Source organism: Pseudomonas monteilii, assembly GCA_001534745.1.
Taxonomy (GTDB): domain Bacteria; phylum Pseudomonadota; class Gammaproteobacteria; order Pseudomonadales; family Pseudomonadaceae; genus Aquipseudomonas; species Aquipseudomonas alabamensis.
Window position 1 is genome coordinate 1,668,105 of record CP013997.1, and the last position, 57,204, is coordinate 1,725,308.

Genomic DNA, 57,204 nt, shown 5'->3' on the forward strand with positions numbered 1-57,204 from the left:
CGCCTGGCAGCGTTCGTGCTGCGCCTGCTGCAGCGGTTGATCGGCGAGCGCGCCGATTACTACCTGACGTTGGTCGCCGGGACGGTGCAGCGGGTGGTCAACGGCGTGATCGGCACAGCGGCGGCCCAAGGCCTGCTGGCCCTGATCGGCTTTCTGATCGCCGGCGTGCCCGGGGCGGTGGTGCTGGGGATCGTCACCTTCATGCTCAGCCTGGTGCCCATGGGCCCGCCGCTGGCCTGGATCCCGGCCACGGCCTGGCTGGTCTGGCAGGAACACTACGGCATGGCCATCTTCCTGGCCATCTGGGGGACCTTCGTCATCAGCGGCGTGGACAACGTGCTCAAGCCCTACCTGATCAGCCGGGGCGGGAACCTGCCGCTGGTCATCGTGTTGCTGGGCGTGTTCGGGGGGCTGCTCGCGTTTGGTTTCATCGGCCTGTTCATCGGGCCGACGTTGTTGGCGGTGGCGTACAGTCTGTTGCTGGATTGGAGCCGCAATGAACAGCCTCAGCAGCTGTGATGCTTGTCCCGGTCTTCAGGACAGGTGGCACTTACCGCTGCTGTATGAGGGGCTGGTAAGCATGTATGCGGCTTTGGCATTTTAATTATGGGTATGGTGAAACACGATCAAGGCAGTCAACAGCAGGATTTGAATGGTCAACAGGCTGACCAGCAACCGTTTCATGCCTACAGGAAAACGTGCGACTTCGGCTGGGTCGATAAGGTTTCTGCGCGTAAACATTCTGGGTACTGCCACGATCATCGAGATCAAGCCCGTACGCATGAGCTTTCCCAGCAGCCCCGCATGCTGGAACGTTCTTTTGTTGTCATTCACGAATGTGCAGTTTTTCAAGTGCGATTCAAAGCGCTCGGTGTAAGCGTGCGCGACATAGCACTGCACGATCATGGCGAGCATCATCGGGGCCAGTATCAGCAGCGCAATGAACCCCGGATGCACGTCATTCATTCTGATAACCCGGTCTATAAAAAATCACCTGGAATCGCGGCGTCTTGATCATCACCGCCAGCGCACAGGGCACGCTCACACCTGTACCGCTGTAGCCTCCGGCACCAGAAACGCCGCTTCCAGCAATTGCCGGGTATACGGATGCCGAGGAGCGGCGAATACCGTCTCGGCCTCTCCCTGTTCCACCACCTGGCCTTGCTTGATCACCATCAACTGGTGGCTCAGCGCCTTGACCACCGCCAGGTCGTGGCTGATGAACAGGTAGGTGAGGTTGTACTTCTGCTGCAGCGAGCGTAACAGCTCGACCACTTGGCGTTGCACGGTACGGTCCAGCGCCGAGGTGGGCTCGTCGAGCAGGATCAGCGCGGGCTTGAGCACCAGGGCGCGGGCGATGGCGATGCGTTGGCGCTGCCCGCCGGAAAACTCGTGGGGGTAGCGATGGCGTGTTTCGGGGTCCAGGCCCACTTCCTGCAAAGCGGCGATGATCGCCGCCTGCTGGCTTTCGGCGTCGCCGATGCCGTGGATGCGCAGCCCTTCGCCGACGATGTCGGCCACGCTCATGCGCGGGCTCAGGCTGCCGAACGGATCTTGGAACACCACCTGCATCTGCCGCCGCAGGGGGCGCACCTGGTTCGCGTCCATGCCTTGCAGGTCCTGGCCATCGAAGCGAATCTGGCCCTGGCTGGCGATCAGCCGCAGGATCGCCAGGCCCAGGGTCGACTTGCCCGAGCCGCTTTCGCCGACGATACCCAGCGTGCGTCCCCGAGGCAGGCTGAAGTGAATGTTCTCCACCGCCTTGACGTGATCCACCGTGCGCCGCAGCAGGCCCTTGCGGATCGGGAACCAGACGCGCAAGTCGCGCACTTCCAGCAGGGGCGGGCCAGCTGCGGTGTCGGCAGGGCCGCCCGTGGGTTCGGCATTGATCAGCATCTGCGTGTAGGGATGCTGGGGCGCGCTGAACAGCGTCTGGCACTCGGCCTGCTCGACGATGCGCCCCTGTTGCATCACGCACACCCGGTGGGCGATGCGCTTGACCAGATTGAGGTCGTGGCTGATCAGCAACAGCGACATGCCCAGGCGGGCTTGCAGGTCCTTGAGCAGGTCGAGGATCTTCAACTGCACGGTGACGTCGAGCGCGGTGGTCGGCTCGTCGGCGATCAGCAATTCCGGTTCGTTGGCCAGGGCCATGGCGATCATCACCCGTTGCCGCTGGCCGCCGGAGAGCTCGTGGGGCAGTGCCTTGAGCCGTTTGGCAGGCTCCGGAATCCCCACCAGGTCGAGCAGCTCAAGGGTGCGGGCGGTCGCCTGCTTGCCGCTCAGGCCCTTGTGCAGCAACAGCACCTCGTTGATCTGCTTTTCCAGGTTGTGCAGCGGATTGAGCGACGTCATCGGCTCCTGGAAGATCATCGCGATGCGGTCGCCACGAATCTGTCGCAGGGGCTTCTCGCCCAGGCCCAGCAGGTCTTGCCCGCCATACTGGATGCTGCCACTGGGGTGGCGTGCCAGCGGGTAGGGCAGCAGGCGCAGGATCGAGTGGGCGGTCACTGACTTGCCCGAGCCGCTTTCGCCGACTAGGGCCAGGGTCTCGCCGCGGCGGATGTCGAAGCTCACGCCCTCGACCACCCGCTGCACACGGTCACCGCCGACGAATTCGACCGACAGGTCACGGACTTCGATCAGGTTGCGGTCGTGCATGTCATTTCCTCGGGTCGAACGCGTCGCGGGCGGATTCGCCAATGAACACCAGCAGGCTGAGCATGATCGCCAGGACGGCGAAGGCGCTGATGCCGAGCCAGGGTGCCTGCAGGTTGGACTTGCCCTGCGCCACCAGCTCGCCGAGCGAAGGCGCGCCCGGTGGCAGGCCGAAGCCCAGGAAGTCCAGCGCGGTCAGCGTGCCGATGGCCCCGGTGAGGATGAACGGCAGGTAGGTCATGGTCGAGATCATCGCATTGGGCAGGATGTGCCGGTACATGATCGCGCCGTCGCGCATGCCGAGCGCCCGGGCGGCACGCACGTACTCCAGGTTACGGCCCCGCAGGAACTCGGCCCGCACCACATCGACTAGGCTCATCCAGGAAAACAGCAGCATGATACCCAGCAACCACCAGAAGTTCGGCTGCACGAAGCTGGCCAGGATGATCAGCAGGTAAAGCACCGGCAGGCCGGACCAGATTTCCAGAAAGCGTTGCCCGGCCAGGTCCACCCAGCCGCCGTAGAAGCCCTGCAAGGCCCCTGCGATCACCCCGACCACCGAGCTCAGCGCCGTCAGGGTCAGGGCGAACAGCACGGAGATGCGGAACCCATAGATCACCCGCGCCAGCACGTCGCGGCCCTGGTCGTCGGTGCCCAGCAGGTTGTCCGCCGAAGGCGGGGCAGGGGCCGGCACCTTGAGGTCATAGTTGATGCTCTGGTAGCTGAACGGGATCGGTGCCCACAGCACCCAGCTGTCCTTGGCCGCCAGCAGCTCGCGGATGTAGGGACTCTTGTAATTGGCCTCCAGCGGGAATTCACCGCCGAAGGTGGTTTCCGGGTAGCGCTTGAAGGCCGGGAAGTACCACTGGCTGTCGTAGTGCACGGCGATGGGCTTGTCGTTGGCGATCAGTTCGGCGCCCAGGCTCAGCCCGAACAGGATCAGGAACAGCCACAGCGACCACCAGCCTCGGCGGTTGGCCTTGAAGCGTTCGAAGCGACGTCGATTGAGGGGAGAAAGGGCCATGTCAGTGCTCCCGGCTGTCGAAGTCGATACGGGGGTCGACCAGGGTGTAGGTGAGGTCGCCGATCAGTTTCACCACCAGCCCCAGCAGCGTGAAGATGAACAGCGTGCCGAACACCACGGGATAGTCGCGGTTGATCGCCGATTCGAAGCTCAGCAGCCCCAGGCCGTCGAGGGAGAAGATCACCTCGATCAGCAGCGAGCCGGTGAAGAAGATGCCGATGAAGGCCGAGGGGAAACCGGCGATCACCAGCAGCATCGCGTTGCGGAACACGTGCCCATAGAGCACCCGCGAGCGGCTCAGGCCCTTGGCCTTGGCGGTGACCACGTACTGCTTGTTGATCTCGTCGAGGAAGCTGTTCTTGGTCAGCAACGTCATGGTGGCGAAGTTGCCGATCACCAGGGCGGTGATCGGCAGCACCAGGTGCCAGAAGTAGTCGAGTACCTTGCCCAGGGTCGACAGCTCGTCGAAGTTGTTCGAGGTCAGGCCGCGCAGCGGGAACCAGTCCAGGTAGCTGCCACCGGCGAACACCACGATCAGCAGGATACCGAACAGGAAGGCCGGGATCGCATAGCCCACGACGATCGCCGAACTGGTCCACACGTCGAAGTGACTGCCATGGCGCACTGCCTTGGTGATCCCCAGCGGGATCGACACCAGGTACATGATCAGCGTGCTCCACAGGCCCAGCGAGATCGATACCGGCAGCTTTTCGGCGATCAGGTCGATCACCCGTGCGTCGCGGTAGAAGCTTTCGCCGAAGTCCAGGCGCGCGTAATTCTTGATCATGATCCACAGCCGCTCGGGCGCCGACTTGTCGAAGCCGTACATGTGCTCGATCTCGGCGATCAGGGCCGGGTCCAGGCCTTGGGCGCCACGGTAGTTCGAGCCGGCCACGGCCACTTCGCCGCCACCGCCGGCGATCCGGCTGGTGGCGCCTTCGAAGCCTTCGAGCTTGGCGATCATCTGCTCCACAGGGCCGCCCGGGGCAGCCTGGACGATGATGAAGTTGATGATCAGGATGCCGAACAGGGTCGGCACGATCAGCAACAGGCGGCGCAGGATGTAGGCGAGCATGTCAGTGCGCTCCGGCGGCGGTGGCGGTGGGGTCTGCTACCGGGGGCGTGGACGCGGTCTTGGCGTCCGGCTTGATCCACCAGGTGTTGAGGCCGACGTCATACGGCGGCGACTGCTCGGGGTGGCCGACGCGGTTGCTGTAGGCCACGCGCCAGGTCTTGATGTGCCAGTTGGGAATCACGTAGTAGCCCCACAGCAGCACGCGATCGAGCGCACGGGTGTGGGCGATCAGGCTCTGGCGCGAGTCGGCGTTGATCAGGCCTTCGACCAGGTGATCGATGGCCGGGTCACGCAGGCCGATCAGGTTGCGGCTGCCGGGTTTGTCGGCGCTGCTGCTGGACCAGAACTCGCGTTGCTCGTTGCCGGGCGAGGACGACTGCGGGAAGCTGCCGACCATCATGTCGAAATCCCGTGAGCGCATGCGGTTGATGTACTGCGACACGTCCACGCGGCGGATGCTCAGGTCGATGCCCAGGTCGGCCAGGTTGCGCTTGAAGGGCAGCAGCACGCGCTCGAATTCGGTCTGCACCAGCAGGAACTCGATCGACACCGGCTTGCCCTGGGCATCGACCATCTTGTCGTCGACGATCTTCCAGCCCGCGTCGAGCAGCAGCCGATAGGCCTGGCGCTGGTGCTCGCGGATCATGCCACTGGCATCGGTGACCGGATTGCGGAACGCGGTGGTGAACACCGGCTCGGGAATCTGCCCGCGCAGCGGGTCGAGAATCTTCAGCTCCTCGGGGCCGGGCAAGCCCTGGGAGGCCATGTCGGAGTTTTCGAAGTAGCTACCGGTGCGGGTGTAGGCGCCATTGAACAGCTGCTTGTTGGTCCATTCGTAGTCCAGCAGCAGGTTCAGCGCCTGGCGCACCCGCACGTCCTGGAACAGCGGGCGACGCAGGTTGAAGACGAAGCCCTGCATGCCGGTCGGATTGCCATTGGGCAGCTCTTCACGGATCAGTCGCCCGTCGCGCACCGCCGGCACGTTGTAGGCGGTGGCCCAGTTCTTGGCGCTCATCTCCAGCCAGTAGTCGAACTGCCCGGCCTTGAGCGCTTCCAGCGCCACAGCGTTGTCGCGGTAGTAGTCGAAGGTCATCTCACCGAAGTTGTAGGTGCCACGGTTGATCGGCAGGTCCTTGGCCCAGTAATCCGCGACTCGTTCATAGCGAATCGAACGGCCCGGCTTGACCTCGGCCACGCGGTAGGGCCCGCTGCCCAGGGGCGGCTCGAAGCTGGTGCCGTCGAAGGCACGGTCGGCCCACCAATGCTTGGGCAGCACCACCAGCTGGCCAAGAATCAGCGGCAGCTCGCGGTTGTCCTTGTGCTTGAAGACGAATTTTACGCGGTGCGCGTCTTCGGCCACGGCCTCGGCCACGTCGGCGTAGTACATGCGGTACAGCGGGGCACCTTGGGTCGTGAGCGTGTTGAAGGAGAACACCACATCGTCGGCGGTGACCGGTGTACCGTCGTTGAACTTGGCTTCGGGGCGCAGGTAGAAACGCACCCAGCTGTTGTCGGGGGCCTTCTCGATTCTGCCGGCCAGCAGCCCGTATTCGGTAAACGGCTCGTCCAGGCTCTGGCGCATCAGGGTGTCGTAGACCAGCTCCAGCCCCTCGGCCGGGGTCCCCTTGTTGCTGAAGGGGTTGAGGCTGTCGAAACTGCCCGTGCCGGATTGGCGGAATACGCCGCCCTTGGGCGCGTTCGGGTTGACGTAGTCGAAGTGCTTGAACCCTTCGGGGTATTTGGGCGGCTCGTCGTAGAGCGTCAGGGCGTGCTGGGGCGCGGCCAGCGTCGGTAGGGCGAGGCAGGCGAGCAACAGGCTGCCGGCCAGCTGGCGCAGACGGTGCAGGGGCGTCATTGAGGGTTCTCCGAAGGCTTGAGCCACCAGCTGTTCAGGCCCAGGGTATAGGGCGGCGTGGCGACGAAGGCGAACCGGTTGCGGTAGGCCAGGCGATGAGTGTCCAGGTACCAGTTGGGGATCATGTAGTCGTGCCACGACAGGACACGGTCGAGCGCCCGGGCCGCAGCGACTTGCTCGTCACGGGTGCTGGCGGCGAGCAGGGTCTCGAGCAGGTGATCGACGATGGGGTCCTGCACGCCTGCGTAATTCTTGCTGCCCTTGATCGCGGCCTGGCTGGAATGGAAGTACTGCCACTGTTCGAGCCCTGGGCTGAGGGTCTGGCCCAGGGTCATGAGGATCATGTCGAAGTCGAACTGGTCCAGGCGCTGCTTGTACTGGGCGCGATCGACGGTGCGCAGGTGCGCCTGCACGCCGATGCTGGCCAGGTTCTCCATGTACGGCTGGAAGATACGTTCGAGATTGGGGTTGACCAGCAGTAGCTCGAGACGCAGCGGCCGCCCCTTCGTATCGACCAGGCGTTGATTCTTGAGGGTCCAGCCGGCTTCGGCGAACAGCGCAATGGCCTTGCGCATCGTCGCTCGATCGATGCCACGCCCCTGGGTCGTGCTGACCTGGTAGGGCTGGGTGAACAACGCATCGGGCAGCTGCCCGCGATAGGGCGCCAGCAGCAGCCATTCCTGACCCGTGGGCAGGCCGGTGGCGGCGAATTCGCTGTTGGGGTAGTAGCTGGTCGAACGCCGATAGGCATTGCTGAACAGGGTCCGGTTGGTCCACTCGAAGTCCAGCATCAGCCCCAGGGCACGCCGTACCTTGGGATCGGCCAATGGGGCGCGACGGCTGTTCATGAACAGCCCCTGGGTCTGGGTCGGAATGCGGTGGGGGATCTGTGCCTTGATCACCTCGCCACGGCGCACGGCCGGGAACCGGTAGCCATTGGCCCAGTTCTTGGCCTGATGCTCGATGTAGAGGTCGAATTCACCGGCCTTGAAGGCTTCGAAGGCGACGGTCGAATCCCGATAGAACTCGTACTCCACGCGGTCGAAGTTGTACTTGCCGCGGTTGACCGCCAAGTCCTTGCCCCAGTAATTCTTGACCCGCTCGAACACCAGTCGGCGCCCTGGCACGACCTCGGTGATGCGGTACGGGCCACTGCCCAAGGGGGGCTCGAACGTGGTCGCCTTGAAGTCACGGGTCTGCCAGTAATGCTTGGGCAGGACTGGCATTTCACCGAGGCGCAGGATCAGCAGGGGGTTGCCGGCACGCTTGAAGACGAAACGGATGCGCAACGGGCCGAGTACATCGACGCGCTGGACTTCCTGCAGGTTGGTGCGATACGTCGGATGGCCGTCCTTGAGCAGGGTGCGGTACGAGAACGCCACATCGGCCGAGGTGATGGGGTGGCCATCGTGGAAGCGTGCTTCCGGGCGCAGGTTGAAGACGACCCAGCTGCGGTCTTCGCTGTATTCCACCGAACGTGCGATCAGGCCATAGCTGGAGGTGGGCTCATCGCCCGACGGATCGTACTGGCCCGTGCCGATCATCAACGGCTCGTTGAGTTCGTTGACCCCATACTGCAGAAAATTCGGTGTGGTGACCGGGCTGCTGCCCTTGAAGGTGTACGGGTTGAGCGTGTCGAACGTGCCGAAGGCCATGGCACGCAGGGTGCCGCCTTTGGGTGCGCGCGGGTTGACCCAGTCGAAATGGGTGAAGCTGGCCGGATACTTGAGCGTGCCGAATTGCGCATAGCCGTGGCTTTCGCTGACGGCCGCGACGACGGGAAAGCTCAAGGCCAGGCTGATGAGCAGCAGGAGAGGGCGTATCAAGTCGGCGATCCGATCCAGGCGGCTTGGGCTTCGATCGGGCTACAGTAACAGCTTGTCCAGCCTCGAAAAAGACCACCTGCACACGGCGTGTGAGGCGGGCCTGGAGGAACGGATCCGCCAGGTCCTGACGCGTTACCGGCTGACGTAGACCGTCAGCGTCTGACCTGGCTTGAGGGCTTGACCGCTGCGGGGGTTCCAGCGCTTGAGGTGTTTCATTTCGACGTTGAAACGCTTGGCCACCATGTACAGCGAATCGCCCTTGCGAACCTTGTATTGCGTGGTGCGCTGCTTGGAGGCAGCCACCCGGTTGGCGGCGGCCGACGGCGCGCTGCCACCGCGCAAGGCCAGTACCTGGCCTGCCTTGACGCGGTTGCCTGGCAAGCGGTTCCAGCGCTGCAGATCCTTGACCGAGACCTTGTTGGCGCGTGCGATGGCGCCCAGGTTATCGCCGCGCTTGACGCGGTAGCTGCGTGTCTTGACGGTCGGCGCGGACGCTTCGGCCAGCGCCGCTTCGAAGGCGCCCTTTTTAGGTTGCAACGACACCAGCTGCTCAGGCTTGAGGTTCGACAGGCTGGCGCTGAGCAGTTCGGCCTTGGCCGTCGGCACGAGCAGGCGTTGCGGACCATCGACGGTCATGCGCTTCTTGAAGGCCGGATTCAACTGGATCAGTTCGTCCTCGTCGATGTCGGCGAAGGCGGCGACCCGGGTCAGGTCCAGGCGGTCGTTGATGACCACGGCCTCGAAGTAGGGCTCGTTGGCGATCGGGGTCAGGTTGACCCCATAGGCCTCGGGGGTCATGACCACCTGCGACAGGGCCAGCAGCTTGGGCACGTAGTTCTGGGTTTCCTGCGGCAGGGGCAGGTTCCAGTAATCGGTCGGCAAACCGAGCTTCTGGTTGCGCTCGATGGCTCGGCTGACGGTACCCTCGCCGGCATTGTAGGCCGCCAGGGCCAGCAGCCAGTCACCGTTGAACATGTCGTGCAGCTTGCTCAGGTAGTCCAGCGCCGCGTTGGTCGAGGCGGTGATGTCGCGACGACCGTCGTAGAAGTTGGTCTGGCGCAGGTTGAAGTACTTGCCCGTGGTGGGAATGAACTGCCACAGCCCGACGGCATGGGCGCGCGAGTAGGCCATGGGGTTGTAGGCACTCTCGATCGCTGGCAGCAGCGCCAGCTCCAAGGGCATGTCGCGCTCTTCGAGACGCTCGACGATGTAGTGCATGTACAGGCTGCCACGTTCGCCCGCGGTCTCGACGAACGAGGGGTTGCTGGAGAACCACAGTCGCTGCTGCTCGATGCGTGGGTTGACGCCGATGCTGTCCTGCAGCACGAAACCGCGACGCATGCGCTCCCAGACGTCCTGTGGCGCCTGCTCCACCGGTTTGGGTGCGGCGGTCATGATCACCGGTTTGTGCTTGATCCTGGCCTGGTAGTTGGGCACCTGGACGCTGTCGGCCTCGCTGACCCGCGAGGTGCTTTGGCAGCCCACCAGGGTGGCGGCCAGCGCCAGGGCAGCGGCCTGGGCCAGGCGGGTCAGGGCGGCGGATTGGACGGTCCTTCGGCTTCGAGTAGACATCGGCGGGGACGGGTTTCCGGGCAAAAAATTTCGGCGATTCTAGAAACCGCTTCCCGCCTGGTCAACCTTTGACCAATAACCCGATGGAACTTGAGGCTTTCAGAAGCTGTCTTTCCAGCGCCTCAACGCAGCAAACACGGTGCTCGCATCACTGCCGAGCGCAGCCCCCCGTTCGTCTGCTTTTTGTTTAACAGATGTTTCCGAGCAACGCAGGAACGGGTTGGTCGCGCGCTCGAGCGCGAGCGTCGAAGGCAGGGTGATCCGTGCTGCGGCCCGAAGCTGTTCGACCTCCGCCAGCCGGCGGGCAATCTCGGGGTTGCCAGGTTCCACGGCCTGGGCGAAGCGCAGGTTGCTCAAAGTGTACTCATGGGCGCAATACACCTGCGTGTCGTCTGGCAGGGCGGCCAGTCGCTCGAGCGAAGCGTGCATCTGGGCCGGGGTGCCTTCGAACAGTCGGCCGCAGCCGCCGGCGAACAGCGTGTCGCCGCTGAACAGGAGTGGCGTCTGACCGTCGACGGTGTGCAGGGCGATATGGCCCAGGGTATGGCCTGGCACCTCGATGACCGTGAAGGTCAGCCCCAGGGCTTCGACGCGGTCGCCTTCGACCAGGCCCCGGTCGCGTGCCGGAATGCTTTCCTTGGCCGGGCCGCTGACGTAGGCACCGGTTTTCTGCTTGAGGCACTCGACGCCGCCAACATGGTCGTGGTGATGGTGGGTGATCAGGATGGCTTCCAGCTCCCAGCCCGGGTGCGCGGTGAGCCAGTCGAGAACCGGCTGGGCATCGCCGGGGTCGACCACCGCGCATCGGCGTGTCTCCGTATCCTGTAACAGCCAGATATAGTTGTCCGAGAAAGCAGGTAACGCGTCGATCTGTATCATGAGTAGATTCCGATTCGCCGGGTGGTGAGCAGGGCCGTCATCTTATGGACCGCTCAGGTCGTCGCCAAGTTTGCCCTGTCACATGTACGGGCCGCCAAGATCGGCCAGGGGCGGGCGACGAACGCGGCGCCACAGGCGGCGTGGGCCAGACAATCGATCCGAGGAGATCAGCATGACCGACCAGGTATTCGCCCAGGCCGACCGCGAGTGGGTCGAGCTGATCGCGATGGCGCGCGACTGGTTCGAGGGGCCGCAGGGGCAGTTGATGCTGCGCGAAGAGCAGCGCCTGCTCGATGACGAGCTCTCGCGCTACTTCGGCGGCTTTTCCATCCATTACGGACCCTGCGCCGAGCCTTCCCCGGGCGCCTCGCGGATTCAACGCAACGTGCGCCTGGGCGCGCCCTTTCCAGGCGTGGACATCGTCTGCGAAGAGCAGGCCTGGCCGCTGGGCGAGCATGCTGCCGACCTGGTCGTGCTGCAGCACGGGCTGGATTTCAGCCTCTCGCCCCATGGGCTGCTGCGCGAGGCGGCGCAGGCCGTGCGACCGGGCGGCCATGTCCTGATCGTGGGCATCAATCCCTGGAGTACCTGGGGCGCAAGCCATCTGTTCGCCCGCGGCGCCCTGCGACGTGCCCGCTGCATCTCCCCTTCGCGGGTCGCCGACTGGCTGGGCCTGCTGGGGTTCGCGCTGGAGAAACGACGCTTCGGGTGTTATCGTCCGCCGCTTGCCTCGGCCGTCTGGCAGCACCGGCTGGCGGGCTGGGAACGCACGGCGGGAGACTGGCAATGTGCCGGCGGCGGCGTCTACCTGCTCGTTGCCCGCAAGATGGTGAGCGGCCTGCGGCCTCTGTGCCGGCCACGGCGCGAACCCATGGGCAAACTGTTGCCCTTGCCGCTGGCCAAGGCCAACCGCCGTTCCAGCGAGCCCTGACCTGGCCACGGCCTGACTTTTCAATCGAACACTGAGCGGTACATGAGCGATAGCATCGAGATCTACACCGATGGCGCCTGCAAGGGCAACCCGGGCCCTGGTGGCTGGGGCGTGTTGATGGTTTACAAGGGTGCGGAAAAGGAACTCTGGGGCGGAGAGCCCAACACCACCAACAACCGCATGGAGCTGATGGCCGCCATCCAGGGCCTGATGGCGCTCAAGCGCGAGTGCGCGGTGCTGCTGGTCACCGACTCCCAGTATGTGATGAAAGGCATCACCGAGTGGATGACCAACTGGAAGAAGCGCGGTTGGAAAACCGCTGCCAAGGAGCCGGTGAAGAACGCCGACCTGTGGAAGCTGCTGGACGAACAGGTCAACCGCCATCAGGTGACCTGGAAGTGGGTGCGCGGCCACATCGGCCATGAGGGCAACGAGCGTGCCGACCAGTTGGCCAACCGGGGCGTCGATGAAGTGCGTGCGCAACGTCGCACCACGTCCTGATCGTATTCCTTGCCGTCGACGGAGGTCCTAGGTGGAACAGCAGTTGAGCAGGTTGGTGGTTCTCGATACCGAGACCACGGGTATGCCGGTCGGCGATGGTCACCGCATCATCGAGATCGGATGTGTCGAAATCATCGGTCGCCGCCTCACGGGGCGGCACTTTCACGTCTATCTGCAACCTGATCGCGACAGTGACGAAGGCGCCATCGGCGTGCACGGCATCACCGATGCGTTCCTGATCGGCAAGCCACGCTTTGCCGAGGTCGCCGACGAGTTCTTCGACTTCATCCAGGGTGCCCAGCTGGTCATCCACAACGCGGCGTTCGACGTGGGCTTCATCAACCACGAGTTCGCCCTGGCCGGGCAGCAGGATCGTGCCGACATCAGTCGGCACTGCACCATTCTCGACACCTTGATGATGGCGCGTTCGCGCCATCCGGGTCAGCGCAACAGCCTCGATGCACTCTGCAAGCGCTACGGGATCGACAACTCCGGCCGTGAACTGCACGGCGCCTTGCTCGACTCGGAATTGCTGGCCGATGTCTACCTGGCGATGACCGGTGGCCAGACCAGCCTGTCCCTGGCAGGGCACGGCAATGAGGAGGATTCGTCGGGCCAGCAGGGCAGGGCCAGCGAGATTCGTCGTCTGCCCGCCAGCCGTACACCGGGGCCGATCATCCAGGCGACCGCCGACGAAGAGCAGGCGCATCTGGCGCGGCTGGAGGCCATCGCCAAGGCCGCAGGTGGGCCGGCGATCTGGCAGACGTTGATGAGGTAATGGGCGAGTCGCTGCCCGGTAGACGCACAGGCAGGGTCAGGGCCGCAGGCGCGGCCCTGTATCAGGGAACGCGAATCAGCTCGACGCCCGTCTGCGCCAGCTCGAAGCGGTCGTCACCGAGGTGATTGACGCGATCGCCGATTGCCAAGCGGTAGACGGTCACGGGGGAGGCCAGCGCGCCACCGTCTGCGGCTGCAGGCGCCTCCTCGAATTGATGGACCGGGTAGATGCGTCCTTCGGCGTCCCGTGCATGGAACCGACCGACCAGTACTGCTGCCATTTAGCGTACAACCTCTACGAGATAAATTGAATTTCTGCAGCGATAGACCCTCGGCCGACGCGGGAAGTTTTCCAGTGCCGGAAAAAAACTTAAGCAGGCCCATGGCGGTCAGCTATAACGAATGCTTTCTTCCAACCCGTTGAGGTGTCACTTCATGAGCCAGGTGTATTCCGTAGCAGTGATCGTCGGCAGCTTGCGCAAGGCGTCCTACAACCGCAAGGTGGCTAACGCGCTGGCCTTGCTGGCGCCCGCCAGCCTCGAGCTGAAGATCGTGGAAATCGGCGATCTGCCCCTCTACAACGAAGACCTCGAAGCCCAGGCTCCGGCTGCCTGGACGACCTTTCGCCAGGCGGTCAAGGCCAGCGATGCGGTCCTGTTCGTGACACCCGAATACAACCGGACCATGACCGGCGCTCTGAAAAATGCCATCGACGTCGGCTCGCGTCCTTATGGCGACAGTGCCTGGAATGGCAAGCCCGCAGCCGTGGTCAGCGCGTCGCCGGGCGCACTGGGTGGTTTCGGCGCCAACCACAACGTGCGCCAGGCGCTGGTGTTCCTGGACATGCCCTGCCTGCAGATGCCCGAAGCCTACCTGGGTGGCGTCGCCGACCTGTTCGACGAGCAGGACCAGGTGAGCGAGAAGACACGCCCGTTCCTGCAGGGCTTCATCGACACTTTCGATGCCTGGGTGAAGCGTCATTGCGCACCGTGAAGGCTGGCAGCCCATCCATGCGTCGCGCCACCGACCCTCTCGCTGCAGCCCATGAGTGACAAGGACACCATCTCTGTCCACCTGGTGCGTGAGGCCTTGCTGCAGGCCCGTACGGGCGAGGTCCCCACGGACGAAGTGCTGCGTCAAGCCGGTGTCGATCCTGCCATGCTCGACCAGCCCACGGCGCGGGTGTCGGTCCAGGCCTATTCACGGCTGTGGCGCCTCTTGGCACGGCTGGGAGACGATGAGTTCTTCGGCATGGATGGCCGGGGGTTGCGTCATGGCAGCCTGGCGTTCATCGGTCGGATCACCCGGGTGCAACCCACGGTGGGCGCTGGGCTCGAGGTGCTGCTGGAGTTTCTCGGGCTGATGCTGGCCGACCTGCGGCCTCGCCTGGTGCGCCATGCCGGCGTGGCCGAGATCGTGCTCGATGAACCCCTGCCGTCGCCACGGCGCGCCTTCACCTACTTCACGCTGTGGATGTTCGTCCATGGTGTGCTCTGCTGGTTGGCCGGGCGGCGTCTGCCCATCCTGGCCATCGAGCTTCGTTGCGAGGTGCCGCCGTTTTGCGAAGACTACCGGGTGATGTTCTCCGAGCACCTGCGCTTCGACCGGCCTCGGTCGCGCATGCTCCTCGCCGATGACGGCCTCGAGGCAGGTATTCGCCGCGGGCCGGCGGAGCTGAAGCGGTTCCTGGCCCAGGCGCCTGGGAACATCCTGGTCAAATACCGGGACCCGGACAGCCTGGCGCGTCGCCTGCGCCGGCAGTTGCTGCAGCTCGAACCTGCACGCTGGCCGGACGTCGACGGTCTGGCCCGCGAACTCTATCTGTCTGCCTCCACCCTGCGCCGCCGACTGGCCGAAGAGGGCACCTCGTTTCAGGCGCTCAAGGACAGCGCGCGGCGTGAGCTGGCGATTGCCTGGCTGGGCGAGGAGCGGCAGAGCCTGAGCGAGTTGGCCGAGCGCCTGGGGTTCGCTGACGCCAGCTCGTTCTACAAGGCCTTTCGCAAGTGGTTCGGCTGCAATCCCGGTCAGTACCGGGCGCTGGCCTGCCCAGTGCCGGGGATGGACGACTGATCCACGCACAGGGGAGGCGGGCACGCATCAAGCGCTTCCCTCTGCCAACGAACAGGCCTGTCGGGGAGGGTGGTGGTTCCGACCCACCAGGAGTACCCCGATGTCCATCCTTCGCGTCCTGTCCTCCGTTGCGATCCCCTCCAGCGCTGAAATCGACGAAAAGATCGCCAACGCTACCGATCATTTCATTCGTGACCATCTGCCCGATTGGTTGAGCCGAGCGACGCCCGAACGCATCAATCGGTTGCGGGACTGTTTCACTGCCCATTACGCCGCCCAAGACCGTGTCCAGCAACGGCTGGCCGGGCTGACACCGGTCGACCGCTTTGCCACGATGCACCTCGGTGCGGTCGTGGCGCAGTGGGTGTCCGAACCCGTTGCGTTGCATGAGCTGGAATGGCGTGAAGTCCGTCGCGCCTTCAAACCGTCGGTGGGCATCAACCTGCCCAGCGACACCCTCATCGTCCTGCGCCAGCCCGCGCTGCTGCGCCTCATGCAGAATTTTCACGCGGGCGCCACCTTCTACGAAGGCACAGGACTGGTGCGCCAGGGGGACGTGCGCATTCTTTCGGGTGACGCCGACAGCTTCGCGGCCGCCATACGCGCCCTGGACCTTGGCGCGCGTTACCAGCAGCACCTGGCGGCGATCTTCACGCCCGAGGCGCAGCACGCATTGGCCCAGGACAAGCGCGCAGCCCTGGCCCTGTGCACGCAGATCGCCCTGTTGCAAGGCACGCTGACGGCCGACGAAGCGAATGCACTGCAACGCTGGCTCGACGCCGCGCCGACCGACGCGTCCGCCATGGTCGCCTATCCCGGCGCATTGACCGTGCTGGGCGAGTGGGTGACCGATGCCGTCGTCGTCCAGCTGCGCGGTATCGAGGGCACTGACCAGGGTCTGCTGCTGTACAGCCCTAACGATACCCAGGCGCCGCTGCGCCGTTTCTCCAGTTGGGAAGCCATGAACACGGCCTTGGCGCATGCCTTGGGCGACCCGGACTACCGCCGCCGCTTCAGCCAGACGATCACGCTGGCGCGGCGAGCCGAGTTTCTCGAACGGCTGGCCGTGCGGCTCGAGGATCCACGCAGCGATCTGGAGCTCACGGGGCCGACTGTCACCGGCGACCTCTTCGCGCAGCTGGCCGCGCAGCAGATACAGCGTGTCAAGGCAGACGCCGCCATGCTGCTGGTCAGCAATGCCCAGGTCGACGATGCCGCTTCCAAGGCACGCCTGAGTCGCTGGGAAACCCTGGGCCTGGATGTGCTCAACCTGGCCGGTCTGTTCGTTCCCGCCATCGGCGCGGCGCTCCTGGCCCAGTTGACGGCGCAGACCGCATCGGACGCCTACACAGGCCTCGTGCATTGGCACCGTGGTCACCGCCATGAAGCGTTGGAGCACCTGCTGGGCGTGGCCGAGACCGTTGCGGTCGGCGCGGCGATGGCCGTCGGCATCACCTGGGTGGCCCGTGGTTTCAGGCGAAGCGCCTTCGTCGATGCGCTGGAACCGGTCCAGCTGCAGGACGGGCGCCGCCGGTTGTGGCACAGGACGCTTGAGCCCTTCGTCGAGACGCCCGATGACGCGGTCCTGCAAGCCGATGGCCGGTTCAGCGACGGCGAGCGACACTGGATCCGGATCGAGGGCCGCTTCTACCGAATCCATCAGCCCGTGCCTGGGCAGGGCTGGCGTCTGAGACACCCGCTCGGCGAAGGTGCCTACGAACCGGCGGTGCAATTCAATGGCGAGCGCTGCTGGTGCTTACGTGATCACCGCCCGCTGGAGTGGCGCGACAGTGCGCAGATGCTCGACACCCTGTGGCCCCACGAGCCGCCTCTGACGGCAACGCACGCCGAGCGTATCCTGCGCGTGGCGTGCATGGACCAGGACGAGTTGCGCGGGCTGCTGGTCGAGCACCGTCAGGCGCCCTGCAACCTGAAGCTGGCGATCCAGTGGTGCGCTGCGGACCGGCGCATCGAGGCGTTCTACGATCAGCTGGCACGTGCCCGCGTGCCCACTGACACCGCCTTGCTCAGCGAGTGCCGGTTGCAACCTGACCTGACGGGCTTGACCGAGGCGGCGCTGCACGACGCGCTGATCGAGAGGCAAGGCTGGCTAGGTCCTCGGCTGTTCGAGCACCTGATCCGTGGCGAGCGCCTGTCAGACCCCGTGGCCGCGCTGGTCAGACGTGATTTTCCCGGACTGCCGGAGGGCTACATCGAGGTCGTGTTGCAGACCGCCACCCAGGCCGAACGAAGCCTGGCACGGGCCGAGCAGCGCCTCCCGCTGGCGTGGGCCACCCAGGCGCGATCGCTGCTTCAATTGGCTCGGCTGAACAAGGCCCTGGCAGGCCTCTGCCTGAACAACACTTATGGCCCCGACACGATGGACCTGGTCATGCCCCTGCTGCGACGGGTGCGCTGGCCGACACGACTCAACCTGGAGCTGCGCGCCGATCCGCATGGCGCCTTGCTGGCGCGCCTCGTTCCGCAGGCGCCCGAGCAGACGCTGCGGGTGCTGGTCCATGAAGACGATGGCTTCCATGTCTACGATGACCGAGGGCTGGAAGACGAGGCGTCGATACCGGCACCACGAACGCTGTTCCAGGCCCTGGTGGCCTTGCTGTCGCCGCACGAGCTCACGGCGCTGGACTGTCGCCTCGACACCGCCGCAGAAGACCTGCGCCAGACCCTGCTCAAGCACCTGCCCCAGGGGCAGGCGCAGCTCCGCCGACTGGCCGGGTGGACGCCTACGCCAGGCTGGTTCAATCCGGGCCAGCGCCTGCCCGATGGTCGCGTCGGTTATCTGCTCAGCGGGCGGGGACCCTCTGCAAGCTCGACCCGACAGATGCTGCGCGAGCGGGTACGGGCGTTGTACAGCGGGTTCACCGACACGCAGGTCGAGAGCTACCTGAACCTGCTGCTGCGCTCGCCGGGTTCGGCATTCGAAGTCCTCTTGAACCAGGAGATCAGCTACGAGCGTCTGGATGATGTGCTCAACGAGTGGGCCAGTTCGGAAACCCGCTGGCGCCAGCGCACGATACGCAATCGCCTGGGCGCTGCCCTGCGACGGTGCTGGCGCCTGCAAGGCCCCATGGTGTTTTCCGCCAATGGCCAGGCCGAAGGCATGTTGCTGGACCTGAGTGACGCGCCCGTCCCGGTTCTGCCCAGTCTGCCCGAGCGCACCGACTTCGGTCATGTCACCCAGCTGATCATGACAGGCATGGGCGTGGAGGACGTTCCGCAGACGTTCATGTCGGCGTTCACCTCGCTGCAACACCTGAACCTGGCCAGCAACCGTCTGACCCGGCTGCCGGCCGGAATCGAAGGGCTGACCATGCTGCGCAGCGTCCGTCTCGCGGAAAACCGCATCACCTATTCCGAGTCATTGAGCGAATCGCTGCACGCGCTCGTCGACATCCAGCTGCTCGATCTGCGATTCAACCCGCTGCGGCGTTTCGCCTGGCGCCACGATGCACGCATGCGCCTTCATACCTTGCTGCTCTCCCATACCCAGTTGGAAGCCTGGCCGACCGGATTGCTGCCATGCACCTATCTGGAGTATGTCGATCTGCGCTTCAACCAGATCAGAACGCTGCCTGCCGAGCTGCTGAACATGCCGTTCAACTACCGGCATGCCTTCGCCGTCGATGGCAACCCCCTGGCACCGGCCGATGTGAACCGTCTGACCGTGCCAGACCCCGGGGCAGTCGCGCCGGACTGGAGCCAGTTGTATGACGAGGCCAGCACGCGTGCAGCATGGCTCAATGACCTCCCGCTACAGGATCAGACCGCACGTGCCGCCCTCTGGGACCGTCTCAATGCCTTGCCGGACAATGCAGGGTTTCTTGCGCTGTTGAGCGAGCTGACCCACGCGGCTGACTACGTGCAGGCGCGTGACGTGTTGCGCTCGCAGGTCTGGGAGATGATCGAGCGGCTGGATACCGATGCCCAGGTGCGCGGCGAGTTGTTCGCACGCGCCAACGAGCCTCGCACCTGCGCCGATTGCGCGGCTGACCGGTTCTCCGAGTTGCGCTTGCAGATCATGGTCGTCGACGCACAGCGGGCCACCGGGCCGCAGCGCGAGCGAGAGCTGCTGACGCTCGGCAGGCGCCTGTTCCGTCTGGACCGGCTCGACCAGTTCGTCCGCGCCGACATCGCCGAACGCCTGCGCGCCGGCCAGGCCGTGGATGAGGTCGAGGTGAGTCTGGCCTACCGGGTGCGCCTGGCGCAGGAGCTGGACCTTCCTGCGCAGCCGCGGCACATGCGTTTCGAGCAGGTCGCCAATGTCAGCGCGGTCGCCCTCAGCGATGCGCTGGAAACGGTGAGAGCCGCCGAGCGTTCGGCGGAACTGACCGAAAGCCTGAGCCGCCGCGCCTTCTGGCGGGACTATCTGGCCTCGGTCCATCCTGCAGCCTTTGCGGCCGTGCGCGACAACTTCGCCGCACGCGGCAACGCACTCGATGAGCAGGGGGAAACCCTGACCAGCGAGCAGTATCGGGCGCGCTGGCAGACGCTCGACAGCGAGCGCGAGGCAGCGCTGCATGTGCTGACGGTCCACCTCACCGACGAGGCGCTCGCCCGTCATCCGCTCGATTAGTGGTCACTGGCCAAATCGGTCAGGACGATTGGCAGATTTGGCCATTGTGCCCAGGCAAGGCCGGCGCGACCATTCGGGCATCAGTCGCCAGCGGAGCCCCGGCCATGCAGATCGAACACCAGCACTTCGTCGTCAGCGGCGCCGCGTCCGGACTGGGCGCGGCGACTGCGCAGATGCTCGTCGAAGCCGGCGCCCATGTCCTGTTGATCGATGTCGACGCCGCTGCGCTGGAGCGCCAGGCCGAGGTGCTGGGCGAACGGACGTGTTTCGCGGTTGCCGATGTCAGCGACGAGCAGGCTGTACAGGCGGCGATCGACCAGGCCATGAGCGCGTTCGGCAGCCTCCAGGGCCTGGTCAACTGCGCAGGCATCGTCGGCGCCGAGAAGGTGCTGGGCAAACAGGGGCCCCATCGCCTGGACAGCTTCGCCCGCGTCATCGGCGTCAACCTGATCGGCAGCTTCAACCTGCTGCGCCTGGTGGCCGACGCCATGTCGCAAGGCCAACCCTCGGCCGACGGTGAACGCGGCGTCATCATCAATACCGCCTCCATCGCCGCCAGCGACGGTCAGATCGGCCAGGCGGCCTATGCCGCTTCGAAAGGCGGCGTGGCCAGCCTGACCTTGCCGGCGGCGCGCGAGCTGGCCCGTCATGGCATCCGCGTCATGACCATTGCCCCCGGCATCTTCGAGACCCCCATGATGGCCGGCATGCCCGAGGACGTTCGGGCGTCGCTGGCCGCTGGGGTGCCTTTCCCTCAACGTCTGGGCCAGCCGCGCGAGTATGCGGCGCTGGTTCGTCACATCATCGAGAACAGCATGCTCAATGGCGAGGTGATACGCCTCGACGGCGCCTTGCGCATGGCTGCCCGCTAACCTCTCTGGAGCCACCACCGTGAATCGAGAAACCGACCCCATCGTCATCGTCAGCGCCGTACGCACGCCCATGGGCGGGCTGCAGGGCGACTTGAGCGGACTGACCGCGCCCCAGCTGGGTGCCGCTGCGATCCGCGCCGCCGTCGAACGTGCAGGTGTCAGCCCCGAGGCGGTCGACCAGGTGTTGTTCGGTTGCGTGCTGTCCGCGGGGCAGGGTCAGGCGCCTGCACGACAGGCCGCATTGGGTGCGGGATTGGGCCGCCACACCAGCTGCACCACCTTGAACAAGATGTGTGGCTCCGGCATGCAAGCCGTGATGCTGGCACACGATACGCTGCGGGCAGGCAGTGCCGAAGTCATCGTCGCCGGTGGCATGGAGAGCATGAGCAATGCGCCTTATCTGTTGGACAAGGCGCGCGCCGGCTACCGCATGGGCCATGGCCGGGTGCTCGACCATATGTTTCTGGACGGTCTGGAAGATGCCTACGACACCGGGCGCCTGATGGGCACCTTTGCCGAGGATTGTGCGCGCGACAACGGCTTCACCCGGCAGGACCAGGATGCGTTCGCCATCGCTTCGCTGACGCGCGCCCAGGCGGCGATCGAACAGGGGCGCTTCGCCGCGGAAATCGTGGCGGTCGAGGCACCCGAGGGCAAGCGTATGAAGCGCGTCGAACATGATGAGCAGCCCCCCAAGGCGCGCATGGAGAAGATTCCTGAGCTGCGCCCGGCGTTTCGGGAAGGAGGCACCGTCACGGCGGCCAACGCCAGTTCCATTTCCGACGGCGCTGCCGCCTTGGTACTGATGCGCCAGAGCCAGGCACAGCGGCTGGGCTTGCAGCCCTTGGCCGTCATCCACGGCCATGCAGCGTTCGCCGACGCACCGGCCTTGTTCCCGACGGCGCCGATTGGTGCCGTGCGCGCCTTGATGCAGCGTACCGGCTGGGCGTTGGAGGAGGTGGACCTGTTCGAAATCAACGAGGCGTTTGCGGTGGTCACGCTGGCGACCATGAAGCACCTGCAACTGCCCCTCGAGAAGGTCAACATCCATGGAGGCGCCTGTGCCCTGGGGCATCCTATCGGTGCCTCCGGCGCGCGCATTCTGGTCACCCTGCTGTCCGCGCTGCGCCAGAACGGCTTGCGTCGGGGCGTGGCAGCCATCTGTATCGGTGGCGGCGAGGCCACGGCCATGGCCGTCGAGTGCCTGTATTGAGACGAGGTGAACCCCATGCTGCTCAGTGAAGAACAACAACAGATCACCGACGCCGTACGCGATTTCGCCCAGGAGCGCCTCAAGCCCTTCGCCGAACAGTGGGATCGCGAGCACCGCTTTCCCCGTGAGACGATCGAGGAGATGGCAGGGCTTGGCCTGTTCGGCATGCTGGTGCCCGAACAGTGGGGAGGCAGCGACACGGGCTATGTAGCCTACGCCATGGCCGTCGAGGAAGTGGCCGCTGGCGACGGGGCCTGCTCGACGATCATGAGTGTCCACAACTCCGTGGGGTGCGTGCCGATCCTGGCCTTCGGCAACGAGGACCAGAAGCAGCGTTTCCTGACGCCCCTGGCCCAAGGCACCATGATCGGTGCGTTCGCCTTGACCGAGCCCCACGCCGGTTCGGATGCCAGCAGCCTGAAGACCCGTGCACGGCGCGAGGGCGATCACTATGTGATCAATGGCAGCAAGCAGTTCATCACTTCCGGCCAGCAGGCCGGGGTGGTCCTGGTCTTTGCCGTCACGGATCCGAGCGCCGGAAAGCGTGGTATCAGCGCCTTCATCGTGCCCACCGATACGCCTGGCTACACCGTGGCACGGGTCGAGGAAAAGTTGGGTCAGCATGCTTCGGACACCTGTCACCTGGTGTTCGAGGACATGCGTGTGCCGGCGGCCAATCGGCTGGGTGAAGAAGGTGAGGGCTACCGCATCGCCCTGGCCAACCTCGAAGGGGGACGCGTTGGCATCGCGGCTCAGTCCGTCGGCATGGCCCGGGCGGCGTTCGAGGTGGCGCGTGAGTATGCACGTGAGCGACAGAGCTTCGGCAAGCCTTTGATCGAACACCAGGCTGTCGCCTTCCGCCTGGCCGACATGGCGACGCGCATTGCCGTCGCGCGGCAGATGGTCTTGCACGCTGCAGCCTTGCGTGACGCAGGCCGTCCAGCCCTCACCGAGGCGTGCATGGCCAAGCTGTTTGCCTCGGAGATGGCCGAGCGCGTGTGTTCGGAGGCGCTTCAGACCCTGGGCGGTTACGGCTATCTGAATGATTTTCCGCTGGCGCGCATCTACCGGGATGTGCGGGTCTGCCAGATCTACGAAGGCACCAGCGATATCCAGCGCATGGTCATTGCGCGCAATCTGTGAAGGAGCCCTGTGCATGACGTTCGATACCCTGCTGGTCGAGGTCAAAGGTCGCGTTGGCCTGATCACCCTCAACCGACCTCACGCGCTCAATGCCCTCAATGCGCAGTTGATCGAAGAGCTCAATCACGCGCTCGAGCGCTTCGATCGCGACCCGGACATCGGTTGCATCGTGTTGACCGGCTCCGACAAGGCGTTCGCAGCCGGCGCCGACATCAAGGAAATGGCCACGCTGGCGTATCCGCGCATCTACCTGGACGACCTGTTCAGCGAATCCGACAAGGTCGCCAGCCGGCGAAAGCCCATCCTGGCGGCGGTCAGCGGTTTCGCCTTGGGGGGTGGCTGTGAGCTGGCGATGATGTGCGACTTCATCCTGGCGGCCGACACCGCACGCTTCGGTCAGCCGGAGGTCAACCTGGGTGTCTTGCCCGGCATGGGCGGCACGCAGCGGTTGACCCGCGCGGTGGGCAAGGCCAAGGCCATGGAGCTGTGCCTGACGGGCCGCCTGATGAATGCCGAGGAAGCCGAGCGGGCAGGGCTCGTGGCACGCGTGGTGCCCCAGGCGCGCCTGTTGGAAGAGGCCCTGGAGACGGCGCAGCGCATCGCCAGCAAGTCGCTGCCTGTGACCATGATGATCAAGGAGTGCGTCGACCGTGCCTTCGAAGGATCGCTCAGTGAAGGGGTGCGGTTCGAGCGTCGTGTGTTTCATGCCGCTTTCGCGACCGAGGACCAGAAGGAGGGAATGCAGGCGTTCATGGCCAAGCGCGAGCCGGTGTTCAAACATCGTTAACGGGCTTCTGCAGACCCGGGACAGGTCTCGGTAAAGCGAGGGCGGCTGCGTGGCGTCAGGGCTTTGGACAGGGCAGGGTCATCGGCGTGCTACGGGTCGCCTGCCGTCCGCTTCGGTCGATTTCCCCTTCATTTCTGTTGCCCAGCACGACGTGGCGTCTTAGACTGCCGCCCCCTGTAAACGAGCGCCGTACGGCGCTCGACTCATTCCGCTGGCGGGGCGCGGTTCCCGACGGCATCCGCAATGCCTAAATGCACGTATTTTCATAGAGAAATCGATGACCAAGGAACAGTTGCTGGCCATGCCGGCCGATGACTACATGAACGCTGAGCAACTCGCATTCTTCACCGAGCTGCTGCAATCGATGAAAGTCGATACCCATGAGCGCATCGAACAGAGCCGTACCACCATCGAAAGCCTCGATACGCCGTCCGATCCGGCCGATGTGGCTTCGGTCGAGGAAGAGCGTCATTGGTTGGTCAATGCCATCGAGCGTGATCAGCGTCTGTTGCCACAGCTCGAAATGGCCCTGGGCCGAATCCAGGACGAAAGCTTTGGTTGGTGCGACGACAGCGGTGAGCCGATCGGCCTGCAGCGACTGTTGATCAGCCCGACGACCAAGTATTGCATCGAGGCCCAAGAGCGACACGAGCAGCTCGATCGTCACCAGCGCCAGGTGTAGTCCTCTGCGCAAGCCCTGGGGGGCGGATCGCCTCCACGCACGGGTGTGTCCTTCGGTCTGTCGGGAAGGACACGCCCGTCGATCTTCAGGGATCGATCCGGCACTCAAGCCCGTTCGAGTGCCTCTGGTGAAACGCCCGGGCGATCAGGGGCGCGAGAAATCCTCAAAGTTTCTCGACGGGTTTTGCTGTTTTCGGGCATATTCTTCCCTCGTCATGCATGCATGGACGACGGGGTGCTTTGGGGGACGTCATTCGATGTTCACCTGATGCATCTTTTTCGACGATCGTGATGTCGTACAGAACGGCGTTGTACAACGCCCTCGACGGTTGTCCTGTCCATGGCAGCAATCGCTGGCACCAGTCATCTTTCCTGCGTCCGCTGTTGCCGATATGTACAGACCATAGGACGCTGATCCCTTATCTTCGCTTGAAGCGCCGTGGCTTTCGCGTTCGTCCGTTCGCGAAGCGCGGGATAGACCTGATGTGAGGAATTGTTCATTGGCAGTCAGTACTCTGGATACCCACGCGCTGTTCGTGCTGGGTGATTTGCGGGCCAAACTGGTCAAGCAGTTTCAAGGGCGTTACGTGTACGTGACCGAGCAGAATGCCGAAGGTCTCTACATGGCAGAAATCGATACGGACAGCGCGCTGGTGGTCGATGACAAGCAACGGTTGGAACTGAAAGTGGGGGACCACTTCAGGGCGGCCGTGTTGCCCAGTCGCGATGGAGGCAAGCTGGATATCCGCTTCCGTGACATCAAGATGAGCGTGTATGGCGTGGGTGACTATGCCTACGTGTCCACGCCGGAAGGGGAAGGCATCGTGTTTCGCGAGGCTCACACCGCCGTGCTGGTGTTCGCCGCGCATGACCAGCTGCGTGAAGGGCTGGCCAAGACCCTCAAGGGCGTGACCGGCAAGGTCGCCAAATGGCGCAAGGGCGAGCTGATGACGTTCAAGGCCAGCGAATAGCAAGGTGGCGTCCAAGAGCACGGTACGCCGTGCTCAGTTGCCGCTGCGATCGCCGTCACTGATTTCTGCCGGGACATCGTCGCCGGCCGCACGCTTTCTGAACAGCGCGGCGCGCGCCAGCAGCAACGTGGTGACAGGGACCGTGATCGACAACAGCACGGGGATCAGCCACGCATGCAAGACGGGCGCTTCCTTGAGCCAGGAGAAGTACAGGATCGAGGCCAAAGCGATGCACCAGGCGCCGAGGGTCGAAGCCAGGGCTGGTGGGTGCATGCGCTGGAAGTAATCCTTGAGCCTGACCAGGCCGAAGGCGCCGATCAGCGCGAACAGGCTTCCGGTCACCAGCAGCGCTGAAATCGCCAGGTCGAGCCAGAAGGGCAATACGGCAGATTCGTTCATTCGATCACTTCTCCACGCAGCAGGAACTTGCCCAAGGCGAACGAGCCGACGAAGCCGAACAGTGCGATCAGCAAGGCGCCTTCGAAATACGTGTCGCTCGCATAGCGTATGCCCAGCACCAGCATGGTCAGCATCGCCAGAATGTACAGATAATCCAACGCCAGCACCCGGTCCTGTGCCGACGGACCGCGGAACAGCCTGACCAGGGCCAGCGCCATGGCGATGATGAAAATGAACAGGCTGACGATCAGGGCACCGGGCAGCAAGCCGATCATTCGAAGATCTCCATGAGTGGGCGTTCATAGATGCGTTTGAAGTGTTCGATGAACACGTGTTCTTCCATGCTCAGGTCGAACACGTGCATCAGCAGCTGACTGCGGTCCAGTGCCAGCTCGCACCAGACAGTGCCTGGTACCACCGTGGTGATCATCGACAGCGCGGCCAGGCCATGGGCATCGCGCAGATCCAGTGGAACATGAATGAACGTCGAGCGGGGCGGACGCGTGCGCATGCGCAGCACGCCACGCGCGACCTGCAGGTTCGACAGAATGACATCCAGGCCGACGCGGCCCAGCAGGCGTATAACCACTGCCGGACGGCGGATGCGCGCCTGTTGCGGGCGCAGCGGCGCCAGCAGCAGCGGTGCCAGTATGCCCAGGGCGATGCCGAGCAGGATCTGCCCAGGGCTGATCGACACGTTGAGCATCAGCCACAGCGGCAGCAGTGACAGCGAGAGCAGTGGTGCAGGAAACAGCCGCTTCATGGTAGGGCCTGCGCATCGAGTGAAGTGGGGCCTGGAATGGGGCGAGTGCTCATGACCGCATGGATGTAGTTCTCGGGTGCGCTCAGTTGCGCTGCCGCATCCTGGGTATAGCGCAGCAAGGGTTCGGCCCTCAGGCTCAAGCCGATGCACAGCGCCAGCAGGATGGCGATCGGCAGGCATTCGAACCGCCGCAAAACGGGCAAGGGCCGCTCTTCGGGCTTCCAGAAGCGTTGAATGCCGATGCGGCCAAAGGCGATCAGTGACGCCAGGCCGGAAAGGATCAGCAGGACCACCAGCATCCAGCCACTGGCACTCAGGGGCGTCGGGGTGGGCATGCCCAGCCCGGCCGGGTTGAACAGTGCACTGATCAGCCCGAGCTTGGCGATGAAGCCGGACAATGGGGGCATGCCGATGATCAACAGCGAGCAGCCGATGAAGCCGAAGCCCAAAAAGGCCATCGTCCATGGGATCACCTGGCCGATTACGGCTTTCTGTTCGTCGTCCAGGTTGATGCCCTTGGGCGGATGCAGCGACTCGAGCAATGCCGGGATCGGGCCTTCTTCCTCGTCCAGCGGCATGTCGTTGACCGAACGTGAACGTTCGATCAGCTCGGCCAGCAGGAACAAGGCGCACAGGGCCAGGGTCGAGCTGACCAGGTAGAACAAGGCGCTGCCGGTCAGGATGGGCTGGCCGAAGCCGACGGCTGCGATCAGGGTGCCGGCCGACACCAGGATGCTGAGCGCGGCCATGCGCTCCAAGCGCTGCGCGGCCAGCATCGAGACAGCTGCCACGGCCAGCGTGGCCAGGCCGCCGTACACCAGCCATTGCCCGCCGAAAAACGCCGAAGCGCCGGCTTGCGCCGAGAACAGCAGCGTCCAGACGCGCAGCACCGCGTACAGCCCTACCTTGGTCATGATGGCGAACAAGGCGGCCACCGGCGCGCTCGCCGAAGCGTAGGCCGGCACCAGCCAGAAGTTCAGCGGCCAGACGCCTGCCTTGGTGAGGAACGCGGTGGCCAGGATGGCCGCCCCCGCATGCAGCAGGCCACGATCGGCCTCTGGCACCAAGGGAATCTTCATCGCCAGGTCGGCCAGGTTGAGGGTGCCCGTCACCCCGTACAGCATGGCTGCGCCAATCAGGAACAGGGAAGAGGCGAACAGGTTGATGGCGATGTAGTGCAAACCCGCCTTGACCCGTGCACGCCCCGATCCGTGCAGCAGCAGCCCATAGGAGGCGGCCAGCAGCACTTCGAAGAACACGAACAGGTTGAACAGGTCGCCGGTCAGGAAGGCGCCGTACAGGCCCATCAGCTGAATCTGGAACAGGGCATGGAAGCTGGCGCCGGCCGCGTCCCAGCGAGCGCGGGCGAACAGCAGCGCACACACGGCGATCACGCCGGTCAACGTGGCCATCAGGGCCGACAGGTGATCCACCACCAGCACGATGCCGAACGGCGCAGGCCAGTTGCCTGGCAGGTAGACACCGATCGATTCGGCTTGCCCGTGCGCACGGACCCAGAACAGCAGGGTCATGGCAACGCCCAGGCCCACCAAGGTCGACAGCAGGTTCAGGCGAGCCTTGAGAGGCCGATGCTTTTCACCGATCAGCAGCAACACGGCAGCGGTCAGCAGCGGTAACAGCACAGGCGCGACAATCAGGTGATTCATGTCGATCATTCCTCACGCTCCCGACCATCGACGTGGTCGGTGCCGGTCAGGCCGCGCGAAGCGAGCATGACCACCAGGAACAAGGCCGTCATGGCGAAGCTGATGACGATGGCCGTCAAGACCAGCGCCTGGGGCAGAGGGTCGGTGTAATGCAGCAGATCCTGCGGGATGCCATCCTTGATGATGGGCTCCTTGCCGATGAACAGGCTGCCCATGCTGAAGATGAACAGGTTGACCCCATAGGACAGCAGACAAAGGCCCATGATGACCTGATAGGTACGCGGGCGCAGGATGAGCCAGACACCCGAGGCGGCCAGGACACCGATGGCGACGGCAATGACTTCTTCCATCAACGAGCTCCTGCAGGACGGGATTTGGAGGCGAGCCCCGGACGGTAGGCACGCACCGACTGGTGAGCCAGGGCGGTCAGGATCAGCAGGGTCGAGCCGACCACCACCGTGTAGACCCCGACATCGAAGAACAGCGCGCTGGCGAAGTGCACCTCGCCCAGGAGGGGCAAGTGCACGTGGGCCGTATGGGTGGTGAGGAACGGGTAGCCGAGCAGCAGGGCGCCCACCCCTGTCAGGGTGGCGCACAACAATCCCGTGCCCATCCAGCGCAGGGGACGCAGGCTCATCTGGGCCTCGACCCACTGGGTACCGGCCACCATGTATTGCAGGATGAACGCCACCGACATCACCAGGCCTGCCACGAAACCGCCGCCAGGCTGGTTGTGGCCGCGCATGAACAGGTACATCGAGACCAGCAGGGCCATCGGCAGGAGCAGGCGCACCAGCACCGCCGGTACCATCATGAAGCCCAGCGCGGTATCGGCGGCCTGGCGTGGGTTCACCAGGTCGGTGACCACGTCCGGTGCCATGCGTCGCTGCTGCGACGGCAGCTGCATGCTTTCCTTCGGCGGTCGGAAGCGACGCAGCAGGGCGAAGACCGTCAGCGCGACGGCGACCAGTACGGTGATCTCGCCCAGGGTATCGAAGCCGCGGAAGTCCACGAGCATGACGTTGACCACGTTGGTGCCGCCACCTTCGGGCAGGGCCCGGCTCAGGTAGAACGAAGAGATGTCGTTGGGCGTTGGCCGCGTGAGCATGGCATAGGAGATCAGCGCCATGCCGCCTCCGACCAGCCCTGCCAGCAACAGGTCACGCAGGCGGCGCAGGCGTGGCCGGTCGATCTGCGCGGTCATGCGTGGGACGCCCTCCAGGCGTCGTGGCAGCCAGCGCAGGCCCAGGAGAATCAGCACGGTGGTCACCACCTCGACGACCAGCTGGGTGAGGGCGAGGTCGGGCGCGGAGAACCAGACGAACGTGATGCAGGTCATCAGCCCGCACACGCCGACCATGATCAGGGCGGCCAGGCGGTGGTACTTGGCCTGCCAGGCGGCACCGATCGCACAGGCGATGGCGATCAGCCAGAGCGCGACGAAGACGCTCGAGCCCGGAATCTTCGGTCGATCGCCCCAGGTCAGGCCGCTGTCGAGCAGCGGAAAGAGCCCGGCCAGGAATGCCACGACCACTACCGTCAGCAGTTGCATCTGCAGGCGGCGACTGGTCAGCGCGTTCTCGACATGCCGCGCCAGCAGCATCAGGTGAACCTGTCCGCGCTCGAACAGACGCTTGCCGTTGAAGCGCTCGATCAAGGGTGGATAGGCCAGGCGCCCGCGTCGGAACTGCTTGCGCAACACCAGGTACAGCACCACGCCGAGGCTCATGGCCAGCAGGCTCATGACCAGGGGCAGGTTCCAGCCGTGCCAGATCGCCAGGCTGTATTCGGGCAAGGTGCCGCCGACGACGGGCAGCGCGGCGGCCGCCAGCAGGGGCCCGACCGACTGTGCCGGGAAGATCCCGACGACCAGACAGGTGAGCACCAGCAGCTCGACCGGTGCGCGCATCCAGCGGGGCGGTTCATGGGGCGTATGGGGCAGGTCGTCGGCAGGTGGGCCGAAGAAGACGTCGACCGTGAAACGCAAGGCATAGGTCACGCTGAAGATCCCCGCCAGCGTGGCGATGATCGGCAAGGCGATTTCCACCCAGGCCGTGGCGCTGATGAACACGGTTTCGGCGAAGAACATTTCCTTGGACAGAAAGCCGTTCATCAACGGAACCCCGGCCATGGAGGCGCTGGCGACCATGGCGAGCGTCGCGGTGTAGGGCAGCAGGCGGAACAGCCCGCTGAGGCGGCGAATGTCGCGCGTGCCGCTCTCGTGGTCGATGATGCCAGCGGCCATGAACAGGGACGCCTTGAACGTGGCATGGTTGAGAATATGAAACACCGCCGCGACGGCAGCCAGCGGGCTGTTGAGCCCCAGCAACAGCGTGATCAGACCCAGATGGCTGATGGTCGAGTAGGCGAGCAAACCCTTCAGGTCGTTCTGGAACATGGCGGCGAAGGCCCCCAGCAGCAGGGTGCAGGCACCGGCGCCGCTGACGATCCAGAACCACTCTTCGGTCCCGGACAGCGCAGGCCACAGCCGCGCCATCAGGAACACGCCTGCCTTGACCATGGTCGCCGAATGCAGATAGGCCGACACAGGCGTCGGTGCAGCCATGGCGTGGGGCAGCCAGAACTGGAAGGGAAATTGCGCGCTCTTGGTCAGCGCGCCCAGCAGGATGAGCGGCAACAGGACAGGGTAGAGCGCATGTTGGCGAATCTGCTCGCCAGAGGCCAGGACACGGTCGAGGTCGTAGCTGCCGACCACATGCCCGAGCAGCAGCACGCCCACCAGCAGGCACAGGCCGCCCGCACCCGTCACCATGAGCGCCATGTAGGCACCGCGCCGGGCATCGTTGCGATGGTGCCAGTAACCGATCAGCAAGAACGAGAACAGGCTGGTCAGCTCCCAGAAGAACACCATCTGCAACAGGTTGCCGGACATGACCACGCCAAGCATGGCGCCCATGAAGGCCAGGAAGAACGCGAAGAAGCGCGGCACCGGGTCCTGGGGCGACATGTAATAGCGCGCATACAGTGAGACCAGTGTACCGATGCCCAGGACCAGCAAGGCGAACAACCAAGCGAAGCCGTCCAAGCGCAGCACCAGGTTCATCCCCAGGCTGGGGAGCCAGAGAATTTCCTCGCGGATGATGCCGCCGTGGGCGATCTGCGGATAAAGCAGTGCCACGTACACCGTACCTGCCAGGGCGACCGCACCGGCCAACAGTGACTCTGTGTTGCGCGCGTTGTGCGGCAAGACAGCCGCCAGGCAGCTGCCGATGAAGGGCAGAAGCAATAGCACTATCAAAGACATAGCGTCCCAGCCTGCAAAAGGTTTGCCAGAATCATACGTGTGGCGGCAGCCATCACCAACCCGCCAGCGACATGGCAACCGTGTAAATACGTAGGTGTGATGGGGTTTTTTATAACATTTGATTTCAAGAGGTAAGGCTTGCTGGCCCTGCTTCGGCTTTTTGCCATCCAGATGCCGCCACTCAGTGCTGACTCGGTGGCGCGCGCGAGGTTCATTCGTACTGTGAAGGGCGAACACGCGTTGCGACAGTGCATGCACTGTTCCATTATCGTAGGCCGACCTTTCGATGTGGCGCAGGAGTACGCATGAATACCGAGGCTGTCATCCCTTCCGTCATCCCCGCCCGGCTTGCCCGTGTGCGTGAGCTGATGAGTCAGCGAGGCGTGCAGGCCTTGCTGGTGCCCTCGGCCGATCCCCACCTTTCCGAGTACCTGCCGGAGTACTGGCAATGCCGTCGTTGGCTATCGGGGTTCACCGGGTCCGTCGGTACGTTGGTCATCACGCACACGTTCGCTGGCGTCTGGGTGGACAGCCGTTACTGGGAGCAGGCACACAGTGAGTTGCTCGGCAGTGGCGTGACCCTGATGAAGTGGACCTCGGGTCAGGCAGATGCCCTCGACTGGCTGGTGGCGCAGGCGGCGCCTGGTCAGGTGGTGGCCGTGGATGGCAGGGCGCTGTCGCTGGCCATGGCGCGCCAGCTGCGCCACCGTCTGGCACAGCAGCAGGCCAGCCTGATGACCCATCATGACGTACTCGACAAAGCGTGGCTCGATCGACCCGCGCTACCTGACGCACCCATCGTCGAGCACCTGCCGCCTGAAGCCAGTACCTCGCGCGAACAGAAGCTGACCTCGCTGCGCCAGGCCATGCAGGACCATGGCGCGGACTGGCATTTCATCGCGACACTCGACGACATTGCCTGGCTGTTCAACCTGCGTGGCAGCGATGTGCCGTTCAACCCGGTATTCCTGGCCTTCGCGCTGATCGGGCAGACGCAGGCGACGTTGTTCGTCGCCCAGGACAGGATCGATCCTGCCCTGCGTCAGCGCTTGAAGGACGATGGGATCACGCTTCGTGACTACGACCAGGCGGCGCAGGCCCTGGCGACGTTACCGAAGGACAGTCGTCTGCTGTTCGATCCAGCCAAAGTCACGTGCGCCTGGCTCGATGGGTTGAGCAGTACCGTGCTGGGTATTGAAGCGCTCAATCCCACGACGGTGGCCAAGGCCTGCAAGACAGAATCCGAGTACCTGCAGATCCGGCAAGCGATGGAGCAGGATGGTGCCGCCTTGTGCGAGTTCTTCGCCTGGTTCGAGGCGCATGTGGGTCAAGGCAACGTCACAGAGCTGGATGTCGATGTGCAGCTTCTGGCCGCGAGGCGCAAGCGTCCTGGGTTCGTGTCGCCAAGCTTCGCCACCATCGCCGGCTTCAACGGCAACGGCGCCATGCCTCACTACCGCGCTACCGAACAGGCCCATGCAGTGATCGCAGGCGACGGGCTGCTGCTCATCGACTCCGGGGCGCAATACCGAGGGGGAACGACGGACATCACGCGCATGGTGCCGGTCGGCCGACCGAGCGAGGCGCAAAAGCACGATTGCACACGCGTGCTGCAAGGGGTCATCGCCCTGTCGCGTGCGGTTTTCCCGCATGGCATCCTCTCGCCCGCGCTCGATGCCATCGCGCGGGCGCCCTTGTGGGCCGATCAGGTCGATTATGGCCATGGTACCGGGCATGGCGTGGGGTATTTCCTCAACGTCCACGAGGGGCCACAGGTCATCGCGTACCAGGCGCGTGCCGCGGCACACATGGCGATGCTGCCGGGTATGGTCACATCGATCGAGCCCGGCACGTACAGGCCCGGCCAATGGGGCGTACGAATCGAGAACCTGGTGATCAACCGCGAGGCCGGGGAGGGCGCTTTCGGGCATTTCCTGGCCTTCGAGACGCTGACGCTCTGCCCGATCGACACGCGCTGCCTGACGACCGAACGACTCGATGCCAGGGAAAGGCAATGGCTCAACGACTACCACGCACACGTACGCTCGAGGCTGATGCCCTGGGTAGAGGGTGCAGCGCTTCAGTGGCTGGAAGCGCGTACGCAGGCCATCTGAACGAGGCATGTTCGACGACGCCGGGAGGTGTCGTCGAGCGATGTCACTTACAGATGACGATCATGCTGCGGCTCGTGTAGCCTGCCGGGTTGATACCGAACAGGTAATCGCCTTCTTCCTGGTCGGTATCGCCCGATCGCGCGACGACCCGATAACCCTTTTTACTGCACGCGGTGGCGGCCCTGTCGTAACAGCGGTCCCAGGACGATGACAGGCCGCTGCAGTTGATGTGCAGGCCCTTCTTGCCGCGTTTGACTTCTGTCTTGGCCGTGGCGGCACATCCGGCGATCGCCAGCATGGCCAAGACGATAACAATCCGCTTCATTCCTGTCCTTACCCAGTCCGACCCTGTGGCCTGGGGTTCGTGGATGATCGTTCTCCCTGAAAAAACTGGGCATCCGTGCGCGGTCAGTAGAGCGTTCAAAGATGACGACTTTGTGACCGTTTGGATAGACCCTCAGGCTTCTACAATGACTCACGGGCTTTCAAATGACAACGTGGCACCTCAGTCGGCCGCCACGGGTGGCGCAGAAGGCGTCCGGGTGGTCAGGGTGGCACCGATGGAGGCAGTAATGATGGCGCCGATCGCGATCCACTGCAGGTCGCTGAGCACCTCGCCCAGAAAGACCAGGCCGGCCAGGGCCGCAACCACGGGTTCCACGCTCATCAAGATACCGAAGGTACGCGCTGGCATGCGCGTCAGTGCGATCATTTCCAGGCTGTAGGGCAGGGCGGTGGACAGGATGGCCACGGCCAGCGCCACCGGAACCAGGGACAGGTCCAGCAGCGCGGCCCTGGAATGGGCAATGCCGATGGGGGCCACGAAAAGCGTGGCGACGACGACACCCAGGGCCGCGCTTTGTACGCCATGCTCGGCACCGGCGCGCTGCCCAAACAGAATGTACAAGGCCCAGCAGGCTCCGGCGCCCAGTGCGCAGGCCGCACCGAACAGGTCCACGCTGCCTTGGCCGGCGCCGAGAGGGATGAGCATGAACAGGCCGGCGACCGCCAGCACGATCCATACGTAATCGATCATGCGACGCGAGGCGAACAGGGCGACTGCCAATGGGCCTGTGAACTCGAGGGCGACGGCGACGCCCAGTGGAATGCTACGCACCGCCATATAGAAGAGCAGGTTCATGCCGCCCAGGGCGATGCCATAGACGATGACGCTGCGCCAGGCGCTGGCATTCAGGCGAGCACGCCATGGGCGAAGCACTGCGAGCATGATCAGGCTGGCGAAGAACAGGCGCAGGGTCGTGGTGCCTTGAGCACCCACGAGCGGGAACATGGACTTGGCCAGGGTTGCCCCGGATTGGATCGACACCATGGCGAACACCAACATGCCGATGGGTAATAGAAGACGCGAAGCAGGCGTGGAGGTGAGGCTCATGGGGAAAAGACATTCTTCAAGACAGGGCAGGCAATATAGTGTCGGCTGGCGTGGGAAGGCAAACCGTCGGCGGATACGAGGCCAAAAGGTGTTTTTTGAAATAAAGGGTTGACGGGGTTTCAGATCCCCTTATAATGCGCACCACTTCCAACGCAGTCGGAACGATAAACGCCTTGTTAATCAACAGGTTGCGTGAATCGAGATGAAGCTGGAAGGGCTTCGGTCCCGACCGGAAGCGGTGAAAAAAGGCAGTTGACAGCAGGTTGTAACGCTGTATGATTCGCCTCCCGCTTTGAGAGATCGCAGCGAGTCAAGTGGTTGAAGTTGTTAGGGTTTCCCGAAAAAAACTTCAAAATAAACGCTTGACACACAACGAGGACAGCGTAGAATGCGCGCCTCGGTTGAGACGAAAGCTTCTCAGCCAAACGCTCTTTAACAAATTGAATCAAGCAATTCGTGTGGGTGCTTGTGAGTTTGGACTGATAGTCAGATAGATTATCAGCATCACAAGTGACACATGAGTAATCATAGTAGTCATTTGAGATTGCTGAGCCAAGTTTAGGGTTTCTTAAAAACCCAAGCAGTATTGAACTGAAGAGTTTGATCATGGCTCAGATTGAACGCTGGCGGCAGGCCTAACACATGCAAGTCGAGCGGATGACAGGAGCTTGCTCCTGGATTCAGCGGCGGACGGGTGAGTAATGCCTAGGAATCTGCCTGGTAGTGGGGGACAACGTTTCGAAAGGAACGCTAATACCGCATACGTCCTACGGGAGAAAGCAGGGGACCTTCGGGCCTTGCGCTATCAGATGAGCCTAGGTCGGATTAGCTAGTTGGTGAGGTAATGGCTCACCAAGGCGACGATCCGTAACTGGTCTGAGAGGATGATCAGTCACACTGGAACTGAGACACGGTCCAGACTCCTACGGGAGGCAGCAGTGGGGAATATTGGACAATGGGCGAAAGCCTGATCCAGCCATGCCGCGTGTGTGAAGAAGGTCTTCGGATTGTAAAGCACTTTAAGTTGGGAGGAAGGGTTGTAGATTAATACTCTGCAATTTTGACGTTACCGACAGAATAAGCACCGGCTAACTCTGTGCCAGCAGCCGCGGTAATACAGAGGGTGCAAGCGTTAATCGGAATTACTGGGCGTAAAGCGCGCGTAGGTGGTTTGTTAAGTTGGATGTGAAAGCCCCGGGCTCAACCTGGGAACTGCATCCAAAACTGGCAGGCTAGAGTACGGTAGAGGGTGGTGGAATTTCCTGTGTAGCGGTGAAATGCGTAGATATAGGAAGGAACACCAGTGGCGAAGGCGACCACCTGGACTGATACTGACACTGAGGTGCGAAAGCGTGGGGAGCAAACAGGATTAGATACCCTGGTAGTCCACGCCGTAAACGATGTCAACTAGCCGTTGGAATCCTTGAGATTTTAGTGGCGCAGCTAACGCATTAAGTTGACCGCCTGGGGAGTACGGCCGCAAGGTTAAAACTCAAATGAATTGACGGGGGCCCGCACAAGCGGTGGAGCATGTGGTTTAATTCGAAGCAACGCGAAGAACCTTACCAGGCCTTGACATGCAGAGAACTTTCCAGAGATGGATCGGTGCCTTCGGGAACTCTGACACAGGTGCTGCATGGCTGTCGTCAGCTCGTGTCGTGAGATGTTGGGTTAAGTCCCGTAACGAGCGCAACCCTTGTCCTTAGTTACCAGCACGTTATGGTGGGCACTCTAAGGAGACTGCCGGTGACAAACCGGAGGAAGGTGGGGATGACGTCAAGTCATCATGGCCCTTACGGCCTGGGCTACACACGTGCTACAATGGTCGGTACAGAGGGTTGCCAAGCCGCGAGGTGGAGCTAATCTCACAAAACCGATCGTAGTCCGGATCGCAGTCTGCAACTCGACTGCGTGAAGTCGGAATCGCTAGTAATCGCGAATCAGAATGTCGCGGTGAATACGTTCCCGGGCCTTGTACACACCGCCCGTCACACCATGGGAGTGGGTTGCACCAGAAGTAGCTAGTCTAACCTTCGGGAGGACGGTTACCACGGTGTGATTCATGACTGGGGTGAAGTCGTAACAAGGTAGCCGTAGGGGAACCTGCGGCTGGATCACCTCCTTAATCGACGACATCAGCCAGCTGATGAGCTCCCACACGAATTGCTTGATTCTTTGTACGAAGACGATGCTGTAACGCGACCCTGTTATAGGTCTGTAGCTCAGTTGGTTAGAGCGCACCCCTGATAAGGGTGAGGTCGGCAGTTCAAATCTGCCCAGACCTACCATTTCATGGTGCGGCTTGATGCTACGACACACGGGGCCATAGCTCAGCTGGGAGAGCGCCTGCCTTGCACGCAGGAGGTCAGCGGTTCGATCCCGCTTGGCTCCACCACTTCCATCGTCGCCGCTGTTCAGAACTTAGAAATGAACATTTGCAGCCTGAGGCTGTGAAATGTTGATTTCTGACTTTTGTCAGATCGTTCTTTAAAAATTCGGATATGTGATAGAAATAGACTGATGGCCACTTTCACTGGTGGTGATCAGGCTAAGGTAAAATTTGTGAGTTCTGCGCGAGAGCGCAACATGCGAATTTTCGGCGAATGTCGTCTTCACAGTATAACCAGATTGCTTGGGGTTATATGGTCAAGTGAAGAAGCGCATACGGTGGATGCCTTGGCAGTCAGAGGCGATGAAAGACGTGGTAGCCTGCGATAAGCTTTGGGGAGTCGGCAAACAGACTGTGATCCAGAGATCTCTGAATGGGGGAACCCACTCAGCATAAGCTGAGTATCCTGCACTGAATACATAGGTGCATGAGGCGAACCAGGGGAACTGAAACATCTAAGTACCCTGAGGAATAGAAATCAACCGAGATTCCCTTAGTAGTGGCGAGCGAACGGGGACCAGCCCTTAAGTTGGTTGAAGATTAGTGGAACGCTCTGGAAAGTGCGGCCATAGTGGGTGATAGCCCCGTACACGAAAATCTTCTTTCAATGAAATCGAGTAGGACGGAGCACGAGAAACTTTGTCTGAATATGGGGGGACCATCCTCCAAGGCTAAATACTACTGACTGACCGATAGTGAACCAGTACCGTGAGGGAAAGGCGAAAAGAACCCCGGAGAGGGGAGTGAAATAGAACCTGAAACCGTATGCGTACAAGCAGTGGGAGCCTACTTTGTTAGGTGACTGCGTACCTTTTGTATAATGGGTCAGCGACTTATATTCAGTGGCGAGCTTAACCGAATAGGGGAGGCGTAGCGAAAGCGAGTCTTAATAGGGCGAACAGTCGCTGGGTATAGACCCGAAACCGGGCGATCTATCCATGGGCAGGTTGAAGGTTAGGTAACACTGACTGGAGGACCGAACCGACTACCGTTGAAAAGTTAGCGGATGACCTGTGGATCGGAGTGAAAGGCTAATCAAGCTCGGAGATAGCTGGTTCTCCTCGAAAGCTATTTAGGTAGCGCCTCATGTATCACTGCTGGGGGTAGAGCACTGTTTCGGCTAGGGGGTCATCCCGACTTACCAAACCGATGCAAACTCCGAATACCAGCAAGTGCCGAGCATGGGAGACACACGGCGGGTGCTAACGTCCGTCGTGAAAAGGGAAACAACCCAGACCGTCAGCTAAGGTCCCAAAGTCATGGTTAAGTGGGAAACGATGTGGGAAGGCTTAGACAGCTAGGAGGTTGGCTTAGAAGCAGCCACCCTTTAAAGAAAGCGTAATAGCTCACTAGTCGAGTCGGCCTGCGCGGAAGATGTAACGGGGCTCAAACCATGCACCGAAGCTACGGGTATCACCACTAGGTGATGCGGTAGAGGAGCGTTCTGTAAGCCTGTGAAGGTCAGTTGAGAAGCTGGCTGGAGGTATCAGAAGTGCGAATGCTGACATGAGTAACGACAATGGGAGTGAAAAACTCCCACGCCGAAAGACCAAGGTTTCCTGCGCAACGTTAATCGACGCAGGGTTAGTCGGTCCCTAAGGCGAGGCTGAAAAGCGTAGTCGATGGAAAACAGGTTAATATTCCTGTACTTCCGGTTATTGCGATGGAGGGACGGAGAAGGCTAGGCCAGCTTGGCGTTGGTTGTCCAAGTTTAAGGTGGTAGGCTGAGATCTTAGGCAAATCCGGGATCTCAAGGCCGAGAGCTGATGACGAGTTGCCTTTAGGCGACGAAGTGGTTGATGCCATGCTTCCAAGAAAAGCTCCTAAGCTTCAGATAATCGGGAACCGTACCCCAAACCGACACAGGTGGTTAGGTAGAGAATACCAAGGCGCTTGAGAGAACTCGGGTGAAGGAACTAGGCAAAATGGCACCGTAACTTCGGGAGAAGGTGCGCCGGCGAGGGTCAAGGACTTGCTCCGTAAGCCCATGCCGGTCGAAGATACCAGGCCGCTGCGACTGTTTATTAAAAACACAGCACTCTGCAAACACGAAAGTGGACGTATAGGGTGTGACGCCTGCCCGGTGCCGGAAGGTTAATTGATGGGGTTAGCGCAAGCGAAGCTCTTGATCGAAGCCCCGGTAAACGGCGGCCGTAACTATAACGGTCCTAAGGTAGCGAAATTCCTTGTCGGGTAAGTTCCGACCTGCACGAATGGCGTAACGATGGCGGCGCTGTCTCCACCCGAGACTCAGTGAAATTGAAATCGCTGTGAAGATGCAGTGTATCCGCGGCTAGACGGAAAGACCCCGTGAACCTTTACTATAGCTTTGCACTGGACTTTGAATTTGCTTGTGTAGGATAGGTGGGAGGCTTTGAAGCGTGGACGCCAGTCTGCGTGGAGCCATCCTTGAAATACCACCCTGGCAACTTTGAGGTTCTAACTCAGGTCCGTCATCCGGATCGAGGACAGTGTATGGTGGGTAGTTTGACTGGGGCGGTCTCCTCCCAAAGAGTAACGGAGGAGTACGAAGGTGCGCTCAGACCGGTCGGAAATCGGTCGTAGAGTATAAAGGCAAAAGCGCGCTTGACTGCGAGACCCACACGTCGAGCAGGTACGAAAGTAGGTCTTAGTGATCCGGTGGTTCTGTATGGAAGGGCCATCGCTCAACGGATAAAAGGTACTCCGGGGATAACAGGCTGATACCGCCCAAGAGTTCATATCGACGGCGGTGTTTGGCACCTCGATGTCGGCTCATCACATCCTGGGGCTGAAGCCGGTCCCAAGGGTATGGCTGTTCGCCATTTAAAGTGGTACGCGAGCTGGGTTTAGAACGTCGTGAGACAGTTCGGTCCCTATCTGCCGTGGACGTTTGAGATTTGAGAGGGGCTGCTCCTAGTACGAGAGGACCGGAGTGGACGAACCTCTGGTGTTCCGGTTGTCACGCCAGTGGCATTGCCGGGTAGCTATGTTCGGAAGAGATAACCGCTGAAAGCATCTAAGCGGGAAACTTGCCTCAAGATGAGATCTCACTGGGATCTTGAATCCCCTAAAGGGCCGTCGAAGACTACGACGTTGATAGGTTGGGTGTGTAAGCGCTGTGAGGCGTTGAGCTAACCAATACTAATTGCCCGTGAGGCTTGACCATATAACACCCAAGCAATCTGCCGAGCGCAGGTTGGGTGCGAAGACACACGAACCGAAAGTTCGCGAACACACAAAGATCACATATCCGAATCTGCTGGCCTGTCGATACGACGGTCCGGCTACCGAATTTCTTGGCGACCATAGAGCATTGGAACCACCTGATCCCTTCCCGAACTCAGTAGTGAAACGATGCATCGCCGATGGTAGTGTGGGGTTTCCCCATGTGAGAGTAGGTCATCGCCAAGATTCATTTCGCAAAACCCCTATCTGCGCATGCAGGTAGGGGTTTTGTCTTTCCAGAAGACCTGAAGCGAGCGGAGCGCCCATGCACGTGAACCCTGACATCGATGCGTTTCTCGGCTGCCGTACCCCGGAGGCATGGATCGAAGCGGCTCTGCTCGACCAAGAAACGTTGCTGATCGACCACAAGAATTGCGAGTTCAAGGCCGCCAGTACGGCGCTGAGCCTGATTGCCAAGTACAACGCCCACCTCGACCTAATCAACATGATGTCGCGCCTGGCTCGTGAAGAGCTTGTGCATCATGAACAGGTACTGCGGTTGATGAAGCGTCGTAAGATCGCCCTGCGTCCTGTCTCGGCGGGCCGCTATGCCTCAGGTCTGCGTCGGCATGTACGTGCCCATGAACCGGCCAAGTTGATCGATACACTCGTCGTCGGGGCCTTCATCGAGGCGCGCAGTTGCGAGCGGTTCGCCGCATTGGTGCCGCACTTGGACGAGGAGCTGGGCAGGTTCTATCACGGTCTGCTCAAGAGCGAAGCCAGGCATTACGAAGGGTATTTGAAACTGGCTCACCACTATGGCGAAGCCGACGACATCGCCAAGGTGATTGAGCGGGTCAGGGCAGCGGAAGCCGAGCTGATCACAAGCCCGGATACCGAACTGCGCTTTCACAGCGGCATTCCTGCGCGGGCCTGATCAGCCTCGCAGGACATGCCGCCCACAGAAGCGTTGTCAGTCGCGTCGACCCAGCAGCAGGCCGACGACCACGCCCAGGCCTGCCGAGATCGCCACGGTCTGCCATGGGTGGCCTCCGATGTAGGCTTGAGTGGCTTCGACCACCGGCTTGGCCTTGTTGCCCATTTCGCCTAGCGCTTCGCGTGCCTGACGCAGTTTCTCGCTGACCTGGGTGCGCAACGAGTCGGCGTCGTCGCCCACGATCGAGGCGCTGTCGTTGAGCAGCTTCTCCGATTCGGTGATGAGCGATTGAAGCTCGCTGAACACCTGGTCTTTGATCTGTTCGACATCGGCCTGCACGGTAGATTTCCGAGGCATGTGACGCTCCTTTAGGGTGATGGGATCTCTAATGGATTTTTCCTGAGTCGGAAAGTTGCAGCGTCGCCCCGATCGATCAACGAGACGGTGTAAAATGTCCCCTCTTTTTCACTCGCAGGATCGACGATGAGTTTCAACCTCGCCAATCTCAGCTTCACCGAGCGTGCGGAGATCGAAGCGCACAAGGCCCGCCTCTTCGAGTTCTGGCAAAACAACCTTGGCAAAGCCAAGGCCGATGCGGGCCGGCTGATCGGTGAAAAATCACGACGCAAAGGCAAGTGGGCCGAGTGGGTGCGCACCGAGCTGGACGCCATGAATCCACCCGAATATGCCGACCTGGTGCGCGGCGAAGTCAACAAGATGATGGCCGCGGCCAACGTCAAACGCTGACAGGCGCCGATCTTCAAGGCGCGCGCGTTGCGTCGGGCCATTTCAACGTGCCGCTGTCGGAAAATCGCCACGTGCTCGTGCCACGCCCCGACAGTTTGCCATCGACACGGTAGGGCAGGCCGTCGAGCCCCTGCAGGCGGTCCAGCCCATAGACCTGCCGCAGCATGCCAAAGGCGCTGATACTCATCGGCACCGTCACCACCTGCTCGGCATAACGCCCGATGCGCCCTGCCTGATCGCTAACGCCACTGGCCAACGGTTGTCCGTTGACTTTCAGGGTCAATGCCATCCCGTCGAAGTCCAAGGCCTGATCATTGGGGTTCTGCACGCGCAGCGAGAGCGCTACACGCATCTCTAGGTCCTGGCCGGGCAAGGGCTCTATGCCTACGACAGTGACCTGTACCGGGTCTTGCCGGGAAAACAGGGCACAGCCACCCAGGCCGAGCGCTAGCAGCGCGATCATGATGCGTTGGTGCCACACGCGTGTCTTCATGAAGCCTTCCTCGATTCAAGAGCAGGCAGTGTGACAAAGACCTGAAGCCATTGCACGGTGCGAGCCAGGGGCATGCGCTCCCCTGAGCGAACGGACATATCAGGAATCATGTGCATGCGGCCTTTTAGGAAACCTGCGCCTCCCCACGCCCTCCAATGCCCGAGAGTCTTCGCTCAGGAGTCGAAGCATGAACCCTATCCGTGTCATGGCGCTGCTCAGTGCGCTGATCGTCCTGCCCGTCCATGCGTCGCCGGTCGCACCCAGCACGCCTGCTGTCGAGCGCAACCCGTACAACAGCCCGATCCAGCGAATCAACCCCAATAGCCGACAAGGCAGCGTGCCCGCCACTCCGCCCGTACACGGCCCATCGACCGTGCCGCAACCGCGACCACCTACGCTGGATAACCGGGGCATCGGCAATGGCGACAACCTGCGACCGGCACCGCGCACCGAGCTACCCCGTTCGACCCCTACACCGGTGCCACGCGACGCGACGCCTGTGCGCTAAGCATCCGTACCGGTCCTGATTCGTTCCAGTCCCTTTTGAAGGAGTCCCTGCATGCCCCGTTATCCATGGTCAATGGCACTGGCCGCCTTCGCGCTGCTGCCCGCTCTGGCCCAGGCACTTCCCGAAGCGTATTACCCCAGTGAGGAAGGCCAGTTGACCGTTGCCACGGTGGCGGAAGGTTTGCGTAATCCCTGGGCATTGGCGTTCCTACCCGATGGCAAACACATCCTCGTCACCGAAAAGCCCGGTGACTTGCGTGTCATCAGCCCTGAAGGCAAGGTCGGACCGCCCCTGAGTGGCGTGCCCAGTGTCTGGGCCGAAGGGCAGGGTGGCCTGCTCGACGTGGTGCTGTCACCGGATTTCAAGTCGGATCGTACGGTGTACCTGTCCTATGCAGAAGAAGGCGACGACGGCAAGGCGGGCACGGCCGTGGGCCGCGGCCAGCTGTCCAGCGACCTGCGTCATCTGGATGATTTCACCGTGATCTTCCGCCAGCAGCCCAAGCTGTCGGAGGGCAACCACTTTGGCGGCAAGCTGGCCTTCGACCGCGACGGTTACCTGTTCATCGCGCTCGGCGAAAACAACCAGCGTGCCACGGCGCAGGACCTGGACAAGCTGCAAGGCAAGCTGGTGCGCATCCTGCCGGATGGCGAGATTCCCAAGGACAACCCCTTCGTGGGGCAAGACAAGGTTCGTCCGGAAATCTGGTCGTTCGGCCACCGTAACCAACAGGGTGCTGCGCTCAACCCCTGGACCGGCAAGATCTGGACACACGAGCATGGCCCACGTGGGGGTGATGAGATCAACATCCCCAAGGCCGGCAAGAACTATGGCTGGCCCATCGCGACCCATGGCATCAACTATTCGATGCTGCCTATCCCCGAGGCCAAGGGCAAGCATGTCGAGGGCATGGAAGATCCGCACCATGTCTGGGAAAAATCGCCAGGCATCAGCGGCATGGCTTTCTATGACAGCCCGACGTTCAAGGCCTGGGACCATGACCTGTTCATCGGGGCCTTGGCCACCAAAGAGCTGATTCGCTTGCAGCTCGAGGGCGACCGGATCGTCCATGAGGAGCGCTTGCTGGGCGAACTCGACGCGCGTATTCGCGACGTCCGCGTCGGGCCTGATGGGTTTCTCTACCTGCTGACCGATGCCAAGGACGGTGCCCTGTTGAAAGTGGGCCTCAGTACACACTGACCCATGGCGTATCATGCGGGTTTGTCCACGCGAGCCGACCCGCATGACCTTGGACCCACAAAGCCGCTACGAACACGCCGTGCACCATGAAGGGTTCAGCGATGATCCGGCCCAGCGCGCCGCCCTGGAAGCGCTGCAGGCGTGCTACGACGTCCTGAAGACCGGCCGCCCGGCGCAGGGTGTCTACCTCTGGGGGCCGGTGGGGCGTGGCAAGACCTGGCTCATGGACACCTTCCACGCCAGCGTGGTCGACGTACCGCTCCGCGCCCGGCGCCAACACTTCCATCATTTCATGGCCTGGGTCCACCAACGGCTGTTCCAGCTCAATGGCACGGCCGATCCTCTCACTGTGCTGGCGCGAGAGCTCGCTGAGACCATCGAGGTCCTGTGCTTCGACGAGCTGTTCGTCAGCGACATCGCCGACGCGATCATTCTCGGTCGCCTGTTCCAGGCGTTGTTCGAGCAGGGCGTGACCTTGGTCGCGACCTCCAATCAACCTCCGTCGCGCCTGTATGAGGATGGCTTCAATCGAGAGCGATTCCTGCCGGCGATAGCCGCCCTCGAGCAGCATATGCAGGTGCTGACGGTGGCGGGGGAGCAGGATCATCGGTTGCGTCCTGGCCAGGCATGCCAACGTTATTGGGTCCGCTCTAGCACGACCGAATGCGCACTGGCGCAGGTGTTCCGACGCCTTGATCCGGACCGGCTCGGCACGGACCGTCCCTTTGACCTGGGTACACGCCGACTGAACGTGGTCAGGCGCAACGCACAGGCGCTCTGGTGCCGGTTTTCAGACCTGTGCGAGCAACCCATGGCCACTCAGGAATTCATGGCCCTGTGTACCCAGTTCTCGGCCCTCCTGGTCGAGGGCGTGCCTGCATTGGGTGGACAGCAGCGCCCTGCGAGAATTGCTCGCGGAACCGAGGACGCCGCCCAGCGCGTCGAGGCAGGCGACCGTCAGCTGCCGTCCCTGTCCGCCAAGGATGATGGCGTCAGGCGGTTCATCGCATTGGTGGACGAGTGCTATGACCGACGCGTGGCGTTGTACCTCGAGGCGGATGTCCCCCTTGAGGCCCTGTATCCCGAGGGCTACCTGAGCTTCGCCTTTCGGCGTACCTTGAGCCGCCTGCGCGAAATGCAGCTGCAACGCTATGGCCAGGGCCCGGCAGTCTAAGGTAGCGGTTTGCCGAGCCACCCCAGCAGGGCCTGGTGGAAGCGCTCAGGGGCCTCGATCTGTGGCGCGTGCCCCATGCCCTCGAACGTGATCAGCTCCCCCCGAGGTATCTGCCTGACCACGCTGGGCCCGAGCGCCGCGTAGTTGCCCAAGGTCGCCTTCAAGGCCGGCTCGGCCACGTCGCTGCCGATGGCCGTGGTGTCCTTGTCGCCGATCAACAGCAAGGTGGGCATCGACAGGTGCTTGAACTCGTAGACCACCGGCTGAGTGAAGATCATGTCGTAGAGCAGGGCCGAGTTCCACGCCACTGCCTCATGCCCCGGACCGTTGTTGAGGCCGGCCAGCATCTGCACCCAGCGCTCGTACTCGGGTTTCCAGCGACCGGCGTAGTAGGTCGTGCGTTCGTAGGCGCGGATCCCTTCGGCGCTGACCTTCAGTTCGCGCGCATACCACTGGTCGACGCTGCGATACGGCACGCCCAAGGCTTTCCAGTCCTCCAGCCCGATCGGGTTGACCATGGCCAGGCGCTCGACCTTGTCGGGGTACATCAACGCATAACGCGTCGCCAGCATGCCTCCAGTGGAATGCCCCAGCACGATGGCCTGCTTCACGTTCAACGCGTCGAGCAACGTCTGGGTGTTGAGGGCCAGCTGTTGGAAACTGAACTGATACTGGCGGGGTTTGCTCGAGGTGCAGAAACCGATCTGGTCTGGCGCGATGACGCGGTAACCGGCCTGGCTGAGTGCATTGATCGTGCTCTCCCAGGTCGCGGCACAGAAGTTCTTGCCATGCATGAGCACGACGGTACGGCCGTTCGCCGTGCCGGCAGGGGGCACGTCCATGTAGCCCATCTGCAGAGGCTGACCCTGGGAGGAGAACTCGAGGTGCCGCAACGGATACGGATAGTCAAAGCCTTCAAGTTGCTGGCCATAGACCGGCGGCTGATCAGCGAGGGCAGGGCTGCCGACCAGGCAGGCCAGGGTCAGAAGGGTCGCACGCAGCATGAGTACCTCGAACCAGATCGTGTAGGAAGAGGTGACTCTAGCAGGCAGCGAGCGACCTGCTGCATCCAAAGGTGTTACGCCTCATGACGCCTCCTGCCATTCAGCCGCAGGTTCGGGATCGAGGTCGCGCAGCAGCAGCGCGTAGTCCAGGGACACGTGTTCGGGGAGGGGAATCAGCACCACATGCCCATCGCCCGGCGCCACTTCGATGGACGTCTGCCCCGAGTCGCGCAGGCGCTGCAGCTCGAAAGGGTAGTTGCCCTGGGGCGTCATCAGCTCCAGATGATCACCCACGGCGAACCGGTTCTTCACCTTGACCTCGGCCCAGCCTTCGACCCGCGTACCGGTCAGTTCGCCCACGAACTGCTGGCGCTGGGATACCGACTGGCCGCGCTGGTAGTTCTGATACTCGTCGTGCACGTGACGACGCAGGAACCCTTCGGTGTAGCCCCGGTTGGCCAGGGACTCCAGGTCGCCCATCAGGCTGCGGTCGAACGGGCGCCCGGCGGCGGCATCGTCGATCGCCTTGCGATAGGCCTGCACGGTGCGGGCGCAATAGAAGTGCGACTTGGTCCGCCCCTCGATCTTCAGCGAATGCACGCCCATGTGCGTCAGGCGCTCGACGTGCTGGATGGCGCGCAGATCCTTGGCATTCATGATGTAGGTGCCGTGTTCGTCCTCGAAGGCCGGCATCCATTCGCCGGGTCGACCGCTCTCTTCGAGCAGGTAGGCCTGCTCGGTGGGCGCGCCAAGGCCCAGGGTGGGTTCGACCGTCTGCACCATCTCGCCACCCAGCGTCTCGCTGGCCGGGACGGCGTTGTACTTCCAGCGGCAGGCATTGGTGCAGGCGCCCTGGTTGGCGTCCCGTCGGTTGAGATAGCCGGACAACAGGCAGCGTCCGGAATAGGCCATGCACAGCGCACCATGCACGAAGACTTCCAGCTCCATGTCAGGCACCTGCTGCCGGATGTCCGCGATCTCCTCGAGTGACAGCTCCCGGGACAGGATCACCCGCTGCACGCCTTGGCTGGCCCAGAATTCGACGCTGGCCCAGTTCACCGTATTGGCCTGCACCGACAGGTGCACCGGCATCTGGGGAAAGTGCCGGCGCACCAGCATGATCAGGCCAGGGTCGGACAGGATCAGTGCGTCGGGGCCCATGGCGATCACGGGCGCCATGTCCTTCAGGAAGGTCTTGAGCTTGGCGTTGTGCGGCGCGATGTTGACCACCACGTACAGACGCTTGCCCAGGGCATGGGCTTCCTCGATGCCTTGCGCCAGCGTGGCATGGTCGAAGGCGTTGTTGCGCACGCGCAGGCTGTAGCGAGGCTGACCGGCATACACGGCATCGGCGCCGTAGGCGAATGCGTAACGCAGCGTCTTCAAGGAGCCGGCAGGCGCCAGCAATTCAGGGGTGAAAGACAGGGTCATGGGGCACCGCGCAAAAGGCGCCCATGCTAGCGAGGGGCAGGCTTGTGAATATTGATGTACGTCAATTCAGGCATGGCACTTTGCCGAAGGCGCGTGCACTAATGTCTGAGCTCACGAGGAACCTCCATGAACGAAACTGCACTTCAAAACAAGGCGCTGGCCGTCTTGTTGGCCCTGGTCACGATCGCCTTTGTCTGGATACTGCTGCCGTACTACGGCGCTGTCTTCTGGGCCGTGACCCTGGCCATCATCTTCGCCCCGATGCAGCGCAAGCTGCTGTTGCGTTTCGGGCGCCGCCGCAACCTGGCCGCAGGCGCCACACTCGGTGTCTGTCTGCTGATCGCTGTGCTTCCGGTCATCGTCATCAGCGCCTTGTTGGTGCAAGAGGGCGCGACCCTGTACCAACGTATCCAGGGTGGGCAACTGGACCTGGCCGGTTACCTGGAGCATGGCAAGGACATGCTGCCGGCATTCGCGCAGAACACCCTCGACCGCATGGGCATGGGCAACCTCGACGGGCTGCGCGACAAGATCTCCCACGGCGCGATGCAGGGCAGTCAGTATTTCGCCAGCCAAGTGTTCAGCTTCGGCCAGGGCACGTTCGACTTTCTGGTCGGTTTCGGCGTGATGACCTACCTGCTGTTCTTCTTCCTGCGCGAAGGCGCCGAGCTGGCGCGCAAGGTCCGTCTGGCCGTGCCGCTGCCCGAGCAACAGAAGCGTCGTCTGCAGCTCAAGTTCAGCCGCGTGGTGCGGGCCACGGTCAAGGGCAACCTGGTCGTCGCGGTCACCCAGGGCGCGTTGGGCGGGTTCATCTTCTGGATCCTGGACATCCCGAGCGCCCTGGTGTGGGCCGTGTTGATGGCGTTCCTTTCGCTGCTGCCAGCGGTCGGCGCGGGCATCGTCTGGGCGCCGGTGGCCGTGTACTTCCTGATGACCGGCGCGATCTGGCAGGGCATCGTACTGACCGCGTTCGGCGTCCTGGTGATCGGGCTGGTGGACAACCTGCTGCGGCCGCTGCTGGTGGGCAAGGACACCAAGATGCCGGACTGGCTCATCCTGATCTCCACCTTGGGCGGCATGGCGGTCTTCGGCCTCAACGGCTTCGTCATCGGTCCCCTGATCGCCGCACTGTTCATTTCCAGCTGGGCGATCTTCGCCTCGAGCAAGTCGCAGATCCAGCTGCCATCCTGAGCCTCAGCGCCAGCTGTAGGCCACACCCGCATAGACGCCCAGGCCTTCGCCTGGCGTCGAGCGGGCCAGATCGGTGCCTGCGTCGTCATAGCCTGGCGTGACCGTGGCCGCATAGCGGCGGTCGCCCAGGTTGCGCAGGTCCAGCCAGGTCTGCCAGTCCTGCTTGGGCGAATCCCAGCCCAGACGTGCGCCGAACAGCACATAGGCATCAGCCTGATAGCTGTTGGCATAGTCGACCTGCACCTTGGATGCCCACTGCGCGTTGACCCCGGCATACAGCCCACTTGGCCAGTCATAGCGCAGCTCGGCCTGGTAATGATGCATCGGCAGACCCGGCAGACGATTGTCGCCAAAGCGATCGTCGTGGCGATAGTGGAAGTCGCTGAAGGTATAGGCCTGGCGCAAGCTCAGGTAACCGTGGTCGGAGGCTTCCCACAGCCGGCTGTCGAGGCTGGCTTCCACGCCCTGGTGCACCGTGCCGCTGGCGTTGAACTCCGACGGCGTCACCCCCGGCAGGATCTCTACCGCAAGCAGTTCGTGGCGCACGCGGGCGTAGTACCAGGCCAGGTCCCAGCGCCCCAGTGCGGCATTACCCCGGGCGCCCAGCTCCAAGGTGGTGGCGGTCTGGTTCTGCATGGCGATCGGTTGGATCTGGCGGCCACCGACGGCAGGTGAACTCCAGATCAGCGACCAGGGGTGCGGCGGTTCGACCGAGCGGCTGAGGTTGCCGAACACCTGCAGGTCAGGCGTGAGGTCATAACGCAGCCCCAGGCGCGGTGCATAGTCCCAGTCATGCTGGCTGACCTTGCCGCCGTCGCGAGGATAGCTGACAGCGCTTTCCCGGCGTGTGTAGATCGCGGCCAGGCCGCTGGTCAGCCACAGGTCCGGCGCCAGCTCCAGGTCATTGCTCAGGTGCAGGACCGTGTCCGAACCCTGGTAGCTGAAGTCACGGGTACGCGTACCGATGGGCCGGAAACCATTGCCGGCCTCGGGTACACGCACGAATTCGGAGGCGCCGCTGTTGGGCAGGTGCTTGGTGGTGCGCCAGGCCAGCGTGGTCTTGCTCTCGCGGTCGAACAGCGTGTCGCGGCGGTGGTAGGCCAGGCTGCCGCTCACGTCGGTGTAGGCGACCTTGAGGCGGTTGGCCCCTTCGCGCAGGTCCATGGGGTAGTCGTGGTACACCAGTCCGGTTTCCAGGCGCGATTCGTCATCGAAGTACAGCGTGGTCTTGTTCGCCAGCCAGGTGCTGCCCGGTTGCGGCCGACTGGCGTCGCGGCGCAGGTAGATCGGGTTGGCCGCGCGTGGATCGTGCTTGATCTGGTCCTTGGTCAGACGACCGGCCAGGTCATTGTCGGTTTCGCGATAGCGCAGGTAGAAGCGCGTCTCCAGATTGGCATTGAAGCGGTAGCCGGCATTGGCCGCCAATCCCTTGGAGCGCCCGCTCGTGTGGCGCTGATAACCGTCGTACTCGGCATCGGTCAGGGCCACGTAGTAATCGAAGTCGCCCAGCACCTGCCCGGAACTGAGCTGGCGATGCGCATAGCCACGACTGCCTACTTCGTAGCGCGCCTGCAACGGCGCAGCATCGTAGCCGGTGTGGGTGACGTAGTTGATCGCGCCCCCCAGCGCCAGCGAACCGAGCTCGAACCCGTTGGCCCCAGGCAGGATGTCCGCACGGCTCAACCAGAGCGGCTCGAACAGTTCGTAGGGCGTCCCTCCCGGACCGGTCAGCGGCAAGCCATCGAACAGGGTGTACACCCCCGATCCGTGGGCCCCCGGCGCTCGATTGATACCGGACCCGCGGATGGACAGCTTGATGCCGTCATTGCCGGCCGACTGGGCAAAGACACCCGGTTGATAGGCCAACACATCCTGGTTGCTTGCCATTCGGCCCTGTGACACACCGTGCACGTCGACCACGCGGGCTGCCCCTGGCACGGCATGCATTCGATCCCGCGCGGTGTCCACCTCGCTCTGGCGCTGGTCCTCGATCAGCACTTGATCCAGCTCCAGGGGAGGCTGCGCCGCGGCCATGCCACTGGATGCCATAAGGCCCAGCACGCTCAGGGCCGGGGGGAAGAACAGGACCGAACGCATGACGGACTCCACGGTAAAGAAAAGGCAATGGGCATCAGACGCTGGCCGACGGATCCAGAGCACGCGCGTGTCCAGGGTTTGTCAGCGACGCCTGGCAGGCCGATCTTGTGCGGCGATGTTTTACAAATTGCTTCGCTAGGGAGGGAAGGGTTGCATTGCTTAAGGTGAGGACATGCCCATTCGCGCCAGGCCTGACTGGCCTTACTTGCCTTGATGAGGACTCTGCCATGTCAAATCACGCTCACCCCCTAACCGCCCAGACCGAGACGGACGAGCGTCCGATCAGGCTGACCCCCCGCGAGGAGCAAGTGCTGCTCTGGTGCGCCTACGGCAAGACATCGTGGGAAATCGGTCAGATCCTGGGCTGCCAGGAGTGCACGATCAATTTCCACATCGGCAACATCCTGCGCAAGTTTTCCGTCACCACCCGCATTGCGGCCGTGATCAAAGCCCTGCGCTACGGAATGCTCAAGGACTGAGACGCGGAGGCCAAGCACCATGCATATCGATGAGACGTACACCGCGGCCTCCCGTCCACAACGCTGGGTCGGATGCCACGATCCGTTCTGGCCACGCGTGTCGCTGAACGGGCTGCGCGACCGACTGGCGCTGTCGCCAGAGATCAGCGAAGCGCGTCTGGAGGTGGCGGCCCATGCTGCCGTGTTGAAGGCTGCCGCTGCCTTCGCCCAATGGCGTCGCTGTCTGCGTGCCCGTGGTATCCAGCGTTTGCAGGACTTGAACCGCCATGCGGCAGGCCGCCGCTTGACCCATTGCTACCTGAGATGCGTGACGCTCGAGACGCGCAGCCTGCTGCGCTCGAGCCTGGCAATGCCGTGTGGGAGCTCGGCTCATTGAAGAAGGGGATGACGCCATGTACAGCGATTCGGAACAGGCCGCCCAAGCGCTCGAGGCGGCCCAGACACTGGTCGAGACGACGGGGTTCGATGGCAACGCCTTGTTCGGGGCCGTGCTCGGAGCCTGGTTGGTCAGCAGTTCGCGGCACCGTGTCAAAGCCTGGATGATGATCAGTGCGAGCAAGCGACTCAAGGTATGGCAACAGGTCGGTTCCCTGATGATGTCAGCCGGCGTGGGTTATCTGTTCACACCCCTGGTGGAAGCGCTGGCGCCCTTGCTATCCAGCGGCATGGCGGCGTTCGTCGCAGCCGTGGTGGTGATCCCCATCAGTGTCAAGATCATGTTGTGGCTGGATACGGCAGACCTTCGCGACATCCTTCAACGCTGGCGTAAAGGATGAAGTCATGGATGTTCGGACCTGTGCAGCGTCAGCGCCTCGAGCCGCCGCTCCAGATGCCGCAGGCGAAGCTTGTCATCAACGCTCGAAGCGATGGCTTGCAGGTCAGCCGGTTCCAGCAAGCGCAATTGCTCCAGCAGGTCCGGCGTCAGCGCGTGGGCGTGAGAAGGAGGTCCGTCGGCCTGCGTCGCGCCGGGTGGCGGGCTTCCCTTGCCCAGCAGGAGCCAATCGAGCGAGACGCCCGTGCGTGCCGCCAGGTTTACGCACAATGCATAAGGTACGCTTTCTCGGACCTTCCAGCTGCTCAGCGTCTGAGGGCTAATGCCCAACGCTCTGGACAGAGCAGAGTCAGTCTGACAGTCGGTCAGCTGCTTGAGTCGCTCCAAGACGGCAGATAGTGCGTAATTACTCATTTCAAGTATCCATGGCTGGTTTTGACACATTTATAGTGCGTAAACTATTCATAGCGAATATGAACTTGGAATCTACTCAGCCCGTGGGGTATTGGAACGACATTATGAAAAGAACTGTGAGACCGCAGGATAAATCCTACAGCACAAAGCAACATGGACTATTGATTTTAGATCAATTCAACTTTCCGGTTCGTCGCTTCATTGCGGATAGTTCGATGAGCCCTGGCGGATTTGTCAGGAGGTCTGCATGAGTACCTACAAGTTGGTGTGCCCCCATTGCCAAAGCCGTATGCGCATCCGAACCAGCGAGGGCCGGCATGTCTTCCTGCGAGTCGCCTACCTGCAATGTACATTGGAGGCCTGCGGTTGGTCGGTACGTGCCGAGTTCGAGATGACCCATGAATTATCGCCGAGCGGCATGCCCAACCCAGATGTGCATCTCCCCTCGGCCACGGGCGAATTGCGTCGCGCCGTTGCCACGTCCGAACGAGACTGCGCAAGGAGTATGGCGACGTAAAACGACGCTCGAGACGACGCAAAACAAAACACCCCGCCGGGGCGGGGTGTTGTCGTGCAGCAAGGGCATCAGCCGATCAGCGGTAATCCGGCTTGTTGGACCAGCTCCAGCAGTGGCTGCGGATACACACCCAGCACGAAGGCCAGAATGGCGATACCCAGCAGCATTACGCCACCGGCGCGTTGCTCCCAGCGCAGAGGCGCATCGGAACGACGCAGGTTGGGCTCGTTCAGGTACAAGGTCACCATCACCCGCAGGTAGTAGTAGACACCGATGGCGCTACCCACGACCAGTGCGCCGGTCAGCCACCAGAGTTGCGACTGGACGCCTGTGGCGATGATGTAGAACTTGCCGATGAAGCCTGCAGTGAGCGGGATGCCGGCCAGCGACAGCATCATCACGGTCAGTACGGCCGTCAGGTACGGACGGCGCCAGAACAGGCCACGGTATTCGTACAGCGCATCAGCATCACGGCCCTTGTACGGAGACGACATCAAGGTGATCACACCAAAGGCGCCCAGGCTGGTGACGACGTAGGTGACCAGGTAGACCCCGATCGCTTCGTTGGCCAGACCCTTGCTCGCCACCAGCGCAATCAGCAGATAGCCGAAGTGGGCGATGGACGAGTAACCCAGCAGACGCTTGAGGTTGCTCTGGGTCAGGGCCAGCAAGTTGCCGACCAGGATCGACGCCACTGCGATCACGGCCAGCACCGTGCTGAGCACGCCGCTGCTGGCAGCGGGCGACAGCATGAACAGGCGGACCACCACGGCGAAGACCGCCACCTTGCTGGCCGTGGCCAGGAAGGCCGCCACGGGGGCGGGTGCCCCTTCGTAGACGTCCGGCGTCCACAGGTGGAACGGCACCAGCGACAGCTTGAAGGCCAGGCCGACCAGCATCATGCCCAGACCCAGCTGCGCGAGCAGGGTCGGCATGCCGGTGCTGGCCAGTGCCTTGCCCACGCCATCGAAGCTCAGGCTGCCTGCATCGGCGTACAGCAATGCCATGCCGAACAGCAGGAACGCCGAGCCGGCGGCCGACAGCACCATGTACTTGATGCCCGCTTCCAGGGAGCGCTTGTTGAAGAAGGCATACGCCACCAGTCCGTAGACCGGCACCGAGAGCAGCTCCAGACCGATGAACAGCCCGGCCATGTGGTTGGCGCTGACCAGTACCATGCCGCCCAGGGTCGACATCAGCAGGAGCAGGTAGAGCTCCTCCCGATTGCCCGGGTAGCCCTGGGCGCCTTCGCCCAGGTAGGCGTGGGCGAGGGTGACGCAGGCCAGGGTCGCTACCAGCATCAGGGCCATGTACAGGCAGGCGAACTTGTCGATGGTCAGCAGCGGCGTGACCGCCAGCGGCGCGACCTTCAGGACCGGCAGGATCGACAGCAGGGCTGCGTTCAGGCCGATGGTGGACAGCAGGAAGGTCTGGGAATGGTTGCGCTTCCAGGCGATCGCCAGCATCACCACCACCGTGGTGACGGTGGTGATCAGCATCGGCGCCAGTGCGATGAAGTGTTGAGTGGTGAATTCCATAGCGCTCTTACCGGGCCGAAGCGAGTTGAGTGAAAGCGGAGCCAAGCCACTGCTGCACGCCACTCATGGTGGCGGCGGAGGTGTCGAGGAACGGCTGCGGGTAGACACCCAGCAGGATCAGCAGCACCGCCAGGCTCAGGATCATGGCCAGCTCACGCCCGTTCATCCCGGCCAGTACCGTGTCGGCCTTGGCTGGGCCGAAGTAGGCACGGTGGATCATGATCAGCGAGTACACCGAACCGAACACCAGGCCCGTGGTGGCGATCACCGTGATCCACGGTACGTGGGCGAAGCTGCCGATCAGGATCAGGAACTCGCCGACGAAGTTGCCGGTACCCGGCAGGCCGAGGGACGCGGCGGCGAAGAACAGGCTGATCGCCGGCAGGTAGGCGATGCGGTGCCACAGGCCGCCCATTTCACGCATGTCGCGGGTGTGCAGGCGCTCGTACAGCTGGCCGCTGAGGATGAACAGCGCGGCAGCCGAGACGCCGTGCGCAAGCATCTGGATCACCGCGCCTTGCAGGGCCTGCTGGCTGCCGGAGTAGATCCCGATCAGCACGAAGCCCATGTGCGAGACGCTGGAGAATGCGATCAGGCGCTTGATGTCGGTCTGCGCGAAGGCCAGGAAGGCCCCGTAGAAGATCCCGATCAGACCCAGGGTCATGGCGATCGGCGCGAACTCCGCCGAGGCGTTCGGGAACAGCGGCAGGGCGAAACGCAGCAGGCCGTAGGCGGCCGTCTTCAGCAGGATACCGGCCAGGTCCACGGAACCGGCGGTCGGTGCCTGGGCGTGGGCGTCCGGCAGCCAGGAGTGGAACGGCACCACCGGCAGCTTCACCGCGAAGGCGATGAAGAAGCCCAGCATCAGCAGGTACTCGGTGCCGGCCGGCAACTGTGCCTTGAGCAGGTCGCTGTAGTTGAAGGTGATGACGCCGGTGTTGCCATAGTTGACCAGTACCAGGGCCAGGATCGCCACCAGCATGATCAGGCCGCTGGCCTGGGTGAAGATGAAGAACTTGGTCGCCGCGTAGATGCGCGTCTTCTTGCCGTCGGCCGAGCTGTGACCCCAGAGCGCGATGAGGAAGTACATCGGCACCAGCATCATTTCCCAGAAGAAGAAGAACAGGAACAGGTCCAGGGCCAGGAACACCCCGACCACGCCGCCCAGGATCCACATCAGGTTGAGGTGGAAGAAGCCGACGTGGCGCTGGATCTCGTTCCACGAGCACAGGACCGACAGCACACCGAGCAGGCCGGTGAGCAGGATCATCAGCAGCGACAGGCCATCGAGGGCCAGGTGGATGCTGATGCCGAAGCGCTCGATCCAGCGGACCTTGAACTCGAGGGCCCACGTCGGTTCGACGCCCGGGGCCGGCGCCAGCGTGAAGTCACCGGTGCCCCACAGCCACAGGCCGATACCGAGCAGCAGAGACATGGTCAGCAGCGCGATCCAGCGCGGCAGGGTGGCGCCGAAGCGCTCGCCCAGCCAGCACAGGAAGCCGCCGATGAAGGGGATCAGGATCAGCCAAGGCAGAATCATGACGGGTTCGTTTCCTTTCGCAGAGTCGCAAGGTTCATGGTCATGCCGCCATCAGCACGGCGCCGAGCACCAGCACGGCACCCACGGCGATCGAAGCGGTGTACCAGCGCAGTTGGCCAGTCTCGGTCTTGCTCATGGCCACGTGACCGGCACGCGCCAGTCGCGGGATCAGGCCAATGCCACGGTCGACCGGGTCCTTGCGCAGCAGGTGGCTGATCAGCAGGTACGGCTTGACGAACAGCTTGTCGTACAGCCAGTCGAAGCCCCAGGCAGCGAACCACCAGGCCGACAGCGCACGGCCCAGGCCACTGTTGGCCACGGCCGTGACGAAACGACGCTTGCCGAGGAACAGCATGGCCGCCAGCAGGATACCGGCGATGGCGATGGCCCCGGAGGCGATTTCCAGCGAATGCTTGGCCTCGCCCCCGGCATGGCCGGCGCTTTGCGGCAGGACGCCCGCCAGCGGTGGATGAATCCAGGCGCCGATGAAGGTCGACAGCACGATCAGCACACCCAGCGGCAGCCAGTGGGAAATGCCGTGACCGGCGTGGGCTTCGGTCTTGGCTTCGCCGTGGAAGGCGATGAAGATCAGGCGG

At 62.8% G+C, this 57,204-nt stretch carries 50 protein-coding genes, 2 tRNA genes and 3 rRNA genes (2 of these 55 running past the window's edge); 29 read left to right on the forward strand and 26 right to left on the reverse strand.

The window, feature by feature from the left end; all coding sequences use genetic code 11:
* Positions 1 to 519 carry the 3' end of a hypothetical protein gene (locus tag APT63_07430; protein AMA45476.1) on the forward strand. The gene continues 528 nt to the left of window position 1, outside the view, so 519 of the gene's 1,047 nt are visible here — the last part of the coding sequence; its start codon lies beyond the left edge, outside the window; its stop codon occupies positions 517 to 519.
* An 81-nt stretch (positions 520 to 600) separates the two neighbouring features.
* On the opposite strand, the gene APT63_07435 is transcribed toward APT63_07430, so the two are convergent.
* From APT63_07435 to APT63_07470, 8 genes are all read right to left on the reverse strand, one after another.
* Complete coding sequence (locus tag APT63_07435) at positions 601 to 966, reverse strand: hypothetical protein (GenBank protein ID AMA45477.1); 366 nt, start codon at positions 964 to 966, stop codon at positions 601 to 603.
* Positions 967 to 1,041: 75 nt separating this feature from the next.
* Positions 1,042 to 2,661 carry a microcin ABC transporter ATP-binding protein gene (locus APT63_07440; protein AMA45478.1) on the reverse strand — a complete coding sequence of 540 codons (1,620 nt, stop codon included), beginning with the start codon at positions 2,659 to 2,661 and terminating at the stop codon, positions 1,042 to 1,044.
* A 1-nt stretch (position 2,662) separates the two neighbouring features.
* Positions 2,663 to 3,682: an ABC transporter permease gene (locus tag APT63_07445; protein AMA45479.1), complete on the reverse strand. Its 1,020-nt coding sequence runs from the start codon at positions 3,680 to 3,682 to the stop codon at positions 2,663 to 2,665.
* A gap of 1 nt (position 3,683) precedes the next feature.
* Positions 3,684 to 4,757 carry a microcin ABC transporter permease gene (locus tag APT63_07450; protein AMA45480.1) on the reverse strand — a complete coding sequence of 358 codons (1,074 nt, stop codon included), beginning with the start codon at positions 4,755 to 4,757 and terminating at the stop codon, positions 3,684 to 3,686.
* 1 nt (position 4,758) lies between these two features.
* The gene (locus tag APT63_07455) at positions 4,759 to 6,612 is read right to left on the reverse strand and encodes a hypothetical protein (GenBank protein AMA45481.1); all 1,854 of its coding nucleotides are present in this window, start codon (positions 6,610 to 6,612) and stop codon (positions 4,759 to 4,761) included.
* Positions 6,609 to 8,438, reverse strand: coding sequence for an ABC transporter substrate-binding protein (locus APT63_07460; GenBank protein ID AMA45482.1), 1,830 nt, complete (start codon positions 8,436 to 8,438; stop codon positions 6,609 to 6,611). Before APT63_07460 ends, APT63_07455 begins: the two co-directional genes overlap by 4 nt.
* Positions 8,439 to 8,570: 132 nt before the next feature.
* A complete protein-coding gene (locus tag APT63_07465; GenBank protein AMA45483.1) occupies positions 8,571 to 10,010 on the reverse strand; it encodes a lytic transglycosylase in 1,440 nt (479 codons plus the stop codon).
* Between the two features lie 99 nt (positions 10,011 to 10,109).
* Positions 10,110 to 10,889 (reverse strand): hydroxyacylglutathione hydrolase, encoded by a 780-nt coding sequence (locus tag APT63_07470; GenBank protein AMA45484.1) that lies wholly within the window; start codon positions 10,887 to 10,889, stop codon positions 10,110 to 10,112.
* Between the two features lie 172 nt (positions 10,890 to 11,061).
* Here APT63_07470 and APT63_07475 point away from each other — a divergent pair, with 172 nt between their 5' ends.
* The 3 genes from APT63_07475 (at position 11,062) to APT63_07485 (ending at position 13,099) form a co-directional block, all read left to right on the forward strand.
* Positions 11,062 to 11,820: an SAM-dependent methyltransferase gene (locus APT63_07475; GenBank protein ID AMA45485.1), complete on the forward strand. Its 759-nt coding sequence runs from the start codon at positions 11,062 to 11,064 to the stop codon at positions 11,818 to 11,820.
* 42 nt (positions 11,821 to 11,862) lie between these two features.
* The gene (gene rnhA / locus APT63_07480) at positions 11,863 to 12,321 is read left to right on the forward strand and encodes a ribonuclease H (GenBank protein AMA45486.1); all 459 of its coding nucleotides are present in this window, start codon (positions 11,863 to 11,865) and stop codon (positions 12,319 to 12,321) included.
* A gap of 82 nt (positions 12,322 to 12,403) precedes the next feature.
* A complete protein-coding gene (locus APT63_07485; GenBank protein AMA47817.1) occupies positions 12,404 to 13,099 on the forward strand; it encodes a DNA polymerase III subunit epsilon in 696 nt (231 codons plus the stop codon).
* A 61-nt stretch (positions 13,100 to 13,160) separates the two neighbouring features.
* Here the strand turns inward: APT63_07485 and APT63_07490 are convergent, their stop codons facing one another.
* Positions 13,161 to 13,379, reverse strand: a complete 219-nt coding sequence (locus APT63_07490; protein AMA45487.1) for a hypothetical protein — start codon at positions 13,377 to 13,379, stop codon at positions 13,161 to 13,163.
* A gap of 154 nt (positions 13,380 to 13,533) precedes the next feature.
* Between APT63_07490 and APT63_07495 the strand changes: the two genes are divergently transcribed.
* From APT63_07495 to APT63_07535, 9 genes are all read left to right on the forward strand, one after another.
* Complete coding sequence (locus APT63_07495) at positions 13,534 to 14,091, forward strand: ACP phosphodiesterase (protein AMA45488.1); 558 nt, start codon at positions 13,534 to 13,536, stop codon at positions 14,089 to 14,091.
* A gap of 51 nt (positions 14,092 to 14,142) precedes the next feature.
* A complete protein-coding gene (locus APT63_07500) occupies positions 14,143 to 15,168 on the forward strand; it encodes an AraC family transcriptional regulator (protein ID AMA45489.1) in 1,026 nt (341 codons plus the stop codon).
* A 100-nt stretch (positions 15,169 to 15,268) separates the two neighbouring features.
* Positions 15,269 to 19,762, forward strand: coding sequence for a hypothetical protein (locus APT63_07505; GenBank protein AMA45490.1), 4,494 nt, complete (start codon positions 15,269 to 15,271; stop codon positions 19,760 to 19,762).
* A 104-nt stretch (positions 19,763 to 19,866) separates the two neighbouring features.
* Positions 19,867 to 20,634, forward strand: a complete 768-nt coding sequence (locus APT63_07510; GenBank protein ID AMA45491.1) for a 3-hydroxy-2-methylbutyryl-CoA dehydrogenase — start codon at positions 19,867 to 19,869, stop codon at positions 20,632 to 20,634.
* A gap of 70 nt (positions 20,635 to 20,704) precedes the next feature.
* Entirely contained in the window at positions 20,705 to 21,847 is a 1,143-nt protein-coding gene (locus APT63_07515) for an acetyl-CoA acetyltransferase (protein AMA47818.1), read from the forward strand.
* A gap of 15 nt (positions 21,848 to 21,862) precedes the next feature.
* A complete protein-coding gene (locus tag APT63_07520) occupies positions 21,863 to 22,990 on the forward strand; it encodes an acyl-CoA dehydrogenase (GenBank protein AMA45492.1) in 1,128 nt (375 codons plus the stop codon).
* A gap of 13 nt (positions 22,991 to 23,003) precedes the next feature.
* Positions 23,004 to 23,777: an enoyl-CoA hydratase gene (locus APT63_07525; protein ID AMA45493.1), complete on the forward strand. Its 774-nt coding sequence runs from the start codon at positions 23,004 to 23,006 to the stop codon at positions 23,775 to 23,777.
* A 277-nt stretch (positions 23,778 to 24,054) separates the two neighbouring features.
* Positions 24,055 to 24,459, forward strand: a complete 405-nt coding sequence (locus tag APT63_07530; GenBank protein AMA45494.1) for a conjugal transfer protein TraR — start codon at positions 24,055 to 24,057, stop codon at positions 24,457 to 24,459.
* 499 nt (positions 24,460 to 24,958) lie between these two features.
* Entirely contained in the window at positions 24,959 to 25,429 is a 471-nt protein-coding gene (locus tag APT63_07535) for a hypothetical protein (GenBank protein AMA45495.1), read from the forward strand.
* A 33-nt stretch (positions 25,430 to 25,462) separates the two neighbouring features.
* Here APT63_07535 and APT63_07540 read toward each other — a convergent pair whose 3' ends face one another.
* The 6 genes from APT63_07540 to APT63_07565 are packed head-to-tail and all read right to left on the reverse strand — an operon-like array spanning position 25,463 to position 31,523.
* Positions 25,463 to 25,828 (reverse strand): cation:proton antiporter, encoded by a 366-nt coding sequence (locus APT63_07540; GenBank protein ID AMA45496.1) that lies wholly within the window; start codon positions 25,826 to 25,828, stop codon positions 25,463 to 25,465.
* A complete protein-coding gene (locus APT63_07545; protein AMA45497.1) occupies positions 25,825 to 26,103 on the reverse strand; it encodes a cation:proton antiporter in 279 nt (92 codons plus the stop codon). The genes APT63_07540 and APT63_07545 overlap by 4 nt, the downstream gene beginning before the upstream one ends.
* The gene (locus tag APT63_07550) at positions 26,100 to 26,591 is read right to left on the reverse strand and encodes a cation:proton antiporter (protein AMA45498.1); all 492 of its coding nucleotides are present in this window, start codon (positions 26,589 to 26,591) and stop codon (positions 26,100 to 26,102) included. The genes APT63_07545 and APT63_07550 overlap by 4 nt, the downstream gene beginning before the upstream one ends.
* Entirely contained in the window at positions 26,588 to 28,267 is a 1,680-nt protein-coding gene (locus APT63_07555; protein ID AMA45499.1) for a cation:proton antiporter, read from the reverse strand. Before APT63_07555 ends, APT63_07550 begins: the two co-directional genes overlap by 4 nt.
* Positions 28,264 to 28,608 carry a cation:proton antiporter gene (locus APT63_07560; protein ID AMA45500.1) on the reverse strand — a complete coding sequence of 115 codons (345 nt, stop codon included), beginning with the start codon at positions 28,606 to 28,608 and terminating at the stop codon, positions 28,264 to 28,266. The genes APT63_07555 and APT63_07560 overlap by 4 nt, the downstream gene beginning before the upstream one ends.
* Entirely contained in the window at positions 28,608 to 31,523 is a 2,916-nt protein-coding gene (locus tag APT63_07565) for a cation:proton antiporter (protein AMA45501.1), read from the reverse strand. Before APT63_07565 ends, APT63_07560 begins: the two co-directional genes overlap by 1 nt.
* Positions 31,524 to 31,828: 305 nt before the next feature.
* On the opposite strand from APT63_07565, the gene APT63_07570 reads away from it, so the two are divergent.
* The gene (locus APT63_07570; GenBank protein ID AMA45502.1) at positions 31,829 to 33,637 is read left to right on the forward strand and encodes a peptidase M24; all 1,809 of its coding nucleotides are present in this window, start codon (positions 31,829 to 31,831) and stop codon (positions 33,635 to 33,637) included.
* A 43-nt stretch (positions 33,638 to 33,680) separates the two neighbouring features.
* Here the strand turns inward: APT63_07570 and APT63_07575 are convergent, their stop codons facing one another.
* Positions 33,681 to 33,962 (reverse strand): hypothetical protein, encoded by a 282-nt coding sequence (locus APT63_07575; protein AMA45503.1) that lies wholly within the window; start codon positions 33,960 to 33,962, stop codon positions 33,681 to 33,683.
* A 180-nt stretch (positions 33,963 to 34,142) separates the two neighbouring features.
* Positions 34,143 to 35,030 (reverse strand): transporter, encoded by an 888-nt coding sequence (locus APT63_07580; GenBank protein ID AMA45504.1) that lies wholly within the window; start codon positions 35,028 to 35,030, stop codon positions 34,143 to 34,145.
* 588 nt (positions 35,031 to 35,618) lie between these two features.
* On the opposite strand from APT63_07580, the gene APT63_07585 reads away from it, so the two are divergent.
* From APT63_07585 to APT63_07610, 6 genes are all read left to right on the forward strand, one after another.
* Positions 35,619 to 37,165, forward strand: a 16S ribosomal RNA gene (locus tag APT63_07585).
* A 76-nt stretch (positions 37,166 to 37,241) separates the two neighbouring features.
* Positions 37,242 to 37,318 (forward strand) — tRNA-Ile (locus APT63_07590).
* A gap of 31 nt (positions 37,319 to 37,349) precedes the next feature.
* Positions 37,350 to 37,425 (forward strand) — tRNA-Ala (locus APT63_07595).
* A 242-nt stretch (positions 37,426 to 37,667) separates the two neighbouring features.
* Positions 37,668 to 40,581: ribosomal RNA gene (locus tag APT63_07600) — 23S ribosomal RNA — on the forward strand.
* Positions 40,582 to 40,696: 115 nt separating this feature from the next.
* Positions 40,697 to 40,812, forward strand: a 5S ribosomal RNA gene (gene rrf / locus APT63_07605).
* The 16S, 23S and 5S rRNA genes sit together here with 2 tRNA genes alongside, the layout of an rRNA operon.
* Positions 40,813 to 40,891: 79 nt before the next feature.
* Positions 40,892 to 41,503 (forward strand): tRNA hydroxylase, encoded by a 612-nt coding sequence (locus tag APT63_07610; protein AMA45505.1) that lies wholly within the window; start codon positions 40,892 to 40,894, stop codon positions 41,501 to 41,503.
* A gap of 36 nt (positions 41,504 to 41,539) precedes the next feature.
* Here APT63_07610 and APT63_07615 read toward each other — a convergent pair whose 3' ends face one another.
* Entirely contained in the window at positions 41,540 to 41,860 is a 321-nt protein-coding gene (locus APT63_07615; protein ID AMA45506.1) for a hypothetical protein, read from the reverse strand.
* Between the two features lie 126 nt (positions 41,861 to 41,986).
* On the opposite strand from APT63_07615, the gene APT63_07620 reads away from it, so the two are divergent.
* Entirely contained in the window at positions 41,987 to 42,250 is a 264-nt protein-coding gene (locus tag APT63_07620) for a hypothetical protein (GenBank protein AMA45507.1), read from the forward strand.
* A 13-nt stretch (positions 42,251 to 42,263) separates the two neighbouring features.
* Here the strand turns inward: APT63_07620 and APT63_07625 are convergent, their stop codons facing one another.
* Positions 42,264 to 42,743, reverse strand: coding sequence for a hypothetical protein (locus tag APT63_07625; GenBank protein ID AMA45508.1), 480 nt, complete (start codon positions 42,741 to 42,743; stop codon positions 42,264 to 42,266).
* Positions 42,744 to 42,930: 187 nt separating this feature from the next.
* On the opposite strand from APT63_07625, the gene APT63_07630 reads away from it, so the two are divergent.
* From APT63_07630 to APT63_07640, 3 genes are read left to right on the forward strand one after another with little or no spacing between them, the layout of a single operon-like run.
* On the forward strand, positions 42,931 to 43,251 hold the full coding sequence (locus tag APT63_07630) for a hypothetical protein (GenBank protein AMA45509.1): 321 nt from the start codon (positions 42,931 to 42,933) through the stop codon (positions 43,249 to 43,251).
* 51 nt (positions 43,252 to 43,302) lie between these two features.
* Complete coding sequence (locus tag APT63_07635) at positions 43,303 to 44,451, forward strand: oxidoreductase (GenBank protein ID AMA45510.1); 1,149 nt, start codon at positions 43,303 to 43,305, stop codon at positions 44,449 to 44,451.
* A gap of 43 nt (positions 44,452 to 44,494) precedes the next feature.
* Entirely contained in the window at positions 44,495 to 45,625 is a 1,131-nt protein-coding gene (locus APT63_07640) for an ATPase (GenBank protein ID AMA45511.1), read from the forward strand.
* Here the strand turns inward: APT63_07640 and APT63_07645 are convergent.
* Together APT63_07645 and APT63_07650 are read right to left on the reverse strand one after the other, a co-directional pair.
* On the reverse strand, positions 45,622 to 46,629 hold the full coding sequence (locus tag APT63_07645) for an alpha/beta hydrolase (GenBank protein ID AMA45512.1): 1,008 nt from the start codon (positions 46,627 to 46,629) through the stop codon (positions 45,622 to 45,624). The two genes, APT63_07640 and APT63_07645, sit on opposite strands and share 4 nt — an antisense overlap.
* A gap of 81 nt (positions 46,630 to 46,710) precedes the next feature.
* A complete protein-coding gene (locus APT63_07650; protein AMA45513.1) occupies positions 46,711 to 48,060 on the reverse strand; it encodes a U32 family peptidase in 1,350 nt (449 codons plus the stop codon).
* A 126-nt stretch (positions 48,061 to 48,186) separates the two neighbouring features.
* Between APT63_07650 and APT63_07655 the strand changes: the two genes are divergently transcribed.
* Entirely contained in the window at positions 48,187 to 49,251 is a 1,065-nt protein-coding gene (locus APT63_07655) for a hypothetical protein (protein ID AMA45514.1), read from the forward strand.
* A 3-nt stretch (positions 49,252 to 49,254) separates the two neighbouring features.
* Here APT63_07655 and APT63_07660 read toward each other — a convergent pair whose 3' ends face one another.
* The gene (locus APT63_07660) at positions 49,255 to 51,348 is read right to left on the reverse strand and encodes a TonB-dependent receptor (protein ID AMA45515.1); all 2,094 of its coding nucleotides are present in this window, start codon (positions 51,346 to 51,348) and stop codon (positions 49,255 to 49,257) included.
* Between the two features lie 227 nt (positions 51,349 to 51,575).
* Here APT63_07660 and APT63_07665 point away from each other — a divergent pair, with 227 nt between their 5' ends.
* The 3 genes from APT63_07665 to APT63_07675 are packed head-to-tail and all read left to right on the forward strand — an operon-like array spanning position 51,576 to position 52,603.
* Positions 51,576 to 51,827, forward strand: coding sequence for a helix-turn-helix transcriptional regulator (locus tag APT63_07665; protein ID AMA45516.1), 252 nt, complete (start codon positions 51,576 to 51,578; stop codon positions 51,825 to 51,827).
* Positions 51,828 to 51,846: 19 nt separating this feature from the next.
* Positions 51,847 to 52,203, forward strand: coding sequence for a hypothetical protein (locus APT63_07670; protein AMA45517.1), 357 nt, complete (start codon positions 51,847 to 51,849; stop codon positions 52,201 to 52,203).
* A 16-nt stretch (positions 52,204 to 52,219) separates the two neighbouring features.
* Positions 52,220 to 52,603, forward strand: a complete 384-nt coding sequence (locus APT63_07675) for a hypothetical protein (protein ID AMA45518.1) — start codon at positions 52,220 to 52,222, stop codon at positions 52,601 to 52,603.
* A 2-nt stretch (positions 52,604 to 52,605) separates the two neighbouring features.
* Here the strand turns inward: APT63_07675 and APT63_07680 are convergent, their stop codons facing one another.
* Positions 52,606 to 53,013, reverse strand: coding sequence for a hypothetical protein (locus tag APT63_07680; GenBank protein AMA45519.1), 408 nt, complete (start codon positions 53,011 to 53,013; stop codon positions 52,606 to 52,608).
* Between the two features lie 247 nt (positions 53,014 to 53,260).
* On the opposite strand from APT63_07680, the gene APT63_07685 reads away from it, so the two are divergent.
* The gene (locus APT63_07685; protein AMA45520.1) at positions 53,261 to 53,530 is read left to right on the forward strand and encodes a transcriptional regulator; all 270 of its coding nucleotides are present in this window, start codon (positions 53,261 to 53,263) and stop codon (positions 53,528 to 53,530) included.
* Between the two features lie 68 nt (positions 53,531 to 53,598).
* Here APT63_07685 and APT63_07690 read toward each other — a convergent pair whose 3' ends face one another.
* The 3 genes in view from APT63_07690 to APT63_07700 are tightly spaced (at most 40 nt apart) and all read right to left on the reverse strand, a layout consistent with a single transcriptional unit that may run on beyond the window.
* Positions 53,599 to 55,068, reverse strand: a complete 1,470-nt coding sequence (locus tag APT63_07690) for an NADH:ubiquinone oxidoreductase subunit N (GenBank protein AMA45521.1) — start codon at positions 55,066 to 55,068, stop codon at positions 53,599 to 53,601.
* 7 nt (positions 55,069 to 55,075) lie between these two features.
* A complete protein-coding gene (locus APT63_07695) occupies positions 55,076 to 56,608 on the reverse strand; it encodes an NADH:ubiquinone oxidoreductase subunit M (GenBank protein ID AMA45522.1) in 1,533 nt (510 codons plus the stop codon).
* 40 nt (positions 56,609 to 56,648) lie between these two features.
* A protein-coding gene (locus APT63_07700; GenBank protein ID AMA45523.1) for an NADH-quinone oxidoreductase subunit L crosses the window boundary here: on the reverse strand, positions 56,649 to 57,204 show its final stretch. It continues 1,295 nt past the right edge of the window; only the last 556 of its 1,851 coding nucleotides appear in the window; its start codon lies off the right edge, out of view; it ends in the stop codon at positions 56,649 to 56,651.

Bases quoted from the DNA above. Each gene is read 5' to 3' on its own strand.
- APT63_07435 (AMA45477.1), bottom strand. From the start codon at position 966: ATGAATGACGTGCATCCGGGGTTCATTGCGCTGCTGATACTGGCCCCG.
- APT63_07440 (AMA45478.1), bottom strand. From the start codon at position 2,661: ATGCACGACCGCAACCTGATCGAAGTCCGTGACCTGTCGGTCGAATTC.
- APT63_07445 (AMA45479.1), bottom strand. From the start codon at position 3,682: ATGGCCCTTTCTCCCCTCAATCGACGTCGCTTCGAACGCTTCAAGGCC.
- APT63_07450 (AMA45480.1), bottom strand. From the start codon at position 4,757: ATGCTCGCCTACATCCTGCGCCGCCTGTTGCTGATCGTGCCGACCCTG.
- APT63_07455 (AMA45481.1), bottom strand. From the start codon at position 6,612: ATGACGCCCCTGCACCGTCTGCGCCAGCTGGCCGGCAGCCTGTTGCTC.
- APT63_07465 (AMA45483.1), bottom strand. From the start codon at position 10,010: ATGTCTACTCGAAGCCGAAGGACCGTCCAATCCGCCGCCCTGACCCGC.
- APT63_07470 (AMA45484.1), bottom strand. From the start codon at position 10,889: ATGATACAGATCGACGCGTTACCTGCTTTCTCGGACAACTATATCTGG.
- APT63_07475 (AMA45485.1), top strand. From the start codon at position 11,062: ATGACCGACCAGGTATTCGCCCAGGCCGACCGCGAGTGGGTCGAGCTG.
- rnhA (AMA45486.1), top strand. From the start codon at position 11,863: ATGAGCGATAGCATCGAGATCTACACCGATGGCGCCTGCAAGGGCAAC.
- APT63_07485 (AMA47817.1), top strand. From the start codon at position 12,404: ATGCCGGTCGGCGATGGTCACCGCATCATCGAGATCGGATGTGTCGAA.
- APT63_07490 (AMA45487.1), bottom strand. From the start codon at position 13,379: ATGGCAGCAGTACTGGTCGGTCGGTTCCATGCACGGGACGCCGAAGGA.
- APT63_07495 (AMA45488.1), top strand. From the start codon at position 13,534: ATGAGCCAGGTGTATTCCGTAGCAGTGATCGTCGGCAGCTTGCGCAAG.
- APT63_07500 (AMA45489.1), top strand. From the start codon at position 14,143: ATGAGTGACAAGGACACCATCTCTGTCCACCTGGTGCGTGAGGCCTTG.
- APT63_07505 (AMA45490.1), top strand. From the start codon at position 15,269: ATGTCCATCCTTCGCGTCCTGTCCTCCGTTGCGATCCCCTCCAGCGCT.
- APT63_07510 (AMA45491.1), top strand. From the start codon at position 19,867: ATGCAGATCGAACACCAGCACTTCGTCGTCAGCGGCGCCGCGTCCGGA.
- APT63_07515 (AMA47818.1), top strand. From the start codon at position 20,705: ATGGGCGGGCTGCAGGGCGACTTGAGCGGACTGACCGCGCCCCAGCTG.
- APT63_07520 (AMA45492.1), top strand. From the start codon at position 21,863: ATGCTGCTCAGTGAAGAACAACAACAGATCACCGACGCCGTACGCGAT.
- APT63_07525 (AMA45493.1), top strand. From the start codon at position 23,004: ATGACGTTCGATACCCTGCTGGTCGAGGTCAAAGGTCGCGTTGGCCTG.
- APT63_07530 (AMA45494.1), top strand. From the start codon at position 24,055: ATGACCAAGGAACAGTTGCTGGCCATGCCGGCCGATGACTACATGAAC.
- APT63_07540 (AMA45496.1), bottom strand. From the start codon at position 25,828: ATGAACGAATCTGCCGTATTGCCCTTCTGGCTCGACCTGGCGATTTCA.
- APT63_07545 (AMA45497.1), bottom strand. From the start codon at position 26,103: ATGATCGGCTTGCTGCCCGGTGCCCTGATCGTCAGCCTGTTCATTTTC.
- APT63_07550 (AMA45498.1), bottom strand. From the start codon at position 26,591: ATGAAGCGGCTGTTTCCTGCACCACTGCTCTCGCTGTCACTGCTGCCG.
- APT63_07555 (AMA45499.1), bottom strand. From the start codon at position 28,267: ATGATCGACATGAATCACCTGATTGTCGCGCCTGTGCTGTTACCGCTG.
- APT63_07560 (AMA45500.1), bottom strand. From the start codon at position 28,608: ATGGAAGAAGTCATTGCCGTCGCCATCGGTGTCCTGGCCGCCTCGGGT.
- APT63_07565 (AMA45501.1), bottom strand. From the start codon at position 31,523: ATGTCTTTGATAGTGCTATTGCTTCTGCCCTTCATCGGCAGCTGCCTG.
- APT63_07570 (AMA45502.1), top strand. From the start codon at position 31,829: ATGAATACCGAGGCTGTCATCCCTTCCGTCATCCCCGCCCGGCTTGCC.
- APT63_07575 (AMA45503.1), bottom strand. From the start codon at position 33,962: ATGAAGCGGATTGTTATCGTCTTGGCCATGCTGGCGATCGCCGGATGT.
- APT63_07580 (AMA45504.1), bottom strand. From the start codon at position 35,030: ATGAGCCTCACCTCCACGCCTGCTTCGCGTCTTCTATTACCCATCGGC.
- APT63_07610 (AMA45505.1), top strand. From the start codon at position 40,892: ATGCACGTGAACCCTGACATCGATGCGTTTCTCGGCTGCCGTACCCCG.
- APT63_07615 (AMA45506.1), bottom strand. From the start codon at position 41,860: ATGCCTCGGAAATCTACCGTGCAGGCCGATGTCGAACAGATCAAAGAC.
- APT63_07620 (AMA45507.1), top strand. From the start codon at position 41,987: ATGAGTTTCAACCTCGCCAATCTCAGCTTCACCGAGCGTGCGGAGATC.
- APT63_07625 (AMA45508.1), bottom strand. From the start codon at position 42,743: ATGAAGACACGCGTGTGGCACCAACGCATCATGATCGCGCTGCTAGCG.
- APT63_07630 (AMA45509.1), top strand. From the start codon at position 42,931: ATGAACCCTATCCGTGTCATGGCGCTGCTCAGTGCGCTGATCGTCCTG.
- APT63_07635 (AMA45510.1), top strand. From the start codon at position 43,303: ATGCCCCGTTATCCATGGTCAATGGCACTGGCCGCCTTCGCGCTGCTG.
- APT63_07640 (AMA45511.1), top strand. From the start codon at position 44,495: ATGACCTTGGACCCACAAAGCCGCTACGAACACGCCGTGCACCATGAA.
- APT63_07645 (AMA45512.1), bottom strand. From the start codon at position 46,629: ATGCTGCGTGCGACCCTTCTGACCCTGGCCTGCCTGGTCGGCAGCCCT.
- APT63_07650 (AMA45513.1), bottom strand. From the start codon at position 48,060: ATGACCCTGTCTTTCACCCCTGAATTGCTGGCGCCTGCCGGCTCCTTG.
- APT63_07655 (AMA45514.1), top strand. From the start codon at position 48,187: ATGAACGAAACTGCACTTCAAAACAAGGCGCTGGCCGTCTTGTTGGCC.
- APT63_07660 (AMA45515.1), bottom strand. From the start codon at position 51,348: ATGCGTTCGGTCCTGTTCTTCCCCCCGGCCCTGAGCGTGCTGGGCCTT.
- APT63_07665 (AMA45516.1), top strand. From the start codon at position 51,576: ATGTCAAATCACGCTCACCCCCTAACCGCCCAGACCGAGACGGACGAG.
- APT63_07670 (AMA45517.1), top strand. From the start codon at position 51,847: ATGCATATCGATGAGACGTACACCGCGGCCTCCCGTCCACAACGCTGG.
- APT63_07675 (AMA45518.1), top strand. From the start codon at position 52,220: ATGTACAGCGATTCGGAACAGGCCGCCCAAGCGCTCGAGGCGGCCCAG.
- APT63_07680 (AMA45519.1), bottom strand. From the start codon at position 53,013: ATGAGTAATTACGCACTATCTGCCGTCTTGGAGCGACTCAAGCAGCTG.
- APT63_07685 (AMA45520.1), top strand. From the start codon at position 53,261: ATGAGTACCTACAAGTTGGTGTGCCCCCATTGCCAAAGCCGTATGCGC.
- APT63_07690 (AMA45521.1), bottom strand. From the start codon at position 55,068: ATGGAATTCACCACTCAACACTTCATCGCACTGGCGCCGATGCTGATC.
- APT63_07695 (AMA45522.1), bottom strand. From the start codon at position 56,608: ATGATTCTGCCTTGGCTGATCCTGATCCCCTTCATCGGCGGCTTCCTG.